The sequence below is a fragment of the Actinosynnema sp. NPDC023794 genome (assembly GCF_040639675.1).
GTDB lineage: Bacteria > Actinomycetota > Actinomycetes > Mycobacteriales > Pseudonocardiaceae > Actinosynnema > Actinosynnema luteola.
Genome location: NZ_JBFAFR010000016.1, coordinates 1 through 57,671, shown reverse-complemented (window position 1 = coordinate 57,671; position 57,671 = coordinate 1). Strand labels below are relative to the sequence as shown.

At 72.4% G+C, this 57,671-nt stretch carries 52 protein-coding genes and 2 pseudogenes (1 of these 54 running past the window's edge); 28 read left to right on the top strand and 26 right to left on the bottom strand.

The annotated features are described in order from the left end of the window. The 4 genes from AB0H12_RS28130 to AB0H12_RS28115 all read left to right on the top strand — a co-directional run. Positions 1-828, top strand: the 3' portion of a protein-coding gene (locus tag AB0H12_RS28130; RefSeq protein WP_499626781.1) for a lysine N(6)-hydroxylase/L-ornithine N(5)-oxygenase family protein. Its footprint begins 474 nt before the window's first position; the window shows 828 of its 1,302 coding nt (coding positions 475-1,302); its start codon lies beyond the left edge, outside the window; its stop codon occupies positions 826-828. Continuing rightward, positions 821-2,587: an IucA/IucC family protein gene (locus tag AB0H12_RS28125; RefSeq protein WP_499626779.1), complete on the top strand. Its 1,767-nt coding sequence runs from the start codon at positions 821-823 to the stop codon at positions 2,585-2,587. Before AB0H12_RS28130 ends, AB0H12_RS28125 begins: the two co-directional genes overlap by 8 nt. A gap of 297 nt (positions 2,588-2,884) precedes the next feature. Beyond that, positions 2,885-4,951: an AAA family ATPase gene (locus tag AB0H12_RS28120; RefSeq protein WP_499626777.1), complete on the top strand. Its 2,067-nt coding sequence runs from the start codon at positions 2,885-2,887 to the stop codon at positions 4,949-4,951. 115 nt (positions 4,952-5,066) lie between these two features. After that, a complete protein-coding gene (locus AB0H12_RS28115; protein WP_499626774.1) occupies positions 5,067-6,152 on the top strand; it encodes an McrC family protein in 1,086 nt (361 codons plus the stop codon). On the opposite strand, the gene AB0H12_RS28110 is transcribed toward AB0H12_RS28115, so the two are convergent. Further along, on the bottom strand, positions 6,149-6,877 hold the full coding sequence (locus AB0H12_RS28110; RefSeq protein WP_499626772.1) for an SAM-dependent methyltransferase: 729 nt from the start codon (positions 6,875-6,877) through the stop codon (positions 6,149-6,151). The genes AB0H12_RS28115 and AB0H12_RS28110 overlap by 4 nt on opposite strands. A gap of 41 nt (positions 6,878-6,918) precedes the next feature. Beyond that, positions 6,919-8,253: a replication-associated recombination protein A gene (locus AB0H12_RS28105; protein WP_499626955.1), complete on the bottom strand. Its 1,335-nt coding sequence runs from the start codon at positions 8,251-8,253 to the stop codon at positions 6,919-6,921. Between the two features lie 102 nt (positions 8,254-8,355). On the opposite strand from AB0H12_RS28105, the gene AB0H12_RS28100 reads away from it, so the two are divergent. Genes AB0H12_RS28100 through AB0H12_RS28085 form a run of 4 tightly spaced genes read left to right on the top strand, consistent with a single transcriptional unit; the run spans position 8,356 to position 10,668 of the window. Beyond that, positions 8,356-9,132 carry a type VII secretion target gene (locus AB0H12_RS28100; protein WP_499626770.1) on the top strand — a complete coding sequence of 259 codons (777 nt, stop codon included), beginning with the start codon at positions 8,356-8,358 and terminating at the stop codon, positions 9,130-9,132. Continuing rightward, positions 9,132-10,151, top strand: a complete 1,020-nt coding sequence (locus AB0H12_RS28095; protein WP_499626768.1) for a CHAP domain-containing protein — start codon at positions 9,132-9,134, stop codon at positions 10,149-10,151. The genes AB0H12_RS28100 and AB0H12_RS28095 overlap by 1 nt, the downstream gene beginning before the upstream one ends. Then, positions 10,148-10,426 carry a YbaB/EbfC family DNA-binding protein gene (locus tag AB0H12_RS28090; RefSeq protein ID WP_499626766.1) on the top strand — a complete coding sequence of 93 codons (279 nt, stop codon included), beginning with the start codon at positions 10,148-10,150 and terminating at the stop codon, positions 10,424-10,426. The genes AB0H12_RS28095 and AB0H12_RS28090 overlap by 4 nt, the downstream gene beginning before the upstream one ends. Beyond that, entirely contained in the window at positions 10,414-10,668 is a 255-nt protein-coding gene (locus tag AB0H12_RS28085) for a hypothetical protein (RefSeq protein ID WP_499626764.1), read from the top strand. The genes AB0H12_RS28090 and AB0H12_RS28085 overlap by 13 nt, the downstream gene beginning before the upstream one ends. A gap of 116 nt (positions 10,669-10,784) precedes the next feature. Here AB0H12_RS28085 and AB0H12_RS28080 read toward each other — a convergent pair whose 3' ends face one another. After that, on the bottom strand, positions 10,785-11,534 hold the full coding sequence (locus AB0H12_RS28080; protein WP_499626762.1) for an ESX secretion-associated protein EspG: 750 nt from the start codon (positions 11,532-11,534) through the stop codon (positions 10,785-10,787). Between the two features lie 54 nt (positions 11,535-11,588). On the opposite strand from AB0H12_RS28080, the gene AB0H12_RS28075 reads away from it, so the two are divergent. Beyond that, on the top strand, positions 11,589-12,356 hold the full coding sequence (locus AB0H12_RS28075) for a helix-turn-helix transcriptional regulator (protein WP_499626760.1): 768 nt from the start codon (positions 11,589-11,591) through the stop codon (positions 12,354-12,356). Here the strand turns inward: AB0H12_RS28075 and AB0H12_RS28070 are convergent. Genes AB0H12_RS28070 through AB0H12_RS28050 form a run of 5 tightly spaced genes read right to left on the bottom strand, consistent with a single transcriptional unit; the run spans position 12,283 to position 15,397 of the window. After that, positions 12,283-12,819: a hypothetical protein gene (locus AB0H12_RS28070; RefSeq protein ID WP_499626758.1), complete on the bottom strand. Its 537-nt coding sequence runs from the start codon at positions 12,817-12,819 to the stop codon at positions 12,283-12,285. The two genes, AB0H12_RS28075 and AB0H12_RS28070, sit on opposite strands and share 74 nt — an antisense overlap. Positions 12,820-12,848: 29 nt before the next feature. After that, on the bottom strand, positions 12,849-13,487 hold the full coding sequence (locus tag AB0H12_RS28065; protein WP_230569236.1) for a hypothetical protein: 639 nt from the start codon (positions 13,485-13,487) through the stop codon (positions 12,849-12,851). Then, positions 13,480-13,746, bottom strand: a complete 267-nt coding sequence (locus AB0H12_RS28060; RefSeq protein ID WP_499626756.1) for a DUF6317 family protein — start codon at positions 13,744-13,746, stop codon at positions 13,480-13,482. Before AB0H12_RS28060 ends, AB0H12_RS28065 begins: the two co-directional genes overlap by 8 nt. After that, positions 13,743-14,936, bottom strand: coding sequence for a PPE domain-containing protein (locus AB0H12_RS28055; RefSeq protein ID WP_499626755.1), 1,194 nt, complete (start codon positions 14,934-14,936; stop codon positions 13,743-13,745). Before AB0H12_RS28055 ends, AB0H12_RS28060 begins: the two co-directional genes overlap by 4 nt. Continuing rightward, positions 14,933-15,397: a hypothetical protein gene (locus AB0H12_RS28050; RefSeq protein WP_499626754.1), complete on the bottom strand. Its 465-nt coding sequence runs from the start codon at positions 15,395-15,397 to the stop codon at positions 14,933-14,935. Before AB0H12_RS28050 ends, AB0H12_RS28055 begins: the two co-directional genes overlap by 4 nt. Before the next feature lie 240 nt (positions 15,398-15,637). Here AB0H12_RS28050 and AB0H12_RS28045 point away from each other — a divergent pair, with 240 nt between their 5' ends. The 4 genes from AB0H12_RS28045 to AB0H12_RS28030 all read left to right on the top strand — a co-directional run bounded on the left by AB0H12_RS28045 (position 15,638) and on the right by AB0H12_RS28030 (position 19,346). Beyond that, positions 15,638-16,243: a uridine kinase family protein gene (locus tag AB0H12_RS28045; protein ID WP_499626752.1), complete on the top strand. Its 606-nt coding sequence runs from the start codon at positions 15,638-15,640 to the stop codon at positions 16,241-16,243. A gap of 30 nt (positions 16,244-16,273) precedes the next feature. Beyond that, positions 16,274-16,693 carry an SRPBCC family protein gene (locus tag AB0H12_RS28040; protein WP_499626750.1) on the top strand — a complete coding sequence of 140 codons (420 nt, stop codon included), beginning with the start codon at positions 16,274-16,276 and terminating at the stop codon, positions 16,691-16,693. Positions 16,694-16,805: 112 nt separating this feature from the next. Then, positions 16,806-18,098 (top strand): MFS transporter, encoded by a 1,293-nt coding sequence (locus AB0H12_RS28035; protein WP_499626748.1) that lies wholly within the window; start codon positions 16,806-16,808, stop codon positions 18,096-18,098. 90 nt (positions 18,099-18,188) lie between these two features. Beyond that, positions 18,189-19,346, top strand: a complete 1,158-nt coding sequence (locus tag AB0H12_RS28030) for a lytic polysaccharide monooxygenase (RefSeq protein ID WP_499626746.1) — start codon at positions 18,189-18,191, stop codon at positions 19,344-19,346. 25 nt (positions 19,347-19,371) lie between these two features. Here AB0H12_RS28030 and AB0H12_RS28025 read toward each other — a convergent pair whose 3' ends face one another. From AB0H12_RS28025 to AB0H12_RS28010, 4 genes and pseudogenes are all read right to left on the bottom strand, one after another. Next, complete coding sequence (locus tag AB0H12_RS28025) at positions 19,372-20,163, bottom strand: energy-coupling factor ABC transporter ATP-binding protein (protein ID WP_499626953.1); 792 nt, start codon at positions 20,161-20,163, stop codon at positions 19,372-19,374. A gap of 15 nt (positions 20,164-20,178) precedes the next feature. Beyond that, positions 20,179-20,772, bottom strand: a pseudogene (gene cbiQ / locus AB0H12_RS28020) (cobalt ECF transporter T component CbiQ); the annotation flags it as partial. Positions 20,773-20,813: 41 nt separating this feature from the next. Beyond that, positions 20,814-21,122, bottom strand: a complete 309-nt coding sequence (locus tag AB0H12_RS28015) for a PDGLE domain-containing protein (RefSeq protein ID WP_499626744.1) — start codon at positions 21,120-21,122, stop codon at positions 20,814-20,816. After that, entirely contained in the window at positions 21,119-21,808 is a 690-nt protein-coding gene (locus AB0H12_RS28010) for an energy-coupling factor ABC transporter permease (RefSeq protein ID WP_499626742.1), read from the bottom strand. Before AB0H12_RS28010 ends, AB0H12_RS28015 begins: the two co-directional genes overlap by 4 nt. 260 nt (positions 21,809-22,068) lie before the next feature. On the opposite strand from AB0H12_RS28010, the gene AB0H12_RS28005 reads away from it, so the two are divergent. After that, the gene (locus AB0H12_RS28005) at positions 22,069-23,226 is read left to right on the top strand and encodes an epoxide hydrolase family protein (protein ID WP_499626952.1); all 1,158 of its coding nucleotides are present in this window, start codon (positions 22,069-22,071) and stop codon (positions 23,224-23,226) included. A 67-nt stretch (positions 23,227-23,293) separates the two neighbouring features. Next, positions 23,294-23,935, top strand: coding sequence for a DUF2306 domain-containing protein (locus AB0H12_RS28000; RefSeq protein ID WP_499626740.1), 642 nt, complete (start codon positions 23,294-23,296; stop codon positions 23,933-23,935). On the opposite strand, the gene AB0H12_RS27995 is transcribed toward AB0H12_RS28000, so the two are convergent. Continuing rightward, entirely contained in the window at positions 23,920-24,708 is a 789-nt protein-coding gene (locus AB0H12_RS27995; RefSeq protein ID WP_499626739.1) for an SDR family NAD(P)-dependent oxidoreductase, read from the bottom strand. The genes AB0H12_RS28000 and AB0H12_RS27995 overlap by 16 nt on opposite strands. A 26-nt stretch (positions 24,709-24,734) precedes the next feature. After that, entirely contained in the window at positions 24,735-25,919 is a 1,185-nt protein-coding gene (locus AB0H12_RS27990; RefSeq protein WP_499626737.1) for an acyl-CoA dehydrogenase family protein, read from the bottom strand. Between the two features lie 370 nt (positions 25,920-26,289). On the opposite strand from AB0H12_RS27990, the gene AB0H12_RS27985 reads away from it, so the two are divergent. From AB0H12_RS27985 to AB0H12_RS27950, 8 genes are all read left to right on the top strand, one after another. Further along, positions 26,290-28,773, top strand: coding sequence for a DEAD/DEAH box helicase (locus AB0H12_RS27985; protein ID WP_499626735.1), 2,484 nt, complete (start codon positions 26,290-26,292; stop codon positions 28,771-28,773). A gap of 79 nt (positions 28,774-28,852) precedes the next feature. Then, the gene (locus AB0H12_RS27980) at positions 28,853-31,801 is read left to right on the top strand and encodes an AfsR/SARP family transcriptional regulator (RefSeq protein ID WP_499626734.1); all 2,949 of its coding nucleotides are present in this window, start codon (positions 28,853-28,855) and stop codon (positions 31,799-31,801) included. Positions 31,802-31,986: 185 nt separating this feature from the next. Then, positions 31,987-32,295, top strand: coding sequence for a hypothetical protein (locus AB0H12_RS27975; RefSeq protein WP_053721693.1), 309 nt, complete (start codon positions 31,987-31,989; stop codon positions 32,293-32,295). 36 nt (positions 32,296-32,331) lie between these two features. Next, complete coding sequence (locus AB0H12_RS27970) at positions 32,332-33,171, top strand: LytR/AlgR family response regulator transcription factor (RefSeq protein ID WP_499626732.1); 840 nt, start codon at positions 32,332-32,334, stop codon at positions 33,169-33,171. Beyond that, on the top strand, positions 33,168-33,554 hold the full coding sequence (locus AB0H12_RS27965; RefSeq protein ID WP_499626730.1) for a DUF485 domain-containing protein: 387 nt from the start codon (positions 33,168-33,170) through the stop codon (positions 33,552-33,554). Before AB0H12_RS27970 ends, AB0H12_RS27965 begins: the two co-directional genes overlap by 4 nt. Before the next feature lie 361 nt (positions 33,555-33,915). Then, complete coding sequence (locus tag AB0H12_RS27960; RefSeq protein ID WP_499626728.1) at positions 33,916-35,637, top strand: sodium/solute symporter; 1,722 nt, start codon at positions 33,916-33,918, stop codon at positions 35,635-35,637. Next, on the top strand, positions 35,634-36,806 hold the full coding sequence (locus AB0H12_RS27955) for a GAF domain-containing sensor histidine kinase (protein ID WP_197289827.1): 1,173 nt from the start codon (positions 35,634-35,636) through the stop codon (positions 36,804-36,806). The genes AB0H12_RS27960 and AB0H12_RS27955 overlap by 4 nt, the downstream gene beginning before the upstream one ends. Before the next feature lie 22 nt (positions 36,807-36,828). Next, positions 36,829-39,708 carry a TIR domain-containing protein gene (locus AB0H12_RS27950; protein WP_499626725.1) on the top strand — a complete coding sequence of 960 codons (2,880 nt, stop codon included), beginning with the start codon at positions 36,829-36,831 and terminating at the stop codon, positions 39,706-39,708. Positions 39,709-39,714: 6 nt separating this feature from the next. On the opposite strand, the gene AB0H12_RS27945 is transcribed toward AB0H12_RS27950, so the two are convergent. After that, positions 39,715-40,557 (bottom strand): SDR family oxidoreductase, encoded by an 843-nt coding sequence (locus AB0H12_RS27945; RefSeq protein WP_499626724.1) that lies wholly within the window; start codon positions 40,555-40,557, stop codon positions 39,715-39,717. An 87-nt stretch (positions 40,558-40,644) separates the two neighbouring features. On the opposite strand from AB0H12_RS27945, the gene AB0H12_RS27940 reads away from it, so the two are divergent. Continuing rightward, positions 40,645-41,040 (top strand): winged helix-turn-helix transcriptional regulator, encoded by a 396-nt coding sequence (locus AB0H12_RS27940; RefSeq protein ID WP_499626722.1) that lies wholly within the window; start codon positions 40,645-40,647, stop codon positions 41,038-41,040. Here AB0H12_RS27940 and AB0H12_RS27935 read toward each other — a convergent pair. The 3 genes and pseudogenes from AB0H12_RS27935 to AB0H12_RS27925 form a co-directional block, all read right to left on the bottom strand. Further along, positions 41,037-41,732 (bottom strand): alpha/beta fold hydrolase, encoded by a 696-nt coding sequence (locus AB0H12_RS27935; protein ID WP_499626720.1) that lies wholly within the window; start codon positions 41,730-41,732, stop codon positions 41,037-41,039. The genes AB0H12_RS27940 and AB0H12_RS27935 overlap by 4 nt on opposite strands. Before the next feature lie 24 nt (positions 41,733-41,756). Next, the gene (locus tag AB0H12_RS27930; RefSeq protein ID WP_230569255.1) at positions 41,757-42,008 is read right to left on the bottom strand and encodes a hypothetical protein; all 252 of its coding nucleotides are present in this window, start codon (positions 42,006-42,008) and stop codon (positions 41,757-41,759) included. 103 nt (positions 42,009-42,111) lie between these two features. Then, a pseudogene (locus AB0H12_RS27925) lies at positions 42,112-42,453 on the bottom strand (transposase); the annotation flags it as partial. Between the two features lie 417 nt (positions 42,454-42,870). On the opposite strand from AB0H12_RS27925, the gene AB0H12_RS27920 reads away from it, so the two are divergent. Genes AB0H12_RS27920 through AB0H12_RS27910 form a run of 3 tightly spaced genes read left to right on the top strand, consistent with a single transcriptional unit; the run spans position 42,871 to position 45,872 of the window. Beyond that, positions 42,871-43,716, top strand: coding sequence for a metallophosphoesterase family protein (locus AB0H12_RS27920; RefSeq protein WP_499626718.1), 846 nt, complete (start codon positions 42,871-42,873; stop codon positions 43,714-43,716). Next, positions 43,713-44,372: a 4'-phosphopantetheinyl transferase family protein gene (locus tag AB0H12_RS27915; RefSeq protein ID WP_499626716.1), complete on the top strand. Its 660-nt coding sequence runs from the start codon at positions 43,713-43,715 to the stop codon at positions 44,370-44,372. The genes AB0H12_RS27920 and AB0H12_RS27915 overlap by 4 nt, the downstream gene beginning before the upstream one ends. Before the next feature lie 21 nt (positions 44,373-44,393). After that, positions 44,394-45,872, top strand: a complete 1,479-nt coding sequence (locus AB0H12_RS27910; RefSeq protein ID WP_499626714.1) for a glutamate-cysteine ligase family protein — start codon at positions 44,394-44,396, stop codon at positions 45,870-45,872. A gap of 136 nt (positions 45,873-46,008) precedes the next feature. Here AB0H12_RS27910 and AB0H12_RS27905 read toward each other — a convergent pair whose 3' ends face one another. From AB0H12_RS27905 to AB0H12_RS27880, 6 genes are all read right to left on the bottom strand, one after another. Further along, the gene (locus tag AB0H12_RS27905) at positions 46,009-47,247 is read right to left on the bottom strand and encodes an SEL1-like repeat protein (RefSeq protein WP_499626712.1); all 1,239 of its coding nucleotides are present in this window, start codon (positions 47,245-47,247) and stop codon (positions 46,009-46,011) included. A 124-nt stretch (positions 47,248-47,371) separates the two neighbouring features. Beyond that, on the bottom strand, positions 47,372-50,626 hold the full coding sequence (locus AB0H12_RS27900) for a DUF4082 domain-containing protein (protein WP_499626711.1): 3,255 nt from the start codon (positions 50,624-50,626) through the stop codon (positions 47,372-47,374). A gap of 252 nt (positions 50,627-50,878) precedes the next feature. After that, entirely contained in the window at positions 50,879-52,309 is a 1,431-nt protein-coding gene (locus AB0H12_RS27895) for a cellulase family glycosylhydrolase (protein WP_499626709.1), read from the bottom strand. A 133-nt stretch (positions 52,310-52,442) separates the two neighbouring features. Further along, positions 52,443-52,841: a hypothetical protein gene (locus tag AB0H12_RS27890; RefSeq protein WP_499626707.1), complete on the bottom strand. Its 399-nt coding sequence runs from the start codon at positions 52,839-52,841 to the stop codon at positions 52,443-52,445. A gap of 38 nt (positions 52,842-52,879) precedes the next feature. After that, positions 52,880-53,287: a hypothetical protein gene (locus AB0H12_RS27885; RefSeq protein WP_499626705.1), complete on the bottom strand. Its 408-nt coding sequence runs from the start codon at positions 53,285-53,287 to the stop codon at positions 52,880-52,882. Between the two features lie 4 nt (positions 53,288-53,291). Next, on the bottom strand, positions 53,292-53,840 hold the full coding sequence (locus AB0H12_RS27880; protein WP_499626703.1) for a TetR/AcrR family transcriptional regulator: 549 nt from the start codon (positions 53,838-53,840) through the stop codon (positions 53,292-53,294). Positions 53,841-53,885: 45 nt separating this feature from the next. Between AB0H12_RS27880 and AB0H12_RS27875 the strand changes: the two genes are divergently transcribed. After that, the gene (locus AB0H12_RS27875) at positions 53,886-55,493 is read left to right on the top strand and encodes an AMP-dependent synthetase/ligase (RefSeq protein WP_499626702.1); all 1,608 of its coding nucleotides are present in this window, start codon (positions 53,886-53,888) and stop codon (positions 55,491-55,493) included. Here AB0H12_RS27875 and AB0H12_RS27870 read toward each other — a convergent pair. Together AB0H12_RS27870 and AB0H12_RS27865 are read right to left on the bottom strand one after the other, a co-directional pair. After that, positions 55,460-56,176: a DUF998 domain-containing protein gene (locus tag AB0H12_RS27870; protein ID WP_499626700.1), complete on the bottom strand. Its 717-nt coding sequence runs from the start codon at positions 56,174-56,176 to the stop codon at positions 55,460-55,462. The genes AB0H12_RS27875 and AB0H12_RS27870 overlap by 34 nt on opposite strands. A 410-nt stretch (positions 56,177-56,586) precedes the next feature. Further along, positions 56,587-57,573 carry a LacI family DNA-binding transcriptional regulator gene (locus AB0H12_RS27865; RefSeq protein WP_499626698.1) on the bottom strand — a complete coding sequence of 329 codons (987 nt, stop codon included), beginning with the start codon at positions 57,571-57,573 and terminating at the stop codon, positions 56,587-56,589. Positions 57,574-57,671: the final 98 nt, after the last annotated feature.

Here is a 57,671-nt window from a genome sequence, read left to right as displayed (position 1 = left end):
GCGTTGGCCGCGCTCGGCGATCGGCTGGTGCACGGCGCGGACTACCTGCACCGGCCGCCGTCCGCCGAGCGGGTGACCGTGGTGGGGTCCGGGCAGTCGGGCGCGGAGATCGTGCTCGACCTGCTGCGGCGCAACCTCGACGGCGGGCCGGCGGTGACGTGGCTGACCCGCACGCCTGTGTTCGCGCCGCTGGACTACACCAAGCTGGTGCTGGAGATGACCACGCCGTCGTACGTGCGGCACTTCCACTCGTTGCCGCAGGACCGGCGGGATGCGTTGCGCGCCGAGCACTGGCGGCACTACCGGGCGATCTCGGCGGAGACGCTGGAGCAGCTGCACGACCTGCTGTACCGGCGGGAGTGGGAGCACGGGCTCGCGCCGGTCGAGCTGCGGCCGGGCGTCGCGGTGGTGTCGTCCTCGATCGCCGGTTCCGAGGTGGTGCTGGAGTGCGCGCACCGGGACACCGGGCGGACGTTCCGGCACCGCACCGACCTCGTCGTGGCCGCCACCGGGTACGCGCAGGCCCCGACGCCGTTCCTGGAGCCCTTGGAGCCGTTCGTGCGGCGGGACGACCAGGGCCGGTACGTCGTGGCGCTGGACCACTCGATCGCGCTGGACCCGTCCGTGACCGGCCGGGTGTTCGTGGCGAACGCCGACCTGCACAGCCACGGCGTGGCCGCGCCCGACCTCGGCATCGGGGCGGTGCGCAACGCGACCATCGTCAACGCGGTGACCGGCCGCGAGGTCTACCCGCTGCCGGGGCACACCGCCTACACCAGCTTCAGCGCCCCGAGCGACGAGGGGCAACCGGGAGACGACGTTGACTGATCTGTGGCACGAGTGCTCGGCGGCGTTGCTGGCGAAGGCGATCGGCGAGCTGTGCTTCGAAGGGCTGCTGACCCCGTCCCCGACCGCGGCAGACGACCCGGCCGGCTACGAGCTGCGGTTCGCCGACGCGGTCTACGCGTTCTCGGCGACGCGGTCGGCGTTCGGCGGGTGGGTGGTGCGGCCGGGGTCGGTGCGCCGGGCGGCGTCCGGGATCCTCGGTGACGACGTGGTCGAGCCGTGCGACGACGTGCAGCTGTTCGTGGTGGACGCGTTCCGGCACCTGCGGGTCGACCCGGCGACGACCGCCGGTTTCCTGGCCGAGGTGACCGCGACCCTGGCCGCCGACGTGTCGCTGGCGTCGACCGCGCGGCCCGCGGCGGAGCTGGCGCCGTTGCCGCAGGCGGAGCTGGACGGGCACCTGACCGGGCACCCGTGGCTGATCGCGAACAAGGGGCGGGTCGGGTTCTCCGCGGACGACCTGGCGCGGCACAGCCCGGAGGCGCGCACGCCCGTGCGGCTGCCGTGGCTGGCCGTGCACCGGGGGCTGGCGGAGTTCCGCGGCACGTCGTCGCTGTCCGAGGAGGCGGTGCGGGCGCGGGAGCTCGACCCGATGACCGTCGAGCGGTTCACCGAGTCGTTGCAGGAGGCGGGGGTCGACCCGGCGGCCTACGTGTGGCTGCCCGTGCACCCGTGGCAGCTCGACCACGTCGTGCGGACGCTGTGGGCGCCGGAGCTGGCCACCGGCCGGATCGTGGAACTCGGCGAGGCCCCGGACTGGTACCTGCCGACCCAGGCGATCCGCACCATGTCCAACGTGGACTCGCCGACGCGGTACCAGGTCAAGCTGCCGCTGCGGGTGCTGAACACGTCGGTGTACCGGGGCATCCCGCCGCACTGCACGCTCGCCGCGCCGGTCGTCACGCAGTGGCTCGCCGGTCTGTGGGCGGCCGACAAGCTCATCGGCGAGTGGGGCACCGAACTGTTGGGCGAGGTCGCTTCGGTGACCGTCCGGCATCCGCGGCTGTCACGGGCGGGGGCAGTGCCGTACCAGTGGCTGGAGACGATGGGGTGCATCTGGCGCGCGCCCGTGGCGTTGCGGCCCGGTGAGCGCTCGTGGTCGTTGGCGGCCCTGCTGCACGTGGACCGCGCCGGTCGGCCGCTGGTGCTGGAGTACATCGGGGCCACCGACCCGGCGGTGTGGTTCGCCGCGCTGCTCCGCGCCCTGCTCCGGCCGCTGCTGCACGTGCTCTACACGTACGGCGTCACGTTCAACCCGCACGGCGAGAACGTCGTGGTGATCACGGACGGCGACCACGTGCCGGTGCGGGTGGCCCTGCTCGACCTGGTGGACGACGTGAACGTGTCCGTCGACCGCGTGCCGGCGCGTGGCCTGGAACCGGACGCGCACGACCCCGTGCTGCCGCGCAAGCCGTGGCCGATCCTGCGCCAGTACATCGTGGACGCCCTGCTGGTCGGCGTCTTCCGCCCGCTGTCCGCCCTGTTCCCCCTGCCCGAGGACCGCTTCTGGGGCATGGTGCGGGGCGAGGTCGACGCCTACCGCGACCACTTCCCCACCCTGGCCGGCCGGATGGACGAGGGCTCCCTGACCACGCCGGAGTTCCTCCGCTACCCGCTCAACGGCTACCGCGTCACCCTCGGCTACCAGGACCTGACCGCGCGCCCCCCGGTCCCGAGGACGGGCACCCTGCCGAACCCGCTGCACGACGCCGTCCCTGTCCCGCCGGCGGACGGCTGGTAACCCTGGCACTCGTCGTGGTGATCATCCCCCGTAAGGTCGGCGGGAGGAGGTCATGGGGGCGTGGTCGTCAACAGGCGCAGAACGGCGGAGCCGGAGATCTACCAGGCTGTCGCCCTGTTCCACAACGCGATTGTCGAAGGTGGGTCGGCATTTCTTCCCGGGCACGCGATCTGGACGCAGGAGAACTTCGAAGTCCTCCGTGAACGACTGGACCTGTACCGCTCGGACGGCGGTGACCACTTCACGGAGAGGTTGAGCGCTCGGCTCGGCGATGCGGGTTCCGGGCCGATCGGGTTGATGGCCGAACTACTGGCTATCCACCTGCTGGTGATCATGCCGAGTACGACAGGGGCGGACCGGAAGCGCAAATGGGTCGCCGAAGTCCGATCGTGGAGCAAGCAGGAGGAGCCTCCCTTGCCCGAAGTCGTCGATCGCGCGTTCGACCACGGGTTCCTCAACCCCGGCAGGCAGTACTCCGCTGGACGGATCGAGCAGTTGAGCTACCTCGTCGACTTCGGGTTGGACCTGGCGAGGGCGCCATCCTCACGACGTGCGCTGGTCATGAACGATCCGTGGCGGTTCAAAGACCTCGTCCACACCGCAGGATCACGTCCAGTCCACGCGTACAAACGTCCGATCTCGCCTGAACCGCAGCGGAATTCCTTGTTGCACCTGTTCCACCCGGACGTTTTCGAGGCGGTCGTGTCGACTACCGACAAGCGCCTGATCTTGTCGGCGTGGCCGGAGTTGCTCACCACCTCCAACGACGACGTGGACCTGCGCGTGGCACAGGTGAGGAGCGGTCTGACCAAGCGTTACTGGCCGGACTTCGACTTCTACGACGAGCGGATCCGGCCCCTGTGGAAGAGGAACGACGACGCCTGGAAGGAGTGGAACCTCTGGTTGACACGGGTCGCCGGGGCACGGAATCCGGCGTCCGAGCGGCGGGAGGTGCTGGAGCTGGCGTCGAGAGTCCGGGATGCCCGTGACGACCTGTGGGAAGGGAATCCCGCCTGGGCTCGCGGCCTGGTGGATGCGCTGGAGCACTCGCACAGCCGGGTGAGAGGCGCCGTCCGTTCGGACTTCGCACGGCGGGTGCGGTCAGGCCCGGTCGACATGGGACTTGCCCTGAGTCGGTTATGGGACGAATCCAGCGTCTTCGAGAACCGGGTCGAGCGGTTCGACGAGTCCGGACCACGGACGCGACGAGGCTACCCGCGCGCCGATCTGCCGCTGGTGGCTTTCCTGCTCGGAGGAACGGACCCCCGACGTTTCCCGCCATGTGACCAGCCGGCTTGGCGAAAAGCACTCGCGCTGACCGGTTCCGACGTGCCGGCCAACTCCGGGAGCGAGGTCTACTCGTACGACACGTACCTGGGCTGGTTGGACCAGGTCATCAAGACCACGCGCTCGCCTGTCCAGCCGCAGGACCGGCTCGACGCGTACCTGATGGCGTGGCACGTCGCGGTGGGCCCACCGCCGAAGCAGTGGCCGAACGAGTGGAAGATCGACTTCCTCAACTGGCGAGGGGATCCCGCAATGCTCGACGACCCGACATCCCTGGCCGAGAAGCTGAACCTCCCGACGCCGTTCCTCCAGGAGGTGGAAGAACTCTGGGAGGACAAGCTGCAACTCGTGTTCCACGGACCTCCGGGGACCGGGAAGACCTACATCGCACGAGCTCTGGCCGACCACGTCGCGGGCCGCAGCAGCAGGGTTGAGATGGTGCAGTTCCACCCGTCCTACAGTTACGAGGACTTCGTCGAGGGCTTCCGCCCCGCTGAGGACGGCGAGGGTTTCACGCTCAAGGACGGTGTGCTCAAACGCTTGGCGCGGCGCGCCCGCGACGACGCGGCCAACACCTACGTGCTGATCATCGACGAGCTGAACCGCGGCAACGTGGCGAAGATCTTCGGCGAGCTGTACTTCCTCCTGGAGTACCGCGACCGCCCGATCCGGTTGCAGTACTCCGAATCGGCCTTCACGCTGCCCAAGAACCTGCGGGTGATCGCCACCATGAACACCGCCGACCGCTCGATCTCACTGATGGACGCGGCTCTGCGCCGACGTTTCTACTTCATCGAGCTGTCACCGGGAGCACAGCCGATCGATGGGCTCCTGGCCCGGTGGCTGGAAGCCAACGCACCCACCATGACATGGGTGGCGGACGTGGTGGACCGGGCGAATCGGCTGCTCGAATCGCACGAGCGGGCGATCGGTCCCAGCTTCTTCATGCGGAACGACCTCGACGAGAAGTGGGTGGCCCGGATCTGGAAGCACACCGTCCTGCCCTACCTGGGAGAGGTCGTCGACGACCGTGAGCTCGATCGCTTCCGGCTCGAGAACCTCCATGCGTTCGATTGAGCTGCGCGAGCACGAAGGAGTCGAGGTTGCGGGGCTCGGCGCGGAAGACGTCGACGCCCTGCTGGCCGCGCTTCCGTCGGCGCGCGCTCAACACAGGGGTGGATCGACCTGGGAAGTGACCGCCGGTCAGGAGGTCGGGTACCTCCGCGTCGGGAGCCACGACGTCCACATCAGGCCCAAGGTCGACCTGCGCACGTTGCTCTTCCTGCTGTCGTGGACCACCGACCGGGTGCAGTGGCGGGACGACCGAGTCTCGGTGGCCTACACGGAGAACGCGGTGGACGTCATGGCCCACCTGCTGGCGGACGCCGCGCTGCGTGCGACCCACCGGGGCGTGTTGCAGGGGTACGAACACCGGGAGGAGGCGCTCGCCGTCGTGCGCGGAAGATGGCGGGTGGCGGACCAGATCCGCGCCCGCCAGGGCAGGTTCGTCCCGACCGAGGTCACGTACGACGACTACACCGAGGACATCCCCGAGAACCGGATCGTCGTCACGGCCCTGCGCCACGTGCGTCGCACTGTTCCGGACGCCGCGTCCGGGCGGCACGTCGGGAAGGCGTTGGCGCGATTCGCCGGCGATATCGGCTCGCTCCCGAAACACGAGTGGTCGGCTCCGCCGCCGGTGGAGTGGCAGCCGCTCAACGGCCACTACCGCAGCGCTGTGGAACTGGCCGGCCTGGTGCTGATGAACTCCTCCATCACCCACCGCGCCGGCCCCGTCAGGACGCACGGCGTCTTGGTGGGCATGAACGACCTCTTCGAGCGTTTCGTCCGGCGGGTGCTGCGGGAGTCGCTGGGCGGCGACGTGCGGAAGCCGCGGCTGCGCCCGTACGCCCTGGACCTCGAAGGGACGATCGGCTTGGAGCCCGACGTCGTGTGGTCGCAGGACCGCAGGGCCGTCCTCGTAGCCGACGCGAAGTACAAGGCGCTGGACAAGCGCGCGACCCGGGAAGACCTGTTCCAGATGCTCGCCTACTGCACCGGGCTGGACGTGCCGAGAGGACTCCTGGTCTACGCGACGCCGGGAGGACCTGCGCGGCACCGAATCGTGGACCGCCGGACCACCATCTCGGTCACCGGGGTAGACCTGACCGGCTCGCCCGACGACATCATGGCGAGCATGCGGGTGGTGGCGGAGGAGGCACGGGCTCTGGTCACCCCGTCCGGTATCCCCGGCCGGACGGGGCGACCGGAGGACTAGAGGCGGGCCAGGGTCAGGTAGGCCAGGCCGAATTCGGTCCGGTAGCCCTTGAGCCAGCCGTCGCGGTGGTCGTCGACGATCGCGCGGACCTCGGCGGCCTTCGGGTCGTCCGGGTGCTCCAGCAGCCAGAGTTCCCGGGACGCACACCAGCGGGACTCGAAGCTGTCCCACTCGTCCCGGTTGGCGGTGGTGAGCGAGAGCAGGCGGTAACCGCAGGCCATCGCCAGGTCGACCAGTTCGGCGAGGGTGCCGAACTCGTCCTCGCCGAAGATCTCGAGCGCTTTCGGGCTGGGTGTCGTCTCCCAGAAGCCGTCGCCCAGAAGCAGCCTGCCGCCGGGGCGGGTGCGCGCGTGCATGGCCTCCAGGGTGGCCTTCGTGCCGCCCCAGGCGTGCGACGCGCCGATCGAGATGGTCACGTCCGCGGGCTCGGCGGCCCAGCCGGTGACGTCGGCCAGGTCCAGCGTGACGCGGGAGGTCAGGCCCCTGGCCTCGACGTTCGCCTGGCCGCGGGTGATGGCGTAGTCGTCGCTGTCGACCCCGAGCCCGGTCGCGGCAGGCTGGTGCTCGACCGCGCGCAACAGCAGCTCCGCCCAGCCGCAGCCGTAGTCGACGACCGTGTCCCCCGGGCGGAGGTGGAAGCTGTTGATCAGGTCGTACGCCTTCGCGTCGGAGAGCGGGGTGTTGAAGTCGAGCAGGGCGTGGCCGTTCAGCGGTGCGTCTGTCACGGGGCACACCGTGTCAGAACGCGGCCGGATCGGAAATGGATTTACTCCTGGCCCCGGACGACCTTGCGCAGCTTCGGCAGGCGTTCGGCGAGCACGCGCTCCGCCCCCCTGCCCGTCGGCTGGTAGTAGTCCCGCCCGACCAGGTCGTCCGGCGCGTACTGCTGGGTCAGCACGCCCTCCGGCACGTCGTGCGGGTACCGGTAGCCTTGGGCGTTGCCGAGCTTCGCCGCGCCCGCGTAGTGGCCGTCGCGCAGGTGCGCGGGCACCGACCCGACCGCGCCCTTGCGCACGTCGGACATGGCCTCGCCGATCGCGGTCGTGACGGCGTTCGACTTGGGCGCGGTGGCCAGGTGGATGGTGGCCTGGGCCAGGTTCAGCGCGCACTCCGGCAACCCGATCAGCTGCACGGCCTGCGCCGCCGCCACGCACGTCTGCAACGCGGTCGGGTCGGCCATGCCGACGTCCTCGCTGGCGTGGATGACCAGCCGCCGGGCGATGAACCTCGGGTCCTCGCCCGCCTCGATCATCCGGGCCAGGTAGTGCAGCGCCGCGTCCACGTCCGAACCGCGGATCGACTTGATGAACGCGCTGGTCACGTCGTAGTGCTGGTCGCCCTGCCGGTCGTAGCGCACGGCCGCCTTGTCGACCGTCGCCTCCAACGTCGGCAGGTCGAGCACGCCGCCCGGACCGACCGAGTCGGCGGCGGCTTCGAGCGCGGTGAGCGCGCGCCGGGCGTCACCGCCGGCCAGCCGGACCAGGTGGTCCTCGGCGTCCTGCTCGACGGTGACCGCGCCGCCGAGGCCGCGTTCGTCCTCGACCGCGCGCTTGACCAGCACGCGCACCGCGTCGTCGGTCAACGGCCGCAGCTGCAGCACCAGCGAGCGGGACAGCAGGGGCGACACGACGGAGAAGAACGGGTTCTCCGTCGTCGCCGCGACCAGCAGCACGATCCGGTCCTCGACCGCGCCGAGCAGCGCGTCCTGCTGGGTCTTGGAGAACCGGTGCACCTCGTCGATGAACAGCACGGTCGACTCGCCGGCGCGGACCAGGCGGCGGCGCGCCTCCTCGATGACCGCGCGCACCTCCTTCACACCGGCCGACAGCGCCGACAGCGCGGCGAACCGCCGGCCGGTGGCCTGGGAGACGAGCGTGGCCAGCGTGGTCTTGCCGGTGCCGGGTGGGCCGTAGAGCATGATCGAGGCGGGCGACGAGCCCTCCACCAGCCTGCGCAGCGGCGCGCCCGGCCCGAGCAGGTGGTCCTGTCCGACCACCTCGTCCAGGGTGCGCGGACGCATCCGCACGGCCAGCGGCGCGTTGGCCGCGATGCGCGCGGCCTTCTCCTCCGGGTCGACGCCGAACAACCCGTCGTCGAACAGCCCTTCGTTCACGTGTTCGACTGTAGCTTCCCCGTGCACAGCCGCTGTCCGAGCGTGCAACGGAGGTTCCGCCGCAGGTCGCGGGCCGTGCAGGGTGACGGCATGAGCACGCTGAGTCCGGAGCGGATCGCCCGGCACGCGCACGACGCGGGATTCCGCGGGCAGGACCTGACGATCGCGGTGGCGGTCGCGCTGGCCGAGTCCGGCGGCGACCCGCGGGCGCACAACTCCACCCCGCCGGACAACTCCTACGGGCTGTGGCAGATCAACATGCTGGGTGGGTTGGGGCCCGCGCGGCGGCGCGAGTTCGGGCTGGAGTCGAACCGGGAGCTGTTCGACCCGGCGGAGAACGCCCGTGCGGCGAAGAAGGTCGCCGGGGACGGCGGGTGGACGCCGTGGACCACCTACACGAGCGGCGCGTACAAGCGTCACCTGGACGAGGCGCGGCGGGGCGTCGAGGCCATGAAGCGCGGCGGGTCCGGCGGAGGTGGTGGCGGGTCCCGCGGCGGCTCGGGCGGTGGCGGCGGGTTCTCGGTCGACCTGGGCGTGCTGCGCGACTACGCGCGGCGGACGCGGAACTCGGCCGACGACCTCACCGCGATCGGCCGGCGGCAGGTGCGCGAGGTGCGGGAGATCGCCGACGACAGCTTCGGGCGCATCGGCAAGCAGTCCGGGTTCGCCGACGCGTTGGACAACTTCGGCGCGGCGCTGCGCAAGCAGGTCAAGGCGGTCGCGCACAACACCGACGCGCTGGCCACGTCCGCCGGCCGTGCCGCCCGCGCGTACCAGGACCAGGAGGACGACATCGCCGGTTCGCTGCGCGGCAAGGTCGTCGGCGGCGGGGTCCGCGGCGGAGTCAGCGGCGGAGGGGAAGGGTAGTGGACACGCGGGAGATGGCCCGGCACTTCGCCGAGAGCATGATCGGCCACCGGAACTCGTTGGCGGGCAAGGCCGAGGACGCGGTGAAGGTCCAGTACGCGCTGCACCAGACCGCGTCCGGCCTCACCGACCAGCACGAGGACCAGCGCAAGGCGTCGAAGACGGTGCTGGAGCACTGGAAGGGCGGCAACTCCGAGGGCTTCGAGAAGCGCTCGAACCGGCTGGGCAGGCAGTTGCGGGTCACCGCCGACGCCGCCCGTGACGCGGAGAAGATCGTCGCCGGCGTCACGAGCGCGTTGACGACCGGGCACACGCGGGCGCGGCAGGCCGTGGACGAGTACCTCGACCAGGCGGCACGGCTGCTGGACGCGGGCAAGGCCGTCGGCACGCAGGCCGCGCTGCTCAAGGCCGTGGCGCAGGCGGCGGACCTGGAACCCAAGTACACCAAGGAGACCGCCGCCGCCGTCCGGCACGTGCGGGGCGAGTTGGAGGACGCCGCGCGCAAGCTGCGGGCGTTGGAGAAGGAGGTCGAGCACGACGGCGTCGCGGACGGCCGGGCCGAGCGCACCCGCGGCTCGACCAAGCCGTCCGGCGCCCGTGCCCGCGGCCGTTCGCGGACGATCATCTCGGCCGCACGGCGTGAGCTGGGCACCCGGGAGAACCCGCCGGGCAGCAACCGCAACCCGTACGGGCCGACGGCGCCTTGGTGCGCGTCGTTCACCACGGCGATGTGGCGCAAGGCCGGGGTGGACATCCCGATCCTGCCGTTCACCGGCGACGTGTTCCGGTGGGGGCAGCGGCACGGCAAGGCGTACACGTCGTTGAGCGCGGTGAAGCCGGGTGACGTGCTGCTGTTCGGGAGCGGGCCGAGCAGCCCGGCGACCAGCACGCACATCGGGATCGTGGAGAAGGTGTCCGGCGGGACGGTGACGCTGATCGAGGGCAACTCGGGCGACAGCGTGCGGCGCAACACGCACCGGCTGAGCTCGGCGACGTTCTACGGAGGGGTGCACCCGTGATCACGGGGAACGCGCACGACCCGGACACCGGGATCGCGGTGGAGGTCGGTCCCGGCGGCGGGTTGCTCGACCTGGCGTTGGACTCGCGGTCGTTGCGGCTGGGGCAGTCGGGGTTGGCGCGGGCGATCCTGGCGTTGGTCGACACGGCGACGGCGCGGGCGAACGCGCGGGCCCGGCACGTGGTCGGCGACGAGGTGTCGGCGTTGGGGCTGGACGTGCGGGCGAAGCTGGTGGAGTCGGTCGAGGACACGACTCCCGAGACGTGGCGGGTGTGATGGGGCTCGGTGAGCGGTTGGACGCCGTGCGGCGGGAGGCTTCGGCGTCGGGCGTGACGGTGGTGGTCGACCTGCACGGGAAGCTGGTGGACCTGTCGTTCGCACGGGAGGCGTTGACCCTGCGTCCCGCCGCGTTGGCAGGTCTGGTCCGTCAGCTGGCCGACGAAGCCGCCGCGGCGGCCGTGGCCGAGGGCATGTCGATCGTCGCCGACGTCGTCCCGCCGGACCTGCTCACGTCCTGAGCGTTGAATTCAGGGCACCTGAACGGAGGACTCTCGCGACGCGAACGGAGGACTCTCGCGAGAGTCCTCCGTCCAGGGGGCGAGAGTCCTCCCTTCGGAGGGCCTGAGTTCAACGCTCAGGACAGCAGGGCGGTCAGGTGGCGGGTCAGCCACGGTGTGTCGGCGGGCGAGAGGTGGACCCACTCGGTCTGGTGGGACTCCTCGGTGGTCAGGGCGTAGCGGCCGGCGGCGGTTTCGGTCCAGCTCAGGACGCGGGAACGGCCGCGTGGGCCGGTGGCCGCCAGTTGTCCGGTCGACTTGCGCGGCGAGTCGACCAGCGTGGTGATCGACCTGGTGGCGCGGCCGGTGATGTCGGCCTGGGCCAGGGCGCGTTCCAGCGCGGTGTGGCCGGCCTGGGCGTAGGCGTCCATCGCGGCGGCGAACACGGACCTGGGCATCCGCACCTGCTCGCCGGGACCCGCCGGCGCGTCGCCGATGACGCGCGTGATCGCGGACGCCAGGTCGGTGATCGGCTCCAGCGCCACCTCGCGGTCGTTCAGCACGGCCAGCACGCCGCGCCTGCCCCGGGCCGTGGCCAGCACCCGCCACGGGTACGGGCGGAACACCAGCGCGTCCACCGAGACCTCGCCGTGCGCGAGCAGGGTGAACAGGTCCTCCAGCTCCGGCGAGACGTCCACGCCGTCGGCCAGCCCCGCCTCGGTCAACGTGCGGAGCACCTCGGCGCCGAGGGCGTCCCGGTCGTCCATCGTCTCGCCGTGCGACGGCACCTCGAGGGGGTAGGGCGGCTCACCCGTGCCCAAGTCCTCCCACAGGAGGTCGAACTCCAGGTGGGACAGGACGACCGCGGTCGCCGAACGTCGCGCCATGGGGCCAGAAGGTAGCGGTCGGCGGCGGCTTTCGCGGCCGGTTGGGCAACACCGGTGGCTACGCTGCTCGACGTGGACGTCGCCGGCGGGTTCCTGACTGTGCGGGCTTCCGGCGCGGCGGCGGCCAAAGCCGCGCTCAGCGGGGGTGCGGCCACCCCGGAGCACATCCAGCTGGTGGTCGGCTGCACGGTCTCGGGCGGCGTGCCCGGCAACGGCGCCGCACTTCGGTTTCCCGATTGCGCGTTGCACGTCCTGCCGGACGTGGTGATGCTGACCGTGGCCGAGGCACGGCTCACCGTCGGCTTCGGCGAGCTCAAACCGCTGATGTTCCAGCCGGTCCCGGTCGACGCCGCGCTGCACACCGTGTTCTCCGGCGCGGTGGCCCACGTGCTCGCCGCCGCGCACGCCCTCGACCCGCACGGCCTGTCCCACCACCTGCTCGGCTTGGCCGAGCTCGTGCTGCGCAGCGCGCTGCGGGCCGAACTGGAGCGCGTGGACTCCCTGGTCGCACGGCGGCGCGAAGCGTTGGAGTACATGCGCGAACACCTGTCGGACCCGGCCCTGAGCGCGGACCGGGTCGCCGAGGCGCTGTTCATCTCCCGCCGCCGCCTCTACCAGCTCTTCGACGACGGGCAGGGAGTGTCCGAGCGCATCCGCGGCCTGCGGATCGACCGGGCCAAGGCGTTGCTCGCCGACCCGGCGAAGGCGGCGCGCGGCATCGGCGAGATCGCCAAGGACTGCGGTTTCGTCAGCGCCGCGCACTTCTCCCGGACGTTCCGCCAGGTGGTCGGCCGGACCCCGAGCGAGTTCCGTAACCGCTGAACTCCACGCCCGAGACGAACCGGCCCGCGATGCCCGCCACCTCCAGCCAACCGCGCCCGGTCGGCGAGTGCAGCGTGAACACCGCGATCCGCGGGTGGTCCGGGTCGCTCACGACGACCTGCAGCTGCGCGCCCGGCCCGGCCACCGGGATGCGCTCCACGATCACCACCGGGTAGCCGGTCGCCGTCTCGCCGCGGGTGACCTCGCGGATCGACGGGCCGTCGAGGTGGAAGCCGAGCTCGCCGGGGTCGGCCGGCCGGTCGACCGCCACCACGCCCGCCATCAGCAGCGCGGGGTCCGCGTCGCGGTGCTCGACCACGGCCAGCAGGCCGGCGCCGTGCTGGTGCGCCAGCTCCGCGGCCTGCGTGGCGGACACCTCCAGTCCGGGGTCACGGCTGCCTTTGAGCCTTCGCAGCACGGCTAACAGCTCCGCCGCGGTGCGTTCGGGGGTGCCGAGTGCCACCGGGGTCACCCCCGGCACGGGAGCGAGTCTCACCCCAGGCCCGCCCGGAACGCCGCCGCCGCGCCCCTGGTGGACGCGGGCCGAGGTGGGCCGAGCAGCACGGACGCCAGCTCGGCGGTGAGGGACGAGAAGCTCGTCAACGTGTCCGCGATGACCGTCGACGGCTCCTCGGCGCGCAGCCGTTCGGCGACCCGCCTGGCCTCCGCGCGGTGGTCGCGCTCCAGCAGCCGGGCCTCCTCCAGCACGTCGTCCAGCTGACGGCGCAGCTCGTCGTGCCGCGCCACGGCCCGGTCGTGCGCCTCGCCGTCGGCGGTGGTGAAGGACGCCATCGCGCCGGTCCGGTCGAGCTCGTCGGACGCCTCGGCGAGCGCGCGCCGCAACCCGAGCGCGCGCCGGTCCAGCTCCTCGGCCCGCCGCTGGTTGCCCAGCAGCGTGGTGGCCCAGCCGTCGAGCACCTCGGCCGCTGCCCGCATCGCGCGCCGCACCGCCGTCAGCTCCGACACCACCGCCTCCAACCGCGTCCTGAACCCGTCCGCCGCCGCGCCCGTCCACGGTCCCGGTGGCGAGCCCGGGGCCGTGAGGGGGATCGAGAACCGCTCGCTCGCCGCCGCCACCGCGCCCGCGTGGCCCGGCGCGGGATCGAAACCCAGACCCCGGTAGTCAGTCATGGCGCAGCTCGTCGGCCTGCCGATAGGTCTCACCCGCCGCGCGCAACGCGTCCGCCACGACGTCCAGCTCCACGCCGCGCAGCACGCCCACCCACTCGGCCGCCAACCGGTCGACCGCCTCCGTGACGCCTTCCGGCCCGAGGTCGCCCGACGGCTGCTCCAGCGTGGCCGCGGCGGCCCGCACGTCGTCGGCCACCTCGTCCAACCGGCCCGCGAACGCGGCCAACGCGTCCGGCTCGACCTGGTAGCCGCCGCTCATTCGCCGAGCACCGGCGGGAACGCGGGCGGCAGGTCGTCGAGCAGGTCGAGGCCCGCGTCGTAGCGGTTGCGGTGCTCGCCGTCCTCCTCGCGGTTGCCCGGCGCCATCGGCGGGTACATGCCGAAGCCCTGCGGGCCGCCCGCGCCGACGACCGGTCCGACGCCACCCCGGGCCGCCGCACCGCCCGGCACCGCGCCGAGCACGCCGGACGCGCCGCCCGAACCGAAGCCGCCCTGACCGCCGGCGACGGCCGCGCCGCCGCCGGGACCGTGGCCGAACGAGCCGCCGCCACCCGGACCGAAGCCGGACTGCGAACCGAAGCCACCCGGGCCGCCGTAGCCGCTGCCCGGGCCGGGCGCACTCGCGGCGGCGACGGAGGTGGTGCCCTCGCCGGGCTGGAGAGGCGCGGGCACAGCGGGCCTCTCGTGGGCCGGCGGCGACGCGATCCACGGCGGCGGCGACGGCGGCCGGTGGTCCGGCAGCGGCTGGGGCGCGCTCGGCTGGGTCCCGGCCGGCTGGGTCACCACCGGAGCCTCGTCGAACACCGGCAGCTCACGGCCGATGCCGTGGCTGGCCGCCTCGTACTGCTCCATCACCCGGACCGCCCGGTCCATGGCCTCCTGCTGCTCGCGCTTGTCCGGCAGGTGGTCGTCCAGCAGCTGCTTGAGCATGTACGCGCCCTGCGGCCCGTCGAGCGTGGTCACGTCGTACCCGGCGCGGAACCACTTCTCGGCGTCGGGGTGCACCGGCTCGGGGATCGCCCGGGCCGCCTCCTGCACCGCCGAGGTGTAGCCGTCGAGGCCTTCGCCGACCTGGGACGCGCGCTCCGAGGACTGCGCGGCCCACTTCGTCAGCTCCGACACCGACGACGCCGCCGCCACCGCCGACGGACCGCGCCACGACAGCACGAGGCTCTGCACGATCTTCTGCACGTCCGCGGTCGCCTGGTCGATGTCGGCGGCCAGCCGCTGCCACTCGTACGTGCGCGTGGCCATCTGCGCGGCGTCGGCCGACTTCACCATGTCCCAGAGCTGCCGGTGCGTGTACGCCCGCCAGTTGATCTTGCCGAAGTTCTCCGGCTGCCGGTTGGCCCGGCGCTGCCGCACCCGCTTCTCGTTCCGCCGGCGGGTGGCCGGCGAGTGGTCGTGGAAGTCCGACCAGTACCCGCCCTTGCGCTCGCGCTCGTTCACCGCAGCCGCTCCAAGTCCTGCCGCACCTGGTCGTCCTGTGCCCGCTGGGTCTTGCCGACCTGTTCCAGCGCGTCGCGCAGCAGCGCCAGCTCCCGCACGTACGACCGCAGCGCCGTGCGCACGCCGCCGCCGACGTCGCCACCGCGCAGGCCGAACGCCCGGCGCATGTTCAGCGCGACCGGGCCCTTGCCGTCGCCGAGCGGCTGGTCCATCTCGCGGTCCGCGCGGGCCAGCAGCTCGGTCAGCACGCCGTGCAGCCGTTCCAGGTCGGACACCGCCGTGGTGAAGGAGGCCAGGTCCAGCTCGATGAAGTCGCCGCCCTCGGCCACCACGCCGGCCGCGCCCGCGCCGTTCGGCCCGGCCACCACCGGCACCGCGACCGCGCCCGACCCGCGCTGCTCGTCGCGCAGCTCTTCGCGCATCCGCCTGGCGTCCTCGACGCCGCGCACCCTGACCACCATGGCCCACATCGTGGTGTGCCCGCGCGCGGGTGACCAGAGCGGGTGCACAGCGGGAGCAGCGGCGGTGCACGATCGGACAAGCCCGCCACCCGGGCCGGGTCCCGACCGGCCGCGCGCGATGCGGCAGAGCGGCCATGCGAACCGGCCCCCGGACCGGGCACGACCCGACAGGACGACCGCGTGATCCGACCCCGCCGGCGGTGCGCGACCCGGGTGGGAGCTGTGCGAAAATCGTCCCCCGTGCCGTCACCTGCCGTTCACGCGCGCGCCGTGTTGCTCGCCGGCCCTTCCGGTTCGGGCAAGTCCACCCTCGCCGACCACCTCGGCCTCCCCGTGCTGCGGCTCGACGACTACTACCGCGAGGGCGACGACCCGCTGCTGCCCCGTGACGAGACCGGCCGCGCGGACTGGGACGCCGAGGGCTCCTGGAACACCGCCGACGCCCTGGCCGCCGTGGTCGAACTCGCCACCACCGGCACCGTCGAGGCCCCCGTCTACGCGCTCGGCGAGGACCGGCGGGTCGGCTGCCGCACGGTGACCGCACCCGGCCTGTTCATCGCCGAGGGCCTGTTCGCCGACCGGCTGGTGGCGGGCTGCCGCGAGGCCGGCGTGCTGGCCGACGCCATCGTGCTCGCACCGAACGCGCTGGTGACGTTCGCCCGCCGGTTCGCCCGTGACGTGGCCGAGGCGCGCAAGCCGGTGCCGCTCCTGGCCCGCCGCGGCCTGCGCCTGCTGCGCGAGCACTCCGGCGTGGTGCGCCGGTGCGTGGACGCGGGCATGCGCCCGGTCCGCCCCCACCACGTGCGGCTCGCCACGATCGGGGGCATGGCGCCCGCGTCGGTGTAGCCCGGACGTGCCGGGGGTACTGCTGCCGGCATGGCTGAGTACGAGCACGAGCAGACGATCCCGGTCGACGCGCGGGTGGTGTTCGACCTGGCCCGGGACGTGTCCGCGATGGAGGCGTGGCTGCCCGACGGGCTGCAGGTGGAGCCGAGCGGCCCGGAGCGGGTCACCGGGCGCGTGTCGATGGGCGACGAGATCGACGAGGCCGAGGGCTACCTGGCCGCGGACGCCGAGCAGCGCCGGCTGGAGTGGGGCGACCTGGAGGGCGGCGGCTACTCGGGGTGGCTCCAGGTGGACGACGAGGGCCCGGGCCGCAGCCGCGTGGTGCTGCACCTGGACGTCGGCGGCGAGCACCAGGCGGCGGTCGGCGGCGAGGCGCACGAGATCACCGACGAGCACCTCGTCCAGGCGCTGAGCCGGCTCGCAGCGCTGGCGACACAGAGCGTCACGTGACTGTTTTCACTGATCATCGAGTTTGAACGCGGAAAAGCGACACCTAGTGTGAACGCCGTTCACCTGGGCACGTCCGCACGTCGAGGCCCCGGATCACTTCGAGGGAGCTTCGATGTTCCGCGCTTTGCGGAGCCGCAACTACCGCCGTTGGGCGTTCGCCGACCTGATCTCGGTGACCGGCTCGTGGATGCAGTTGATCGGTCTCAACTGGGTCGTGCTCGACCGCACCGGCTCGGCCACCTCGGTCGGCCTCTCGGTGCTGCTGGGCACCCTGCCGTCGGTGCTGCTCGGCCCGTGGGCCGGCTCGCTGGCGGACCGGCTGCCGGTGCGCCGGATCATCCTCGCCTGCCAGGCCCTGCACGCCGTGCTGGCCGCCGTGCTCGCGCTCGTGGTGTGGCAGGGCGCGCCGATCACGGTGGTGTTCGCGCTGACGTTCGCTGCCGGCCTGGTGTCGGTGTTCGACCTGCCCGCGCTCGGCCGGTTCGGCGCGCAGGTGGTGCCCCGGGAAGACCTGGGCAACGCGGTCGCGCTCGGCTCGGTGCTCAGCTCGACCGGCCGGATCCTGGGGATGAGCAGCGCCGCGGTGCTGGCCGCCGCGCTCGGCTCGCCCGCCCTGTTCCTGATCAACTCGGTGAGCTTCCTGGCCGTCATGGGCGCGGTGCTGACCATCCGCCGCGCCGAGCTGCACCCCTTGGCGGCGAGCCCGGCCAACGGCGTCGGCGTGGCCGCCGGCCTGCGGTACGTCGCGGCCAGCGGACGACTGCTCCTGCTGTTCGCGCTCGGCTTCACGCTGTCCAGCCTCGGCCGCAACTACCAGGTCACGATGGCCGCGATGAGCCCCGACGCGACCGTCTACGGCCTGCTGTCGACGGTGTTCGCGATCGGCACCGTGGTGGGCGGGCTGGCCGCCGCGGCGCGCAGGACGCTGACCGTGCGGCTGCTGCTGGTGGTCGCCTGCGCGACGAGCCTGCTCCAGGTGGCCGGCGGCCTGGTGCCGGGCATGCTCGGCTTCGCCATCGTGCTGCTGCCCATCGCCGCGGGCGCGGTCGTCATCGACACGACCATGAGCACCCGCATCCAGCTGGACACGGCGGACGGGATGCGCGGCAGGCTGCTCGCGGTCAACTCGGCCGTCGGCGCGGCGGCGGGCGCCGTGGGCGCGCCCCTGCTCGGCTGGTTGTGCGAACGGATCGGCGCGCCGGAGACCCTGGTGCTCGCGGGCGTGCTGACCCTGATGGCGACGGTGTTCGCGGCCTCCGTGCTGGCCGCGCCGCCGCACCGCCGGACCGCGTTGGCGCACCGCGTGCTGCGCAGGCCGCACCAGCCCGCGCCGCCCGCCGGTCACCCGCACGGCCCAGTGCGCCCGGCGAAACGTCCGAGGCGGCGTACGGGCGTCCGGGTGTAGGCGGACGCGTCCGCAAGGCGGCACGCGCTGCGCCGCTGAGATGCACTGCGTAATCGCCCATTCACAGATGAGGTACGCACGGTTACAGTCATGTCCTGTTCCTGGGAGCGCTCCCAGAACCTCAACGAGGAGGTGAACGACGTGACGGCCCGACGATGGATCGCGCTGGCCTCGGCCGGTGTGGCAGGCCTGCTGATCGCGACGCTCGTGAACGTGATCAGCCCGACCGCGGCGTCCGCGCACGGCGCCATGATGACGCCCGGCAGCCGGACTTTCATGTGCTGGAAGGACGGCCTGTCGCCGCAGGGCGACATCCGACCGCAGAACCCGGCCTGCGCCGCCGCGGTGTCCTCCGGCGGCACGAACGCGCTCTACAACTGGTTCGGCGTGCTGCGGTCCGACGGCGCGGGTCGCACCAGCGGCTTCATCCCCGACGGCAAGCTGTGCAGCGGCGGCAACCCGACGTTCTCCGGGTTCGACATCGCGCGCAACGACTACCCGGTGACCCACCTCACCGCCGGCGCGAGCTTCAACTTCACCTACAACAAGTGGGCCGCGCACCCCGGCACGTTCCACCTGTACGTCACGAAGGACAGCTGGAGCCCGACCCGGCCGCTGGCGTGGAGCGACCTGGAGAGCACGCCGTTCCACAGCGTCACCAACCCGCCGAACAGCGGCGCAGTGGGCACCGTCGACGGCAAGTACTACTGGAACGCGAACCTGCCCTCCGGGAAGTCCGGCCGCCACATCATCTACTCGGTGTGGACCCGCTCGGACAGCACGGAGACGTTCTACAACTGCTCCGACGTCGTGTTCGACGGTGGCAACGGCCAGGAGACCGGCGTCGGCAACGGTGGCGGCACGACCACCACCACGACGACGACCACCACCACCACCACGACCCCGACGTCGACCACCACCACGACGCCGAACAACCCGGGCGACCCGAACTGCATGGCGATCTACAAGATCACCAGCGCCTGGTCGGGCGGCTTCCAGGCGGAGGTCGAGCTCATGAACCACAGCAAGAGCGCGTACAACGGCTGGACCGCCACCTGGACGTGGGGCGGCAACCAGGCCATCAACAGCCTGTGGAGCGGCGTCAAGTCCGGCTCCGGCTCGCAGGTGATCGTCAAGAACGCGGCGTGGAACGGCACGGTGGCACCGGAGGCATCGGTGAAGTTCGGCTTCACCGCCAACTACTCCGGCGCCAACTCGCTGCCCACGGTGACCTGCACCAGCCCCTGACCCCCCGGTCGGGCTGATCCACGGGTCAATCCAGGCGGAACCCGAACGGGAGCTCCAGCCGGTGCCGGGCGAGCAGCCCGGTGTCGGCCAGGAGCTCCCGCGTCGGTCCGTCGGCCACCACGACGCCGCCGTCGATCAACACGCTGCGCGGGCACAGCTGCAAGGCGTAGGGCAGGTCGTGGGTGACCATGAGCATGGTGCGGTCCAACCCCAGCAACACCTCGGCCAGCTCTCGGCGCGCCACCGGCTCCAGGTTCGCCGAGGGCTCGTCGAGCACCAGCAGCTCGGGGTCGCAGGCCAGCACGGTGGCCAGCGCGACGCGGCGGCGCTGCCCGCCGGACAGGTGCAGCGGCGACCGGTCGGCGAACGCCTCCATGCCGACGGCGGCCAACGCGCGCTCCACGCGCTCGTCGAGCTCCGCGCCGCGCAGCCCGAAGTTCGCCGGGCCGAACGCCACGTCCTGGCGCGCGGTGGGCAGGAACAGCTGGTCGTCGGGGTCCTGGAAGACCACGCCGACGCGGCGGCGGATCTCCTTGAGGTGCGCCTTCTCCACCGGCAGCCCGGCCACCTCGACCCGGCCGGAACCACCCCCCAGCACGCCGTTGAGGTGCAGGACGAACGTCGTCTTGCCCGCGCCGTTCGGCCCGAGCACGGCCACGCGCTCACCGCGTTCGACCCGCAGGTTCACCCCGTAGAGGGCCTGGTGACCGTCCGGGTACGCGTACGCCAGCTTCTCCACCACGAGCGCGGGCGCGGACCGCCGCGGCTCGACGGAGACCGCTTCGCCGACGCCGCTCCCGCCCGCCCCGTCGGGCATCCGGCCCGTCCAGCCGCGCGACACCATCGCCAGGTGCACCCTCTCGCCGCGTTCGTAGGACCGGATGAACAGGCTGCCGATGCCGCGCGCGGTCGCGCCGAGCTGCCAGAGGAACCTCGGGTCGTCGCCGCGGGAGATCCGGGCCACGCGCATCCGCTTGGCCTCGCCCACGATCACCTCGGCGTACCGCAGCATCAGCGTCGCGATGGTGATCAGCACCGCCGGCATCCGCAGCCGCTGCAAGCCGAGCAGCAGGTCCTGCGGCGCGGTGGTGGCGGCGAGGGTCAACGACGTCAGCAGCCCGAGCGTGCCCTTGACCAGGATGTTCCACCCGGCCAACGCGCCCTCCGCCGACACCGGCAGGCCCAGCACGTCCACCCGCTCGCCGCCGCCGGTGAACGGCAGCAGCACGGCCAGCAGCACGAACGGCACCTCGATCACCGACCGCGCGGCGAACCACCGCACCGGCACGCGGGCCACCGCCCAGACCGCCGTGAGCAAGAGCAGGTAGACCCCGAACGCCCAGAACGCCTCGCGCGGCGTGGCCACCACGCACAGCACCGCCACCACCGCGGCGACGATCTTCACCTGCGGCGCGAGGCGGTGCACCGGCGAGTCGCCCGGCCGGTGCAGAAAACCGTGGCCCGCGCTCACCCCACGTCCGGCTTCGCGTCGGACGCGACGCCGGAACGCTTGCGCAGCAACCAGAACAGCCCGCCGGCGACGGCCAGCGTGAGCACCACGCCGAGGACGCCCGCGAGGCCGGTGAACCGGTCGTCCCCGCCCAGCGCGTAGTCGGCCAGCGGCCACCCGGCCAGCGGGTGGTCCTGCGCGTGCTCGGCGATGCCGTGCTGCTCGGTGACGTGGTCCAGCCCGTCCGGGTTCGAGTCGGCGAAGTAGGACACCACGCCCGCCAGCAGCAGGCTGACCACCGCGAACCCCAGGAAGAAGCGCTTCACGCCCTCAACTCCAACTTCTGCGGCACGCCGCGCAGCAGGTACACCAGGTCCGGCCGGGCGGCGGCGACCGCGGTCACGGTGACCGCGGTGATCAGGCCCTCGCCGATGCCGATCAGCACGTGCACGCCGAGCACCGCGGCGGCGACCGTGCCGAACGCGACACCACCCTGGCCGCCGATGGCGTACTCCAGCACGAAGCCGAACGACGCCAGCACCGTGTTGACCAGGGCCGACACGAACGCGACCGCGGCCAGGCCGCCCTTGCCGCGGCCGGCGAGCCGGCGCAGCGCCACCGCGGTCAGGTAGCCGACGGCCGTGCCGATCAGGGCCATGTTGGTGACGTTCGCGCCGAGCGCGGTGACGCCGCCGTCGGCGAAGAAGAGGGACTGGACGACCAGCACGATCGTCACGCACAGCGCGCCGACCCACGGTCCGACCAGGATCGCGGCGAGCGCGCCGCCGAGCAGGTGCCCGCTGACGCCCGGCAGCACCGGGAAGTTCAGCATCTGGGTGGCGAACACGAACGCCGCGACCAGACCCGCCATCGGCGCGGTCCGGTCGTCGAGGTCTCCGCGCGCCTTGGCCAGCGCCACGCCGACGCCCGCCACCGCGACCGCCACGAACAGCAGTGAGGTCGGCGCGTTGAGCAGGCCGTCGCTCATGTGCATTGCTACCGGTTCGGACACGGACCACACGCTAGTTGCAAGAAGAGAGCTATGGCCAGCACTGTGCAACAACCGAGGCCTTCCCCACGCGATCCCGGTGAACGGACCGGGGCGAGCGCCGGGCGGCGAGCGGACCGGGGAGCGACCGCGCGCGCCTACTCCGCACGAACGGAGAAGACCTGGACGGGCCACGTGTCGGACACTGTGCGTGAGGATCTCGACAACTCAGCCGCCCGAGTGCTGCCACGATCGGGTGAGAGACGGTCTGAAGGGCGTCGATGATGGAGCCGTTCCGCGTGCAGGTCCCCGAAGCCGATCTGGACGACCTGCGCCGCCGGCTGTCGAACGTCCGCTGGCCGCGGGAGTTACCCGACGTCGGCTGGACGCGCGGCGTCCCGCTCGGCTACCTCCAGGAGCTGGCGGAGTACTGGCGGACCGACTACGACTGGCGGGCCGCCGAGGAGCGGCTGAACCAGCTCCCGAACTTCGTCACCGAGATCGACGGCGCGCGCATCCACTTCCTGCACGTCCGGTCGCCGGAACCGCACGCCACGCCGCTGCTGCTCACCCACGGCTGGCCCGGGTCGATCGTCGAGTTCCTCGACGTCATCGGGCCGCTCACCGACCCGGCCGCGCACGGCGGCGACCCGGCCGACGCGTTCCACCTCGTGATTCCCAGCCTGCCCGGTTTCGGGTTCTCCGGTCCCACCGACGAGGCCGGGTGGGGCGTCAACCGGATCGCCAGGGCGTGGGCCGAGCTGATGAGCCGCCTCGGCTACGACTCCTACGGCGCGCAGGGCGGCGACTGGGGCTCGTTCGTCTCGCTCGAGCTGGCCCGGGTCGACCCGGAGCACGTCGTCGCGGTGCACGTCAACCTGCTGCTCACGGTGCCGTCCGGCGACCCCGCGGAGATGGCCGCGCTGACCGAGGCCGACCAGGCCCGCCTGGGCAGGCTCGCCCGCTACGACGCCGAGCTGTCCGGCTACATGCGGTTGCAGTCCACCCGCCCGCAGACGGTGGCCTACGCCCTCACCGACTCGCCCGTGGGACAGCTCGCCTGGATCGTCGAGAAGTTCTTCGAGTGGACCGACTCCAAGGACTCGCCGGAGGACGCGGTCGACCGCGACGTGCTGCTGACCAACGTGACGATCTACTGGTTGACCGCGACCGCCGGGTCGTCCGCCGAGCTGCACTACGAGGCGGCGGCCGACATGGGCGCGCTGTTCACCGGCGCCCCGCCGCCCCCGGTCGGGAAACCGATGGGGGTGGCCGTGTTCGGGGCCGACGTCACGCCCCCGGTGCGCAGCATCGCCGAGCGCGCCTACCCGACCATCACCCACTGGACCGAGTTCGACCGCGGCAGCCACTTCGCCGCGCTGGAGCAGCCGGACCTGCTCGTCGAGGACGTCCGGGACTTCTTCCGCCCGTTCCGGATGTGAGGGAACACCGACTGATCGGAGACCGACCATGGCCACTGACACCCGATCGTGGTGGCGTCGTCCCTGGGTGGTCCCTCTCACGGTGCTCGTCCTGGGTTTCCTCGTCTACGCGCTGCCGCCGTACCTGACCCTCGACCCGGCCCAGTCGAGGTCGCAGCTGAACGCGGCGTTCCCGCCGCACTACCCGATGCTGGAACTGCACATCGCGTTCGGCACGGTGGCGATCGTGACGGTGTGCCTGCAACTGTGGCCGTGGCTGCGGCAGCGCCACCCGGCGGTCCACCGCACGAGCGGCCGGCTCTACGTCTTCGCCGGGATGGGGCCCTCCGCCGTGCTGGCGCTGGCGATCACGCCGGTCACCTCGCTCACGCTCATCGGCAAGGTGGGCGCGGTGGCGTGGGCGGGTCTGGGCCTGCTCACCACGATCACGGGATTCCTGATGGCCCGCCGGCGCCGTTACGCCGACCACCGCCGGTGGATGCTCTACAGCTTCGCGTTCGCCCTGACCCCGATCACCGGGCGGGCGTTGTTCTACCCGGTCCTGCTGGTGCCCGGCCTCGACTTCTCGGACCTGGTGCTGATCGGCCAGATCGGGGCGTTCTGGCTGGGCTGGATCATCAACGTCGCGCTGGTGGCCCTGTGGTTGCGACGGACGCCCCGGCGGCAGCCGCGGCGCCCGTCGCGGGCTCCCCGTCAAGCGGCGGCGTAGCTCCCGCCGTTGATGGTGTACTCGGCGCCGGTCACCTGGGCGGACAGGTCCGAACCCAGGAACACGATCACCGAGGCCACCTCCTCCGGGGTGCCCAGCCGGCCGGTGGGCAGCTTGCGCACCTCGCGGACGAAGTGCGTCAGCGCCGCCTCCTTCTCCATCTCGAACTCGGCGGCCAGGCTGTCGGCCAGTCCGCCCGGCGTGTCCCACGCGGGTGTGCGGGTCGCGCCGGGCGAGACGACGTTGCTGCGCACGCCCTGCGGGCCGAACTCGTTGGCCAGCGCCTTGGAGAGGTTGAGGACCGCCGCCTTGCTCACGCAGTAGTCCACGAAGAACGGGACCGGCTGGCGGCTGCCCTCGCTGGCGATGTGCACCAACGCCCCCCGTCCCGCCGCGATCATGTGCGGCAGCACGGCCCTCGTCATCCGCACCGCGGACAGGAAGTTCAGGTTGAGCACCCGGGTCCACTCGGCGTCGTCGACCGAGAGGAACCCGTCTTCCCGGTACGGGTAGACGCCGACGTTGTTGACCAGGACGTCCACCGCGCCGAACTCGGCGAGGGCCGCTTCGACCACCCGGTCCCCGGCGGACTCCTCGCCCATGTCGACCGTGACGGGGAGGACCGTTCCGGGAATGTCCTTCAGCGGTCGGGGGTCGAGGTCGGCCCCGACGACGCGGGCGCCTTCCTCGGCGAACTTGCGCGCGGTCGCCAGTCCGATGCCGGAACCCGCTCCGGTGATGACGACCACGCGATCGGTCAACAGGGTGTCCATCCCGATTCCTCCTGCCGCCTAGCCCGCTAGATGTACATCGTGTTCGGTTCCACGTCGCACAGGACGCGTCCGTAGAGCTCGAAATTCGTGTTCGGGTGCATGAGCGCGTGCAGGTTGAGCGTTTGCAGATCACGCGCGATCCGCTGGATCGGGACCGATTCGTAGACCGACGACCCGCCGCTGCCGGTCTGGAGCACGTCCACGGCCTGCTTGGTGAGCTGGAAGACCCGGCCGAGGACAGCGCGGGCGTACGCCCGTTCCCGCACGCTCCACTGGACGCCGTCGACGGCCTTCGAGTCCACCAGGTCCGCCAGCCGGTAGGCGTGCGACTCGGCCTCGTCGATCAGCAACGACGCCTCGGCGACCTGGAAGTGCGTGATCGGCGCGGCGCCCTGGCTGCCGTAGTCGGTGTAGGTGATCTTCCGGTCGGGCAGCCGCTGGAGGAACCCGTCGAACGCGGCCTTCGCCATCCCGACCGCCGTGCCGGTGAACGTCGTGCAGCCGGTCGGCATCAGGGGCGACCGGTAGACGGGCGAGGCGGCGTTGAGCTCGGAGGCGTACTGCTCCTGGAGCACCGCGGGCATCGGGAGGACCCGGTCGCCCGGGACGAAGACGTTCTCCGCGACGGTCGTCACGCTGCCGGTGCCCCGGAGCCCCGACGTGCGCCAGTCGTCGACGATCATCAGGTCGGACATGGGCACCAGCGCCATGACCGGCCACTGGCTCGCGCCGTCCGGGGTGGGCGCCATGGCGATCACCACCTGCCACGCGCTGTGCAGCGCGCCGCTCATGAAGTGCCACTGGCCGTTCACGACCAGGCCGCCGTCGGTCGGCACGGCGAGCGCGGTCGGGCTCAGCACGGCGCACACGAGCGAGTCCGGGTTGGCGAACACCTCGTCCTGGACGTGGTCGGGGAACGTGCACGCGAGCCACGCGGCCATCGACCAGACCGACACGTTCCACGCGGTCGAGCCGTCACCCTGACCGACCTGTGTCAGCACGTCGACCACCGTCCGCGCGTCGCTCTCGTGACCGCCGTACCGGGTGGGCACCCGCATCCGCAGGATCCCCGCGTCGGCCAACGCCCCGATCGACTCGTCGTGCAGGCGCCTGTTCTCCTCTGTCCAGAGCGCGTGCGAGCGGAGGAGGGGCACGAGCTCCGCGGCACGGTCCACGAGCGCGGATCGCGGGAGCACTTGCGGCTTCGTCATTGATTACCCCTGGAGAGTTGGTGGCACGGCACCTTCCGGCACGCGGCCACGGGGTGTGGCGATACCGCCGCCGAATGCGAGGGTGGCAGCCGCCTACCGGCACTCTTTTGTCGTGCGAGGAGCGTACGACTGGTGACTCTCCGTGCACATCTTCCAGGTTGCGGAGTTTTCCCCACCGCTTCTCACACCGGGTGCGAACGGGGGTTGTCGCCGCGGTCACCCGGCGCGTTCGGCGCCGTCACCGGGAGGGCGAAACCCGGCGAATCGGGGAATCCACCGCCCGCCGGGCGGGATCGCCTGGCTGCCCGACGACGGTCCGGATGATCGCGACAGCGGTCTTCGGCCGCGGTGCCACTATGCTCTGCCTGCGATGACTCTCACCGACCGCCTGCCGGCCACCCCCGACCCCGACGTCCTCTTCGACACCTTCGCCGACTGGGCGCAGGAGCGGGGGCTGTCCTTGTACCCGGCGCAGCAGGAGGCGTTGATCGAGATCGTCTCCGGCTCGAACGTCATCCTCAGCACGCCGACCGGCTCGGGCAAGTCGCTGGTCGCCATCGGCGCGCACTTCGCCGCGATGGCGGAGGGCCGGAGGACGTACTACACCGCGCCCATCAAGGCCCTGGTGTCGGAGAAGTTCTTCGCGCTGATCGAGACGTTCGGCGCGGACAACGTCGGCATGGTGACCGGCGACGCCAGCGTCAACGAGACCGCGCCGATCATCTGCTGCACCGCCGAGATCCTGGCGAACATCGCCCTGCGCGACGGCACGGGCGCCGACGTCGGCCAGGTCGTCATGGACGAGTTCCACTTCTACTCCGAGCCCGACCGGGGCTGGGCGTGGCAGGTGCCGCTGATCGAGCTGCCGCAGGCCCAGTTCCTGCTCATGTCGGCCACCCTGGGCGACGTCACGTTCTTCGAGAAGGACCTGACCCGCCGCACCGGCCGCGCGACGACCGTGGTCCGCTCCGCCGAACGCCCCGTGCCGCTGAACTTCCAGTACGTCACCACCCCGCTGCACGAGACGATCGAAGAGCTCCTGCACGGCCGCGAGTCGCCGGTCTACGTGGTGCACTTCACCCAGGCCTCGGCGCTGGAACGCGCGCAGTCCCTGATGAGCGTGAACGTCGCCACCCGCGCCGAGAAGGACGCCATCGCGACCATGATCGGCCGGTTCCGGTTCACCTCCGGGTTCGGCAAGACGCTGTCCCGCCTGGTCCGGCACGGCATCGGCGTGCACCACGCGGGCATGCTGCCCAAGTACCGGCGGCTGGTGGAGCAGTTGGCCCAGGCCGGGCTGCTGAAGGTCATCTGCGGCACGGACACCCTCGGCGTGGGCATCAACGTGCCCATCCGCACGGTGGTCTTCACCGCCCTGTCGAAGTACGACGGCCAGCGCACCCGCCACCTCAAGGCGCGCGAGTTCCACCAGATCGCGGGCCGGGCGGGCCGCGCGGGCTACGACACCGTCGGCACGGTCGTCGTCCAGGCGCCCGACCACGTGGTGGAGAACGAGAAGGCGCTGGCCAAGGCGGGCGACGACCCGAAGAAGCGGCGCAAGGTCGTGCGCAAGAAGGCGCCCGAGGGCTTCGTGTCGTGGAGCGACCAGACCTTCGAGCGGCTGAAGAACGCCGAGCCCGAGCCGCTGACGTCGAGCTTCCAGGTCAGCCACGCGATGCTGCTCAACGTGATCGGCAGGCCGGGCGACGCGTTCGCCGCCATGCGGCACCTGCTGGAGGACAACCACGAGGACCGGCCCGCGCAGCGCAGGCACATCCTGCGCGCCATCCAGATGTACCGGGGCCTGCTGGCCGCGGGCGTGGTGGAGCGGCAGGGCGGCGAGATCCGGCTCACGGTGGACCTGCAGGTGAACTTCGCGCTCAACCAGCCGCTGTCGCCGTTCGCGCTGGCCGCGATCGAGCTGCTGGACCGCGAGTCGCCGTCGTACGCGCTGGACGTGCTGTCGGTGATCGAGTCCACGCTGGACGACCCGCGCCAGGTGCTGTCCGCGCAGGAGCACAAGGCGCGCGGCGAGGCCATCGGCGCGATGAAGTCCGAGGGCATCGAGTACGACCAGCGGATGGAGCTGCTGGACGAGGTGACGTACCCGAAGCCGCTCGCCGAGCTGCTGGAGGCCGCGTTCACCACCTACCGGCGCGGGCACCCGTGGGTCGCCGACCACCACCTGTCGCCGAAGTCCGTGGTCCGGGACATGTTCGAGCGGGCGATGACGTTCGCCGAGTACGTCTCCCAGTACCAGTTGGCGCGCTCCGAGGGCCTGGTGCTGCGGTACCTGGCCGACGCGTACAAGGCGCTGCGCCAGACCGTGCCCGAGGACGCCAAGACCGAGGAGCTCAGCGACCTGCAGGAGTGGCTCGGCGAGCTGGTCCGCCAGGTCGACTCCAGCCTGCTGGACGAGTGGGAGAAGCTGCGCAACCCGGCCGAGGAAGCCGCCGAGACGTCCCTGAGCGATGCGCCGCCGGCCGTGACGGGCAACGTGCGGGCGTTCCGGGTGCTGGTGCGCAACGCGCTGTTCCGGCGGGTGGAGCTGGCGGCGCGGCGCAACTACTACGAGCTGGGCCGGCTGGACGGCGACGCCGGCTGGACCGCCGAGGACTGGCAGGACGCGCTCGAGCCGTACTTCGAGGAGCACGACGAGATCGGCATGGGCCCGGACGCCCGCGGTCCGGCGCTGCTGGTGATCACCGAGGAGCCGGGGCTGTGGCGGGTGCGGCAGGTGCTGGACGACCCGGCGAAGGACCACGACTGGGGCTTCACCGCCGAGGTCGACCTGGCCGAGTCCGACGAGATCGGCACGGCCGCCCTGCGGATCACCGAAGTCGGCAGGCTCTAGCCCGCGTGGAGTCCATCCGGTGGTACTGCGGTGCGGACCGGGGTAAGAGCATGTCAACGTCGGGAGAGAACGGAGGCGGTTGACCCTGTCGCAGGACGAGTTCGGCGTGCTGGGGTCTCTCGTGGTACGCCGGAACGGCCGCTCCGTCCCCGTCACCGCCGCCAAGCACCGCATCGTCCTGGCGACCCTGCTGCTGGACGCGAACCGCTCGGTGCCCGCGAGCGACCTGATCCGGCGGGTGTGGGGCGAGACGCCGCCGGACCGCGCGGCGCAGACGCTGCCGGTGTACGTGATGCGGTTGCGGCGCGCGCTCGGCGACCCGCCGCTGATCCGCACCACGCCGACCGGCTACCGCATCGACGTGCCGCCCGACGCGCTGGACCTGCACCGGTTCGAGGCGGCGGCCGAGCAGGGCGCGAAGCTGGCCGCCGCCGAGGACTTCACCGGCGCCGCCGACGCCTACGAGCGGGCGCTGGCGTGCTGGCACGGGCCGCCGCTGGCCGACGTGCCGTCGGAGTCGCTGCACGAGACCGAGGTGCCGAACCTCGCCGAGCAGCGGCTGCGGGTGATCTCCGAGCTGGTGGACGTGAAGCTGCGGCTGGGCCGCTCCGACGAGGTGGTCGCGGACCTGCGCCGGCTGACCGCGCAGCACCCGTTGCGCGAGCGGTTCTGGTCGCAGCTGATGGTGGCGCTGTACCGGGTGGACCGGCAGGCCGACGCGCTGGACGCCTACCGGCAGGCGTCCACGGCGTTGGCGCGCGAGCTGGGCGTGGACCCGAGCGACTCGCTGCGCGCCGTGCACCACGCGATCCTCACCGGCGACCCGGCGCTGCACCAGCCGGTCGCGAGCACGTGGGCGCCGGTGTCGCAGCTGCCCGCGCCCGTGGGCAACTTCGTCGGCCGCGGCGCGGAGCTGGCCCGGGTGACCGGGCTGATGACGCGCGGCACGGCGACCGTGGTCGTGTGCGGGCCGCCGGGCGTCGGCAAGACGGCGTTCGCCATCTCGGTGGGGCACGCGGTGCGCGACCGGTACCCCGACGGCCAGCTGTACGTGAACCTGCGCGGCCACTCCACGTCGCCGCCGCTGTCGACGTCCGCCGTGCTGGCCCGGTTCCTGCGGGCGATGGGCGTGCGGGCCGACCACATCCCGGTGGACGAGGAGGACCTGGTCGCGGGCTACCGGGCCCGGCTGCGCGGCCGGCGGGTGCTGATCACGCTGGACAACGCCGCCTCGGTCGACCAGGTGCGACCGCTGCTGCCCGGCGACCCCGGCTGCTCGGTGCTGATCACCAGCCGCAACGAGCTGCGGCTGCGTGCCGCGACCGTGCGGCTGGACGTGCTGCGGGGTGACGAGGCGTGGAAGCTGCTGGCCCGGTCGCTGGGCGCGGAGGCGGCCGTGACGCAGTTCGACGCGCTGGGCGAGCTGGCCCGGCTGTGCGGCTACCTGCCGCTGGCGCTGCGGATCGCGCTGGGGAACCTGGTCGGCTCCCCGCACGTGGACGTGGCGTCGTACGTGGAGGAGTTGCGCGGTGGCGACCGGCTGGCCGCGCTGGCGGTGGACAACGACGACACGGCGGCGGTGCGGCGGGCGTTCGACCTGTCGTACGCGGCGCTGACGCCGGGGGCGGCGCGGCTGTTCCGGCTGGCAGGGTTGCTGCCGGGGCCGGACTTCTGCGTGTTCGGCGCGGCGGCGTTGCTGGACGCGCCGGCGGACGTGGCGCGCGGACTGCTGGAGGACCTGGCGTCGGCGCACCTCCTGCAGCGGGTCGGGCCCGACCGGTTCGCGCTGCACGACCTGCTGCACGACTACGCGGCCGACCGCGCCGAGGCGTCCGGCGAGGACATGGCGGCGGCGCGGCTGCGGCTGTTCGACTGGTACCTGCGCACGGCGAACGAGGTCGGCGACGTGCTGTACCCGGAGCTGGGCATGTCCGGGCCGCCCCGGATGAGCCCGGACGACGCCAGGGGGTGGCTGGCCGCGGAACGGGCCAGCGTGCTGGCGGCGACCGAGCACTGCGCCGCGCACGGGCCGTTGCCGATGGCGTGGCAGCTGATCAACTCGGTGAGCGGGTACCTCGGGTCGCACGGGCACCACGTGGAGTTCCTGAACGCGGTCGGCGCGGCGCTGGGCGCGGCGCGGGCCGCCGGTGACCGCGACGCCGAGACGATGATGACGGTGTGGCTCGCGACCGAGCACCGCAACCTGGGCAACCTGCGGGTCGCGCAGCGGTACCTGCGGTCCGTGCAGCCGACCGCGCGGGCGGAGTGGCTGCACGTGGGGTTGGACGGGATCGTGCACCTGGAGCTCGGCGAGCTGCCCGCCGCGCTCGCCTCGTTCGAGCGGATGGCGGAGCTGGCCGACGTCGAGGGCGCGCTGCCGCACGTGCGGATCTCGGCGGTGACCGGGCTCGGCGCGGTGTGGTTGATGCGCGGCGACCTGGCGACGGCCGAGTCGTTCCTGTCCGCGGGGCTGGAGCTGGCGCGTGCGGCCGACGGGGTGAACATCGAGGCGGCGTGCGCCGCGCTGCTCGGGCGGTGCAGCACGGCGTCCGGGGACTACGCGCGGGCGGCGGAGCTGCAGCGCTACGCGTTGGAGGCTTGGTACCGGAGCGGTGCGCGGCACCCGCGGGCGGAGTCGATGGCCCACCTGGCGGCGGCGTTGTGCCTGGCCGGGGAGCACGCGGAGGCGATGCGGACGGCCCAGCGGGCGTTGGCGCTGGTGCAGGAGCTGGGCGGGAGTCGGCGGATCGAGTCGGAGGTGCACAACGCCCTCGGCCTGGTCCTGCGCCACCTGGGCAAACCGGCCCGTGCGGTGGCGGCCCACCTGCGTGCGCTGGAACTGGCCACGTCGTCGGAGTACCGCTACGGCGTCGCCCGCTCGCACGTCAACCTGGTCCACGCCCTGGCCGCCGACGGCCGCCGCGCGGAGGCCCTCCGCCACGCCCGCGTGGGTCGTGACCTCGCCTCCCGCAGCGGCTTCGGCGAGTTCGAGTCCCGGGCCTCCGCCGCCCTGTCCGACCTGACCTGAGCGTTGAGCTCGGGGTGCCCGAACGCAGGACACACGCGCGCTGAACGTGGGACTCTCGCGAGAGTCCTGGTTCGACACGCGGATTTGCGCCAATTGAGACCACTCCTCCGGGTCGTTGACCGCGTGGTCGCTGAAACGAGAGCATCGGGTGTCGATACTTCGGCGGCGCACTCGTGGGGGATGTCATGGATTCCGATCCGCACGTCGGACTGGCGCGGATCGTGGACCCGGCGCCGCGCACTTCCGCCGAATTGGTCTGCGCCCTGACGGAGTTGGCGCGGCTGGCGAACGAGTGGTCCGACGTGGTGCGCGGGTTGCACGAGCCGACGCGGCGGCTGGTCGGCAGCGCGGCGGCGGCGTCGGTGTCGCTGGCCGCGCGCCGGGCCGAGGAGGCGTTCCTCGAACTGGAGATGACTCTGGGTGACGCTCAGGCAGCGCGGCGGTCATTGCCCTTGGCCACCCCGAAGGGTGAGGATAGGCGTCCGGTGGTCTAATCGCCGACGCTGCCGACCACACCGCATTGGAACTCCATGACCTCAGGACTTCCCTGCCCTCTCTGCGAGGGCCCGGAGCGCCGTGGGGCGCTTGAGCGAACACTGAGGGTGCTCGCCGTGGACGACGAGGCCCCCGCGCTGGAGGACCTCGTCTACCTGCTGCGCTCCGACCCGCGCGTCGCCCACGTCGAGGGCGTCACGGACGCGACCAAGGCGCTGCGCACGCTGCACCGCGCCATGGACGCCGGTCAGCCGGTCGACGCCGTCTTCCTCGACATCCGCATGCCCGGCCTCGACGGGCTCGACCTGGCTCGCGTGCTGTCCCGGTTCGCCCAGCCGCCGCGCATTGTCTTCGTCACCGCGCACCAGGAACCGGCCGTCGAGGCATTCGAGCTGAAAGCGCTCGATTACCTGCTCAAGCCCGTTCGGGCGGAACGGCTGGCCGAGTCCGTGCACCGGATCGTGCACGAGGTGCTCGATTCGAAGACGCCGGAACCGGCCGCCGCCACGCCGGCCGAGAAAACGCCCGACGTGGGCGACGAAGTCATTCCGGTCGAACTCGGCGGCATCACCAGGTTCATCCGACTGGCCGACATCCGGTACGTCGAGGCGCACGGCGATTACGCCCGCCTGCACACCGCGACCGGGAGCGGATTGGTCCGCGCCGCGCTCAACGGCCTGGAAGAGCGGTGGCGGTCCGCGGGGTTCGTGCGCATCCACCGCAGCCACCTCGTGTCGCTCGGCCACATCGACGAGCTGCGGCTGGAGGACGGCCACCTGAGCGTCAACATCGGGGGCGCGGTGCTGCCGGTCAGCAGGCGGCACGCCCGGCACCTCCGGCAGCTGCTGGTGCGCCGCAACCGGCAGCCGTCGTGACCTCGCCGCAGCGACCGCACACCCAGCGGGTCGTGGTGACGAGCCCGCGCACCCGCGCGCCGCGCGCCCCGCGCCCGTACCCCGCGTCACGGGAGATCGACGAGCAGAGCGAGCTGGGCGCGGTCTACATGCGGTCGCTGATCCGCACCCAGCGGCGGCTCGGGCTGCTGCTGTGCGCGGTCGTGTGCGGGAGCGTGGCGGCCCTGCCCCTGGTGTTCACGTTCGCTCCCCAGGTCGGCGCGCAACGGCTGCTCGGCCTGCCGCTGCCGTGGCTGCTGCTGGGCATCCTGGTGTTCCCCGTGTTCGTGCTCGCGGGCTGGTTCTACGTGCGCCAGGCCGAGCGCAGCGAGCGGGAGTTCGCGGAGTTGGTGGAACGTTCTTGACTTCCTCCCAGGCCTGGCAGGTGGGAGCCCGACGCGCTCGGTGGCGCGTAGCGCTTACGCGCCGTGCCGCGCGGTGCCGGCTCCTGATTCACAGCCGATCGCGGAAGGGAGGACCCTTGCCGTCTGACTTCGGCTCCACAGGCATCGCCCTGGTTGCCCCGGGCTACGGCTCGACCAGCCGCGAGGACGTGGTCGAAGGACCACGCGAACGCCGGTGGCGCGGCGGTTGTGGCCGGCCGCAGCTTGCCCCCTCGCATCCGGAACGCGGAGCGGGTGCCGTGGGCGGATCGGCGGCCGGCGCGGGACTCGAACCCCGGGGAGCTACGCCGGCCAAGTGCCACGGCTTTCTCCGGAGGGTGCGGTGAGCAGCGGGTACGGCATCGTCGCGGTGCTGGTGGTCGCGGTCGGCACGATGCTGGTCGGCACGTACGGGCTGCGGATCTCGCGCACGACGTCGGACTTCTTCGTCGCCTCGCGCACCGTCTCGCCGTGGTGGAACGCCTCCGCCATCGGCGGCGAGTACCTGTCCGCGGCGTCGTTCGTCGGCATCGCCGGGCTGATCTTCGCGCACGGGCCGGACATGCTGTGGTTCCCGGTCGGCTACACGGCGGGCTACCTGGTGCTGCTCGCGCTGGTCGCCGCTCCCCTGCGCCGCAGCGGCGCGTACACGCTGCCGGACTTCGCCGAGGCGCGGTTCGCCTCGCCGGCCGTGCGCGCGGTGGCGAGCGTGTTCGCGCTGGGCATCGGGTGGCTGTACCTGCTGCCGCAGCTGCAGGGCGCCGGGCTGACCCTGCACACGGTGACGGGCGCGCCGGACTGGGTGGGCGCGCTGGTGGTCGCGGTGGTGGTCACCGCGAACGTGATCTCCGGCGGGATGCGCAGCATCACGTTCGTGCAGGCGTTCCAGTACTGGCTCAAGCTGACCGCGATCGCGGTGCCGGTGGTGTTCCTGGTGATGGCCTGGCACGCGCACGGCGCGCGTGACCTGTCCGGGCCGCAGTTCCCCGAGTTCCCGAAGCAGACCACGGTCACGTTCGACTCCGACACGACGTTCGACGCGTCCCGCGCCACGCCCTACAACGGCTCCGGCCGGGTGGACGGCGAGCGGGTCGACGGCGGCGGCCGGCTGGACGTGGGTCGGCACTCGGTGTCCGCCGGCACGCGGCTCACGTTCCCCGAGGGCGCGGCGGTGCCGCACGTGCGGTCGATCCCGTCGAACACCAACGACGTGTGGGCGCTGCCGATGCGCGGCGGCGAGCGGTTCCCGCTGTACGCGGTGTACTCGCTGATCATCGCCACGTTCCTGGGCACGATGGGCCTGCCGCACGTGATCGTGCGCTTCTACACCAACCCGAACGGCCGGGCGGCGCGGCGCACCACGTTGATCGTGCTCGGCCTGCTGGGGGTGTTCTACCTGATGCCGCCGATCTACGGCGCGCTCGGCCGGCTCTACACGCCCGAGCTGCTGATGACCGGCGACACGGACGCGGTGGTGCTGGTGCTGCCGAGCCGGATGATCGACGGGCTCGGCGGGCAGCTGCTGGGCGCGCTGGTGGCCGGTGGGGCGTTCGCCGCGTTCCTGTCCACGTCGTCCGGCCTGATGGTGTCGCTGGCGGGCGTGCTGAGCCGGGACGTGCTGCGGCTGCGCGGCGTGCGCGGGTTCCGCGTGTCGACGGTGCTGGCCGTGCTGGTGCCGTTGGGCATGACGTGGCTGGTGGGCAAGGTGCCGGTGGCGGACATGGTGGGCCTGGCGTTCGCGGTGGCGGCGTCGTCGCTGTGCCCGCTGCTCGTGCTGGGCATCTGGAGCACGCGCATCAGCACGGTCGGCGCGGTCGCCGGGATGGTGGCGGGCGGCCTGCCCGCGCTGGTGGCCGGCCTGGTCACGATCAGCACGCGCGGCGGCGGCGCGTGGTACCACGTGTTCCTGGCCCGGCCCGCCGCGTGGACCGTGCCGTTGGGCTTCGTCGTGATGTACGTGGTGTCGTTGCTGACGCCGCGCAAGGCGCCTCCGGGGGTGAACCACGTCATGGTGCGCTTGCACGCGCCGGAGAACCTGGGTCTGCGCAGTCAGGACCGGTTGTGACCGCGTTGTGGACGGCGGGCGCGATCCTGCTCGTCGGCGTGGCCGTGGTGATCACGCTGTGGTGGACGTCCCGGACCCGCAACGACTTCCTGACCCACGAGCAGCGGATCACGTTCGAGACGCTGCACACCGCGTGGTCGGCCGCTCCCCCGCTGCGCGCCGGGCTGGTGCCCGAGGCGGCGAAGAAGTCGGCCAAGCACCTGCGGACGCTGCTCGGCACGCCCGCGCTCGCGTTGACCGACGAGACCGAGGTCGTGGCGTGGGAGGGCGACGGCGAGCACCACGCGGCCGAGGCGATGGGCCTGGCCGCCGACGTGTTCGACACCGGCCGCACCCGGGCGTTCGACATCACGTGCTCCGCGCCCGACTGCCCCGTGCACACGGCCGTGCTCGCGCCGCTCACCGTGGAGGGACGGGTGGTCGGCGTGCTGGCGGCGTACAGCCGGGAGGCGTCGGCCGGGCTGGTGCGGGCGACCAACGAGGTGGCCAGGTGGGCGTCGGGCCAGCTGGAACTGGCCGAACTGGACCGGTCGCGGACCCGGCTGGTCGAGGCGGAGGTGCGGGCGCTGCGGGCGCAGATCTCGCCGCACTTCATCTACAACTCGTTGTCCGCCATCGCGTCGTACGTGCGCACGGACCCCGAGCGCGCTCGCACGCTGTTGCTGGACTTCGCCGACTTCACCCGGTACTCGTTCCGCCGGGCGGGCGACTTCACCACGCTGTCGGAGGAGCTGAAGTCGATCGACCAGTACCTGGCCCTGGAACGGGCCCGGTTCGGCGAGCGGCTCAAGGTGACGTTGCAGATCGCGCCGGAGGTCCTGCCGGTGACCGTGCCGTTCCTCTGCCTGCAACCGCTGGTGGAGAACGCGGTGCGGCACGGGATGGAGGGCAAGGTCGGGCCGGGGCACATCTCGATCCTGGCGGCGGACGCGGGTGCGGAAGCGCACATCACCATCGAGGACGACGGCATCGGCATGGACCCCGACGCGCTGCGCCGCACGTTGGCGGGCCAGGTCGGCGAGACGGCCGGGATAGGGCTGGGGAACATCGACGAGCGGCTCCGGCGCTGTTACGGCGACGACTACGGTCTGGTCGTGGAAACGGCGCAGGGGCTCGGCACGAAGATCAGCGTGCGGGTGCCGAAGTACCAGGCCGGCGTGCACGCCTAGCAGCGCGGACGAGGTGGGGCGGATGACGCGACCGACGGACTACCCGCAGCACCGCACCATCGCCGCCGTCGACCTCACGACCACAGGGCGGCGCACCGTCCGCGAACTGCGGCAACTCCGCGCCGTGGTCGGGGACTCGCTGCGGGAAGCCGGCTTGGGCCGGGACGACGCGGAGGTGCTGGACTACGGCAGCGGTCAGCTGGTCCTGATCCCCGCGCAGGTGCCGAAGGTCCTCGTCGTGGAGAAGTGGCTCGTCGCCCTGGCGCGGCTGCTCGAGCTGCGCAACACCGGTGCGGCGGACGGCGCCCGGCTGGGGCTCGACGTCGTGCTGCACGCGGGCGAGGTGCTGTTCGACGGCCGGGGCGAGGCCGGCGCCGCCGTGCCCTTCGCGTTCCGGCTCCTGGACTCGGCGGCGCTGCGGGCCGCCGCCAAGGCTTCGCCTCACCGGGTGAACGTCATCGCCTCGGGCGACTTCTTCGGCAGCATCGTCGGGCACACCGACGAGGCGGCCGCGTTCCGAAGGGTCCGGGTCGAGGTGAAGGACACCAGCGCGGTCGCCTGGATCCGGACGGGTGAGACCCGCGTGGTGGAGGCCGACCGCGCGGACTTCGCGGTGGTGTACGCCTCGGCCGACGCGGAGTGGGCCGAGTGGATCGCCTTCCAGCTCCGGCAGGCCGGGTACTCCGCCGTGCTGGACGCCCGAGCCCTGCGGCCGTCACGCCTCGGCTCCACGCCGGAGCTCGACCGCGTCGACCGCACGGTGATCGTCGTGTCGCAGAACCTGTCCGCGCAGGAGATCTCCGCCGCGCGGAAGCTGCCGGGCGAGGTCGTCGCGGTCCAGGTCGCGATGAGGACCGCGACGAAGCTGTTCCAGCGCACGTGCGACCTGGTGGGTCTCAGCGCGGAGGCGGCACGCGACTCGCTGCTCGCCGCGCTCGGCATCGCGGGCGGCGGTGCGGAGGGACCCGGGTATCCCGGAGATCCCGGCCCGACGACCGTGCCGGTGGTCCGCGACGAGCCGCGCGCGCCGAGGCTCGTCGTGGTGGTCACCAAGCCGGACCACGTGTTCGCCAAGGCGCTGACCGAGTCGCTGGCGGGGCTGCTGCCGGAGGGGGCGCTGTCGCAGGTGGCGCTGAGGTTCGTCGACGAGAGCTTCGACTTCGACACCGTGGTCGTCCCGGTGGTCCGGGACGCGGACCTGGTGCTGCTGATCGTGAGCCGCTACCTGCTGGCCACCGGCTACGGGGCCAGCCGCGAGCTCGGCGTGGTCATGGAGCGGCACCGGCGGAAGGCCGCCGTGGTGCTGCCCGTGGTGGCCCGGCCCACGTCGTGGGAGGAGCAGCCGTTCGGGTCGCTGGCCCCGTTGCCCACGGGTGGTCGGCCGGTGGCCGACTGGTCCAGCCTGGACGAGGCGCTGCTGAGCGTGGTCGACGGCGTGCGGTTCGCCGCACGGCAGCTCCGCGGCGAGCCGCCGATGCCGGTGGACGCGAAGACCGTGGCGGAACCCCGCAGCCTCGGTGACGTGTTCACCGTGGCCGGTGTGCCGACGGTGACCTTCGTGGAGCCGGACGACTTCGTCGAGTTCCGGATGTCGCTGCGCCAGCCGGGCCTCGGCATCGTGCTCGAAGGGCCGTCCGGCATCGGCAAGACGACGATGTTGCGCAACGCGGTCGCCCGTGACCGGGACCGGCTGGGCGAGGTCGCGGTGTTGAGCGCCCGCAACCCCGCCGACCTGCCCGCCATCACCGCGTTGCCCGAGGAGCACACCGGCCTGGTCGCGGTGGACGACTTCCAGCGCTTGCCCGGCGACCTGCAGAACAAGCTGGCCGACTACCTGAAGTTGTTGGCGGACAACGGTTCCTCCGGCCGCCGGCTGGTGCTCCTCGGCATCCCCGGCACGGCACGCCACCTGGTCTCCGTCGGCACGGACGTCGCCACCCGCATCCGGGTCTTCCGGCTCGGCGCGGCCGTCGAGGGCCTGATCGTCAAGATGATCGAGCAGGGCGAGAACGCGCTGAACATCGCGTTCGACCGCAAGGCCGAGATCTCCCGCGCCTCGGCCGGCAGCCTGCTCACCGCGCAGATGCTGTGCTGGCAGATCGCGGTCACGGCGGGGGTCGAGCAGACCGAGCCCGGCCGCAAGGCGGTGCGCACCGACCTCGCCCACGCCCGCGCGAAGGTCACCGAACGGCTGAAGCTCAAGTACCACGACGTCGTGCTCGACTTCGTCACGCGCGACCGGCCGGACGAGGCCGTGTGCGTGGACCTGCTGCTGGAGCTGGCCCGCACACCGGACGGGATCCTCCGGTTGGACGGGCAGCGCACGGAGCTGTTCGAGGGCCTGCGCGGTGATCACCTGTTCCACGACCCGCGCGGGCGCCGGTTGGTCGCGGACGACCCGCAGTTCCGGTTCTACCTCGGCCAGCTGCGCCGCGACGAGCTGGTCGAACTGGCCGGCAAGCGGTTGCCGGCGCCGCGTGACCAGGTGTTCGTCTGCTACAGCCACCAGGACGCTTACTGGTTGACGCGGCTCCAGGTGCACCTCAAGCCGCTCCCGCTGGACGTCTGGTCGGACCGCCGGATCGGGCTCGGCGACCAGTGGCACCGGGAGATCACCTCCGCACTGGCCCGCGCCAAGGCGGCGTTGGTGCTGGTCAGCGCGGACTCGCTGGCCTCGGACTACATCAACTCCGAGGAGTTGCCGCGCCTGCTGGCCGCCGCCGCGGAGGGTGGCTGCCGGATCATCCCGGTCCTGGTCGGCCCGAGCCTGTTCCACGAGACGCCGGCGCTGAGCCGGTTCCAGGGCGTGCCCGCGAAGTCCACGCTGAGCGAGCTGCCGCCGCACGACAGCGAGCGCGTGCTGGCCGACCTGGCAGCCAGGCTGGCGAAGCTGTCCGGCTGAGCGCGCTCAGCGGAACTCGTCCACGTGGTCGGCCACCCACTCGCGGAACGGGCGCGCGGGCGTCCCGGTCACCTCCTCGACCGCGGTCGTCGGCGCGGACGGCCGGTGGACCAGCTCGGCCTGGCCGTCGAGCACCGCGTCCACCACGGACTCCGGCAGCCACGACAGCGACCGCTCCCGCTCCTCCTCGCGGGACAGCTCCTCCCACCGCAGCGGCCGGCCGAGGGCCTCGCCGATGACGCGCACCTGCTCGACCTTGGTCAGCACCTCCGGCCCGGTGAGCTCGTAGCGTGCCCCGGCGTGCCCGGTCGCGGTCAACGCCCGCACCGCCACCGCCGCGATGTCGGCCTCGTGGATCAACGTCGACGCCGCCTGCCCGTACGCGCCGCGCACCACGTCACCGGCGCGGATCTCCGGCGCCCAGGCGCGGGTGTTGACGGCGAAGCCGTGCGGGCGCAGGAACGTCCACTCCGCCCCGGCCCGCGCGAGAGCCCGTTCGACCTCGGCGTGGAACCGCCCGATCGGGTGAGGCTGCTCGTCCACGCCGTCGACCACCGCGCCGGAGGACAGCAGGACCACCCGGCGCGCGCCGATCAGCTCCGCCACCGCGTCGGCGGCGCCGGCCGTGAACGCGGGCCAGACCAGGAACACCCGGTCGACGCCGACCAACGCCGCCTCCAGCGTCGCCGGGTCGAAGTGGTGACCGCGCACGACCTCGACCCCGGCCGGCAACCCCGCGTCCGACCGCCGGCTCAGCGCCCTCGGCACGACACCCTCCGCCGGCAGTCCGCGGACCACGTGCGCGCCGACGTTCCCCGTCGCCCCGGTCACCAGAACCTTGTTCCGCACCACCGCGATCCCTCCCTCTCGTCGACCGCGACCGTAGGCGCGCGGTGATCGATCAGGTAAGGACGAACCCGTGGGTAAGCTCCGGGTGTGGCGGTAGGAGTCCAGGAAGGGCAGGGCGCGGGCGAGGAACCGGGTGACGGGTTTCACCCCGACTGCCCGGGGCACGTGCTGTTCCGCCACGCCACCAGCCGGTGGGGGATCATCCTGATGACCGCGCTGCGCCCCGGCCCGCAGCGCTTCCACCGGCTGCGCGACCGGGCCGCCGGCATCAGCGAGAAGGTGCTCTCGCAGAACCTGCGCGAACTCGTCCGCGACGGCCTGGTGACCCGCGAGGTGGAACCGACGACCCCGCCGCGGGTGACCTACGCGCTCACCCCGCTGGGCCGGCAGTTCGCCGTCCGGCTGGGCGCGGTGCTGGAGTGGGTCGGCGACCGGGTCCCGGACGTGCTGGACGCGCGGCGGCGGTACGACGAGGCCGGCTAGGCGTTGTCGGCCCGGTCCCACAGCACGGCGAGCGCGGCGTTGACCGCGGCCGACTGCTGGACGTGCGGGTAGTAGCCGGGCGCGGTGAGCAGCGGCGAGCCGATCCGGTCGGCGATCACCTCGGCGGCAGCCTGCAGCGGGACGCCCGCGAGCCTGCGGTACTCCTCCGGCGCGCCCGACCAGTCGCCCCGGATCACGAGCGCGGGCCACGGCGCCTCCGCCAACGGCTCCAGCGGCACGTCGGCGTCCCAGCACGGGCGTTCGGCCATGGTCGTGCGGGCGGCGCGCAGCCGGGCCGGCGTCGGCTCGGGCGCGGGCAGGCCGTCCTCCGCGGGACGCAGCGCACCCGGCTGGATCAGGCACAACGAGCGCACCAGGTCGGGCCTGGCCGCGGCGGCGAGCATCGCGGCGACCGCGCCGTACGAGTGGCCCACCAGGTGGGCGCCACCGTCCAGCAGCGCGACGGTGTCCTCCGCGTCCACTTCGTGGTCGGAGCGGTGCGGTCCGTCGAGGTCGGGGCTCGCGCCGAAGCCGCGGCGGTCCACCAGGAGCAGCCGTCGGCGTTCGGTGAGCGGGCGCTGGTGACCGAAGCCGTAGTCGTCGTCCGAGCCCCAGCTGAGCACCCCGTGCAGGAACACGGCCGGTGGCACGTCCGCGGGGCCTTCGACGACGGTCACGTGGACGGGAGTCATGCCCCCGGTCAACCGGCGGACCGGTCAGGCCGCGAGGACCGCCAGTCCCAGGGCCGCGGCGCCGGCGGCGGTGAGACGGGCGGGCGCGCGGTCACCCGGCGCGACCGGGCTCGCCGGTGCGATCAGACCGGCGTGCACCAGGGCGCGCGCCGCGGTCGGATCGCAGAACGGCAGACCGTCCACCCGCACGTCGGGCTCGGCGCTGCGGGTCAGGTCGACCCGGTTCGCGACCGTCGCCCTCAGCAGCGCGATCTCGCGTCTGGACAGCTCCTTCATGACGAACACCTCCATTGGGACGAACGGCGTGGCGGACGTCCCGGTTCACAGTTGGGACGCCCGCGTTGCCACCGTCGTTCCCCGTTACCGTTCAGCCCGCTGCGCGCGCGCCGCGTCGTTCCGCCGCTTCCAGCACCAGGCGCAGCCACTCGGCGTCGCCCGCCGCACCCTCCACCGCCGCCCGGCGCAGCCGCAGCCACAACCCGGCCTCGCTCCACTCCTGGAACCGGCGGTGCACGGTCGGCACGGTCACGCCGAACGTCGGCGGCAGGTGCCGCCAGGCGCAACCGCTGGTCAGGACGAACACGATCGCGGTGAAGATGGCGCGGTCCGACACCCGACCCCGGCCGCCGCCCTGGCGGCGCACCTTCGCGGGCGGCAGGAGCGGCTCCACCACGGCCCACAGCGACGGCGGCACCAGGCGCACGGCCAGCTGCTCGATCACGTCGGCGTGCGGCGGTCGGGGTGGCGCCTCCGGCGCCCGGCGCACCCACGGCTCCTGCCGCTGGGCGTCACCGCGCTGGCGGGCGCGCAGCAACATGGCCAGGGCGGCGTCGTCCGTGCGCCTGGGGGCGACCGCGGGGTGCGCGTGCTGTTGCACCTGGCGGGCGATCTCCGCGCCCACCGTTCGACCGAACGGCTGCGCTGGTCGTACGTAGTTGGTCATCAGGTCCTCCGCCCAGGACGTCGTGATGCCCATCACGCTAGGAACACCGGCGCTCCCTGGTAAGGGAACGCGCGACGAACGGGAGTGGTCCAGCGTCACGCGGCCACCGGCACTCCGCCGAACGGCAACACAGGAGCGACGAGCGGATGAGCGGTCACTCCCCGATACCGGCTGCGCACGGATACGCTCGAAGGTGTGAGCACTGCGCCGCGACTCCTCGCCACCAGCGACCTGCACGTGACGTACCAGCAGAACCGCCACTTCGTCGAGGCCATCCGGCCGCACTCGCCGGACGACTGGCTGATCGTCGCGGGCGACGTGGCGGAGAAGTTCGACGACGTCGAGTGGGCGTTGAGCGTGCTGCGCGGCCGGTTCGCCAAGGTGGTCTGGTCGCCGGGCAACCACGAGCTGTGGACCACGAAGGACGACCCGGCGCAGGCCCGCGGCGAGGTGCGCTACAAGCAGTTGGTCGAGCTGTGCCGCAGCATCGACGTGCTCACGCCCGACGACGAGTTCGCGGTGTTCGAGGGCGTCGGCGGGCCGGTGGCGGTGGCGCCGCTGTTCACGCTCTACGACTACACGTTCCGCCCGGCGGGCACGACGGACAAGGCGTCCGCGCTGGCCGCGGCGCAGGAGGCCGGGGTGATCTGCACCGACGAGTACTTCCTGCACCCCGACCCGTACCCGAGCCGCGAGGCGTGGTGCGCGGCGCGGATCGAGGAGAGCGAGCGGCGGTTGCGCGCCGTGGACAGCTCGTTGCGCACCGTGCTGATCAACCACTGGCCGCTCGTGCGCGATCCCACGTTCGTGCTGCGGTACCCCGAATTCGCCTTGTGGTGCGGTTCCGAGCGGACCGCGGACTGGCACCTGAGGTTCCGCGCGGCGGTGATGGTCTACGGGCACCTGCACATCCCGCGCACGATCCGCAAGGACGGCGTCCGCTTCGACGAGGTGTCGCTCGGTTACCCGCGGGAGTGGCAGCCGCGCGGCTGGACCGCCGCGCCGCTGCTGGACGTGCTGCGCGAGGGGGACGCACGGTGATCACGGACCTGCTCCCGCCGCCGGTGTCGGCGTTCGAGGTGTTCGACGACCCCGTCGGGGTGGTGTTGTTCCCCGAAGAGGAGGAGCACGTCGCCCGGGCGGTGGAGAAGAGGCGCAAGGAGTTCACCACGGGCCGGCACTGCGCGCGCACGGCGTTGGCCGCCCTCGGGTTCCCGCCCGTGCCGCTGCTGCCCGGTCCGAAGCGCGAGCCGACGTGGCCGGAGGGCGTGGTCGGCAGCATCACGCACTGCAAGGGCTACCGGGCGGCGGCCGTCGGCCGGTCGTCCGAGGTGTGGACGATCGGGATCGACGCCGAGCCGAACGAGCCGACGCCGAACGGCGTGCTGGAGGCCGTCGCGGTGCCCGGCGAGCTGGCCCGGATGGGTGAGCTGCGGGCGGCCGGCGACAAGGTGGCGTGGGACCGGCTGCTGTTCAGCGCGAAGGAGACCGTCTACAAGGCGTGGTTCCCGCTGGCGCGGACGTGGCTGGGGTTCGAGGATGCGGAGGTGGCCATCAACCCGGACGACGGCACGTTCACCGCGCGGATCCTCATCGAGCCGCCCGTGGTGGACGGCGTGGTGCTGGACGGGTTCACCGGTCGCTGGCTGGCGCGGGAGGGGTTTGTGGTGACCGCGATCGCGGTACCCGCGCGCTGATCGGGACGGGAAGGCGGCGGTATGGGCGACGAGGTCGGGCGACAGCAGTTCACCCGCGACGACCGGACGCGGTACCGCACGAAGGTGCGTCGCTGCCTGGACGTGTTCGCCCGGATGCTGGGCGAGTCCAGGTTCGAGTTCGACCGGCCGACGACCGGGTTGGAGATCGAGCTCAACCTGGTCGACGACGCGGGCGACCCGGCGATGCGCAACGCCGAGGCGTTGGAGGCCATCGCCGACCCGGACTTCGTCACCGAGCTCGGCCAGTGGAACCTGGAGATCAACGTCGCGCCCCGGCTGCTGACCGGTGGCGGGATCACGGCGTTCGAGGACGTCGTGCGGGCGTCGTTGAACGAGGCCGAGCACAAGGCGCGCGGGGTCGACGCGCACATGGTGATGATCGGGATCCTGCCGACGTTGCAGCCGAAGCACCTGGCGGTGGACGCGCTGTCGGGCAATCCGCGGTACACGCTGCTGAACGAGCAGGTGCTGGCCGCGCGGGGTGAGGACCTCCAGATCGCGATCAGCGGGATCGAGCGCTTGCAGCTCACCGCGGACTCGATCGTGCCTGAAGCCGCGTGCACCAGCACGCAGTTCCACCTCCAGGTGTCGCCGGAGGACTTCGCGGCGTACTGGAACGCGGCGCAGGCCATCGCGGGCGTGCAGGTCGCGATCGGGGCCAACTCGCCGTTCCTGCTGGGCAAGGAGCTGTGGCGGGAGACGCGGATCGCGTTGTTCCAGCAGGCCACGGACACGCGCAGCGACGAGCTGAAGGAGCAGGGCGTCCGGCCGCGGGTGTGGTTCGGGGAGCGGTGGATCACGTCGATCTTCGACCTGTTCGAGGAGAACGTGCGGTACTTCCCGGCGTTGCTGCCCATCTGCGACGAGGAGGACCCGTTGCAGGTGCTGGAGCGCGGCGACACGCCGTCGTTGGCGGAGCTGCGCTTGCACAACGGCACGATCTACCGCTGGAACCGGCCGGTGTACGACGTGGTGCGCGACCAGCCGCACCTGCGCGTGGAGAACCGCACGTTGCCCTCCGGGCCGACCGTGGTCGACATGCTGGCGAACGGCGCGTTCTACTACGGCCTGGTGCGCGTGCTGGCCGAGGAGGAACGGCCGCTGTGGTCGCAGATGTCGTTCAGCGCGGCGGAGGAGAACTTCACCTCGGGCGCCCGGTCGGGCATCGACGCGCAGGTGTACTGGCCGGGGCTGGGCACGGTGCCGGTGGTGGAGCTGGTGCTGCGCCGCCTGCTGCCGATGGCGCACGAGGGCCTGGTGCGGATGAAGGTGGACCCGGCCGAGCGCGACCGGCTGCTGGGCGTGATCGAGCAGCGGTGCCTGACCGGCGTGAACGGGGCGACGTGGCAGGCGCGCGCGTTCCACCGGCAGTACGACCACACGGCGCTGGACCGGCCCGAGGCGCTGCGCCGGATGCTGCGCTCGTACCGGGACCTGATGCACACCAACGAACCGGTCCACACCTGGCCGGTGCCCTGAGCCCGACCGGTCACAGGACGGCGCGGCACAGGCGGCACACGGGATCCGCGCCCGGTCCGGGCTTCACCACGAAGACGTTCCTGGTCGCGAGGTAGTGCCCGGGGCACCCTCGTTGCCCTGGCCGCAGGTGGTCCAGTCAGGTCCGGGCTTGCGCCTCCAGCGCCCTCATGGCGTCGGCTTGCCGGGCCTCGACGGCGCGGTTCCACCACGACTCGCCCTCCGCACTGCCCTTGTGCAGGGCGGAGAGGCTGAACATCGCGTCCGGGTGGCCTCCCTCGGCGGCGCGGCGGAACCAGGTTTCCGCCTGGTCCGACGGCGGCTCGACCCGTCGGCCCGGACGGCGGATCGCGGCACGGGCGCTCGCGGAGCCCCACCGCGTCAGCAACATCCCCAGCTCGTACATCGCCCGGGTGTCGCCCGCTTCCGCCGCACGGCGGAAGCAGCGCTCGGCGCCGTCGAGGTCGTCGCGCCGCCGGGCCAGCACGCCGAGGACGACGAGCACCCGGTGTGCGGCCTCCCGTTCCAGCCGGTCGAGCGCCGAGGCCCCCAACGGCGGCAGCGCGTCCCACAGGTCGTGGTCCACCTCGCCCGACGCCCGCTCCAGCAGGCGTTCGGCCTCGGCGGTCTCGCCCCGGTGCACCAGCAGCAGCGCGAGGTCGGCCATGGCGGACGCGCGACCGGCGACGGCCGCTCTCCGGTACCACTCCTCGGCCTCCGCCACCCTGCCCCGGGCCACCAGCACCGACCCGAGGTGGCCCATCGCGTCGACGTCACCGGCCTCGGCGGCGCGGCGGTGCCAGGTCTCCGCGCCGTCCACGTCACCGCGCCCGGCCAGCAGCTCGCCGAGTTCCACCAGGAAGAACGGCTCGCCGGTCGCCTCGACGGCCCGGCGCAACCACCGCTCCGCCTCGTCGGTCTCGCCCCTGGCCCGCAGCCGGGTGCTGATCACCGCGAGGGCACGCGGGTCGCCCGACTCGGCGGCACGGCGGTACCACGCGTCGTCGTCGCCGGAGCGGCCCGTCGACGAGAGCAGGTCGGCCAGCGCGGTCATCGCCTCCTGGTCGCCGCGGTCGGCGGCTTCCCGGTACCAGTGCTCGGCGTCGTCCAGCCGGTCGTCCTGCCTGGCGAGACGGGCCAGACCGTGCATCGCGGTCGTGTCGCCGAGTTCGGCGGCGCGGCCGTACCAGCGCGAGGCTTCGGCGAGCGCGCCGCGTTCCTCGCAGATCATCGCCAGCAGGTTCATCCCGTCGACGTCACCGCGATCGGCGGCGGCGCGGTACCAGACCTCCGCCGCCGCGACGTCACCGCCGCGTGCCGCGGCCACCCCGAAGCCGACCACGGCCGCCGTGTCGGCGTTGCCCGTCTTCTCGCTCACGTGTCCCCCTTCGGCGTCGCCCCACCTCCGATGTTCCCGCACGGCCGGGCCGGCCGCACTCACCTCGCCGAAGATCGCCCGATCGCCGCCGGGACGGGGCCGGGCCGACCCCGCCGACGGACGCCTACGCCGTGGTGAAGTCGACGTCGACCCAGTAGTTGTGGTGGTTGGCCGTCCGCGGGAAGTCGGGGTAGCTCTGGATGCGGCCGAACATCCCGTTGGGCGTGTCAGGGCCACCAGGAGCGGTCAGCTGCGGGGTGGTGGCGCCGCCGTACCTGAAGTAGTCGCGGGTTTCGGACTGGCGGCCCTGGTAGGTGCTGTACCAGGCCAGGTACGTGGTCCCCGCGGTGACCGGCACCGGCGTGGTGAAGGTCGTCCGCTGCCAACCCGACGTGGTCTCGCCGTCGAACGCGCGGGAGGCCAGGGTCGTGCTGTCCGGGAGCGACAGGTAGGCGACGTGCGGGCCGCCGTTGGCCGGTGACTTGTAGTACTTGACGCCGGTCACGAAGCCGTCGACGGCGGGCACGAACTTGACGCCGAAGCCCGCGCCGCCCAAGTAGCCCCCTTCGATCACCTCCGGCACCGCGGCCTCGCTGAACAGCGAGCACGGGCACGGCGGGTTCCCGGTGGTGTACGACCACGTCGTGGGCTCGGCCGCCACGTTCTCGTGCACGTCGACCGCACGCACGGTCGCGGTGTACGTGGTGCCGCGCACCAGCGGCGCGGCCGGCATCCAGACCAGCGTGCGGTCGCCGTCGGCACGGGCGACGGTCCCCCGCATGGTGACGCCGTGGGAGTCCACCACCGCGAAGGTCGTGCCCACCAGGCTCACCCGCTCGTCGTAGGTGGCGGTGAGCGTGGCGTCCAAGGCGACGTCCGCGCCGTTGTCGGTCGGCGTGTGCCCGGTGTGCACCGGCGGCGTCGTGTCGGTGAACGGCGTGAAGTCGACGTCCACCCAGTAGTTGTTGCCGTCCCACGACCTGGTGGGGAAACCGCCGCCGGGCACGAACACACCGGCCGCGCTGCCCTCCGCGGTCGTCAACGGCGCGGAGACGACCGGGTGGCGCCGGGTGAAGTACTGCTGGTCGACCGCGTAGTGCCCGTTGGGCGCGGTGTAGGAGGCCACGTAGGTCGAGTTGCCCGCGATGGGCGCCGGTTCGGCGAACACGAGGGTCTGCCAGCCCGTCGCGGTCTCGTCGACGAACGTGCCGGTGGCGATCCGCTGGCCGCTCGCGGTCCACAGCGAGCCGGTGTGGGTGCCGGTGTTGCCGTCGCCCTTGTAGAACCGGACGCCGGTGACCCAGCCGCCGCGGCTCGTGGCGAACCGGGTGCCCAGCTCGTACGCGCCGCCGTCGTTCGCCGACGGGACGCGCGGCACGGTCGCGGTGCTGAACAGCGAGCAGGGGCAGGGCGCCGTGGCAAGAGTGGTGATCGTCCACGTGGCCGCTGACTCCATGGTGTTGCCGTTGACGTCGGCCACCTGGACGCTCGCCCCGTACCGGGTGCCCGCCTTGAGCGCGCCGTTCGGCGTCCACGTCGCGGTCTTCCCGTCCGCCGAGTAGGTCGACGTGCCGTGCAGCGACGCGCCCGCCGGGTCGGTCAGGACGATGGTGGCCGACCCGGGGTCGACGGCTTCGCTGAACCCGAGCGTCAGCGACCCGTCGAGCGGCACGTCGGTCGCGTCCGGACCGGGTGTGCGGGTGTCCAGGGTGGGCCGGGTGGTGTCGCCGTTGAGGCCGTTGCGGTACACGACGTCGACCCAGTAGTTGGACGCGAGGTGCCCGCTGGTCGGGAATCCGCCGCCGTAGCGGTACACCCCGTTCGCGCCGTCGCCGGGAGCGGTGATCGGGCCGTAGGTCGTCGGCTGCGACTCGAAGTGCCGCTGGGTGGCCGCGTAGTGGCCGTCGGGCGCGTAGTAGGACACCACGTAGGTGGTGTTGGGCTGGACGGACACCGGCGCGGCGAACGTCAGCGTCTGCCAGCCGGTCGTCGTCTCGCCGGTGAACGTGCCGGTGGCCAGCAGCAGCCCGGTCGACGTCCAGACCGACCCGGTGTGCGTGCCGGTGTTGCCGGGCCCCTTGTAGAACCGGACGCCCAGCACCTCGCCCTTCCCGGCGAACCGGACCTCGACGCCGAGTTCGACGGCCCGCGCGTCGTCGGTGGCGGGCGCGGACGGGGTGGTGAAGTCGTCCCACAACGTGCACGGGCACTGGGCCGCGCGCGGCGTGCCGGTGGTGAACCGCCAGGTGTGCGCGGCGGTCTGGTTGCCGGCCGCGTCGCGGACGCGCACCGACGCGGTGAACAGCGTGCCCGCCGGCAGCGGGGCCTCCGGCTGGAACTGGGTGGTCATGCCGTTGCCGGACGACGAGGTGCCACCGACGACCGGACCGTCCGGGCCGGTGAGGGTGAACTCGGCGGAGCCCGGCGCCACCGGCTCGTCGAAGGCGGCGGTCACGACCTCGGACAGCGGGACGCTGCCCGCGCCGGCCACGGGCGTGGTGCCGGTCAGGTCGGGCGCCCTGGTGTCCGCGCCGGGTTCCGGCGACCACACCACGTCGACCCAGTAGTTCGTGCCGGACGAGGCGGTGCCGGGGAAGCCGGCACCCGCGCGGAACACTCCGTTGGGGCCGTCGACGCCGGTCTGCGGGCCGGTCAGCGGTTCCAGGTGGCGGGCCGACCGGGCGAAGTAGCCGTGGTCGAACGAGTAGTGCCCGGCCGGCGCGAAGTAGGAGGTGACGTAGGTGGTGTCGCCCGCGACCGGCACGGGGGTCGGGAAGACGAGGGTCTGCCAGCCGCTCGCCGTCTCGTCGCGGAACGTGCCGGTCGCCAGCCGCACACCGGCGGCCGACCACAGCGAACCGGTGTGCGTGCCGGTGTTGTTCGGCCCCTTGTAGAACCGCACACCCCGCACGTAGCCGTCGTGGGTCGACCGCCACTTCACGCCCAGCTCCACGGCTGTGCCGTCGGCCGCGTCGACCGCCGACGGCACGTCGGAGCCGGACCACAGGCCGCACGGGCAGGCCCTGGCGGCGACCGCTGTCTCCGCGGACGCCTCGCCGACCGTGCCGCGCCCCGCGTCCAGTGCGCGCACCCGCAGTTGCGCGGCGCCCGACGCCGACGGCGTGAAGGTGTGGCTCCACGTCGTCTGACCCGCCTGCCAGCCGGCCGCGAGCCACGTCACGCCCGCGTCGGTCGACACCTCGACCGCGGCGACCGGGCTCTCGTCGGTCACGGTGCCGGAGAAGGTGTACGGCGTGCCGACGGTCGCCGTCGTCGGGACGTCGGTGATCGCGGTCGGCGTCGCGGCCACGGCCACCGGCGCGCGCCACGCGGTCGGCGCGACCACCACTGCGGCGGCGAAGACGACGACCGCGAACACCCTGGCCACCGCCGTGCCGGTTCTGCGTCTTGCTGCGCCACTCGGGAACATTCGGCCCGCCCGTTGTCGCGGAGCCTCGGACGGCCCCGGTCATGCCGGTGATCGGACCTCGGCGCGACACCGTTACGGTGGGCGACCTCGTACCCACGCGCCGTAGTCCTTGTGGCGCAGGGGATTGCTCTCCCACGCCGGCGGCACCGCATTGCGGCGGACAGCGGTCCGCGGTGGCGCGGCGCCGTCGACGGGGGTCGGTCAGCTCGTCGGGAAGTTGTCCGGGGTCCTCATGCGGTCACGGATCCAGACGCCCGCGGGCTTGAGCACACCCGTGCCGGTGAACGTGGAACCGGCGCACGTGCCCTCCTTGAACACCGCGCCCGAGCGGAAGTCGTCGGAGAAGTTCCAGTTCGTCCAGCCGATCTTGTTGGCGGTCAGGAAGTCCAGGTACTTCTGGCTGTACGCGAAGTCGTCGGCCCCGTCACCGGTGTAGGTCTGGGTGCCGAACTCGGTCACGAAGATCGGCAGCCGCGCCGCCGCCCGCTGCAACGCGGCGAAGTACTCGTCCTGGTGCGACGCCGCGTAGAAGTGGAACGTGTACATGAAGTTCGTGGCGTTGACGGGATCGGCGATGATGTCCTGCTCGCTGCGCCCGTCGGAGATGCCGAGCGAGCCCCAGCCGTGCGTGCCGACGAACACCACGCCGTCGGGGTCCTGCGCCCGGATCACCGGGATCATCTGCTCGGCGTAGGACTTGATCCCCGCCCACGACACGTTGTTCGGCTCGTTCGCGATGTCGTAGATGATGTTGGTCTTGTCCCGGTGCCGCTGCGCGACCTCGGTGAAGAACGTGCGCGCCAGTGAGATGTTCGCGTTCGGGTCGCCCGGGTCGAGCTGGTGCCAGTCGACCAGCGCGTACAGGCCGCGCCGCGTCGCCTCCTCGATGTAGCCGTGCACCATGTCGGTGAACTTGCGCGGGTTCGTCTCGTACCCGCCCTCCTGCACGTACAGCGAGATCCGCAGGACGTCCGCGCCCCAGTCGTTCGCCAACGCGTCCAGCGAGGCGGCCTTGACGCACTGCGAGTACCACTGGATGCCGTGCGTGCTCATGCCGCGCAACTGGATCGGGCGCCCGTGCTGGTTGCACAGCTGCACGCCGCACACCCGCAGCTGCCCGTTGACGTCCGCGGGCCGGCCCGCGCCGGTCGTGCCGGTGTCGACGGTGAGCCGGTCGAGGTTCGGCCCGCCGTTGGCCGTGGTCGCGGTGACGCGCACCCGGTTCGCGCCGGCGGCCAGCCGCGCGGTCGCGGAGCCCGTGCCCCAGGTGGACCACGCGCCGGTGCCGGGGAACGCCACGCTCACGCCGGCCGAGCCGTTGACCGTGACGCTCACCGGCCGGTTGGCGGTGCTGCCGTTGGCGTAGCGGAAGGACAGGGTCGCGGGGCCGGCGGTCGCGGCGGTCACGGTGAACTCGACGTACGAGCCGGACTCGTTGTCGTAGTTGACGAATCCGCTGCCGGTGTAGCCCGCGTGGTTGGACTCGACCAGGCCGTCGGAGATCGTCGCGCTCTCCGCCTGGTGCTCGGTGACGGCCGTCGCGCCGAGGCCGGCCGCCGAGGCCGTCGGCACGGACAGGACGGCCGCGACGAGCGGCGCCAAGAGGATCGATACGGGCCATCGGGGTGTCACGGGGCGCCTCCCACGGTTGCAGGGTGAACACGGTGGCGGCGGTTCAGTTAGGAAACTTTCCTATCTGTTGGGTGGATCACAACACCCCAGGACACCCGCTGTCAACGGTTCGGGAAGCCGCGCGGAGGCCGGTTCAGGACACCGGGGCCGGGCTCGCCGTCCGGCGGGCGCGCAGGTGGGTGCTCGCGCTCCACGCCGACACCAGGCCGGGCAGCAGCACGTGCCACGGCAGGCGGGCCAGCACGTCGCGGCGCACGGTCAGGACGATCCGACCGGACGCGCCGCCGTCCAACCACACCACCCGCAGCGGCACGTCGCCCGCCACGTCCTCGACGGTGGCGAGCGACACCAGGCACGACGGCAGCGCCACGCGGTGGACGCACGACTCGGCGGTGAAGCCGTCGGCGCGCAGCACCTCGTGCCGCACGAACAGGGACCGCACGGCGGCGACCAGGCGTCGTTCACCCAGGCCCGCGCGCACCTGGATGGTCATGGACTCGTACCCGGCGGTCACGACAGGCCGTGTGGACACTCAGCGCCTTCCCTCGGTTAGGTGACCCTAACTTAGCACTAGTAGTCGTCGCCGCCGAAGAACGTTTCCTCCAGCCGGTCCGCCGTGCCCGCGAGCAACGCCAGCGGCTCGGTGAACTCGTGGATGTCCAGGTCCGACAACGGCAACGAGTGCCGCAGCACGACGTGGTCGCCCATGATCGCCGCGCCGCACGCGATGGTCGAGTTGCCCACCTCGGCGAGGAACGCGTGCAGGTCGACGTTCGACGCCAGCCCGATGGGCGAGGCGATCTGCACCCACTCGTGCAGCTTGTCGAGCACCTCGCGGACCAGGATGACCACCTGGGTCCGCTCGTCGTCCTCGTCGTACTGCTCGAAGTTGAACAGGATCCGGATCTCGTCCTCGTTCTCCGCGATCACGTCGTAGGTGTCGTGCACGTATGCGGCGAGGTCGCCCCAAGTGGCCATGCGATCACCCTACGGGCGCGACCGCCGCCCACACCGCGTCCCCGACCAGATCCGACGCCGCGGTCAGGTCGAGCACGCCCATCAGGTGCCGCCGGGCGCACTCGTGCGCGGGCCCCATCACCACGGCGTCCAACGCCCACAACGGGATCTCGCGCAGCTCGCCCGCCGCCATGCGTGCCGCGAACCAGCGTGCGACCGGCTCGAACACGTCCGCTTTCACGGCGGGGTCGGCGGTCGACGGCGCGGCGTAGAGGAACCGCGCCCGGCCGGGGTGCTCGGCGACCCACGCCAGGTACCGCGCCACCACCGCCCGCACGGCCTTCTCCGCGTCGCCGACCTCCAGCGCGGGCGCCACCGCCGCCACGCAGTGCGCGAAGCTCTCCCCGTACAGCACGGCGAACAGGCCCGCCCGGCTGCCGAAGTGGTGGTACACGCTCCCGTTGGACACCCCGGAACGGGCGGTCAGCGCGCTGATCGTGACCGCGTCGAGCCCTCCCTCGTCGACCAGCGCGAGGGCCGCGTCGAGCACTGCCCGCTGACCAGTCGATCTCACGGGGTTAGAGTACCGCTCTAGAGCGTCGCTCCCCTGGAGGTCACCGTGGCCCGTTCCATCCCCGATCTACTGCGTGAACGCGTGCGGGAGACCCCGGACGCCGAGGCGCTGCGCCACCGCACCGGAGCCGAGTGGACGTCGCTGACCTGGGCCGAGGTCGGCGAGCGGGTGCGCAGGCGGGCGCTGGGCTTCCGCGGGCTCGGCGTGCGCGACGAGGCAAGGGTCGCGATCATGGCGGCCACCAGCGTGGACTGGATCCTCACCGACCTGGCCGTGCTCGCGGCGGGTGGCGTGACGACGACCATCTACCCCAGCAGCACGCCGGACGTCGTCACGCACATCGTCCGCGACTCGGGGAGCGTGCTCGTGGTCGCCGACCCCGACCTGGCGGGCAAGGTGGACGCGAAGGTCGTCACGCCCGACTGGGAGCCCGACGAGGTCGAGGGCGACTACGACGCGATGGTGGACGAGATCACGCCGGACCGGCTGGCCACGCTGATCTACACCTCCGGCACCACGGGCACGCCCAAGGGCGTCGAGCTGACCCACGACAACTGGCTCTACACCGCCGAGGCGATCCGCGAGCTGGGCGTGCTGACGCCGGAGGACCTGCACTTCCTGTGGCTGCCGATGTCCCACGCGTTCGGCAAGGTGCTCCAGGTCGGGATGCTCGCGACCGGCGCGCCCACCGCCGTGGACGGCGACGTGGACCGGATCGCGGCCAACCTGCTCGAACTGCGCCCGACCGTGGTGGCCGCCGCGCCGCGGATCTTCGAGAAGATCCACCAGCGGGTCGTGGCCTCCATGCGCGAGGCCGGCGGGGTGAAGGCGAAGCTGTTCGACTGGGCGCTGACCGTGGCCGAGCACCCGGACTGGACGGTCCGCCGCAAGGTCGCCGACACGCTGGTGTTCAGCAAGCTGCGCGAGCGGGTCGGCGGCCGGATCAAGTACTTCGTGTCCGGCTCCGCGCCGCTGTCGCGCCCGGTCGGCGAGTTCTTCGACCGCGCGGGCATCACGATCCTGGAGGGCTACGGCCTGACCGAGTCGTCGGCGGCGTCGTTCGTGAACCGGCCCGGCGCGAACAAGCTCGGCACGGTCGGCAAGCCGCTGGTCGGCACCGAGGTCCGCATCGCCGACGACGGCGAGGTGCTGATCGGCGGGCGCGGCATCATGCGCGGCTACCACGGGTTGCCCGACGAGACCGCCGAGACGTTGCAGGACGGTTGGCTGCACACGGGCGACATCGGCGAGCTGGACGAGGCCGGCCGGTTGCGCATCACCGACCGGAAGAAGGAGCTGATCAAGACCTCCGGCGGCAAGTACGTCGCGCCGCAGGCGGTGGAGGGCCTGGTCAAGGCGAACAGCCCGTACATCGGCAACGTGCTCGTGCACGGCGACGGCCGCAACTACTGCGTCGCGCTGGTCACCCTCGACGCCGACCTCGCGCCCGCCGACCTCGACGCGGACGCCGAGGTCGGCCGGGCCGTGGCGGCGGCGAACGAGAAGTTGGCGCGGCACGAGACGATCAAGAAGTTCGCCGTGCTGCCGAAGGACTTCTCGGTGGACGACGGCACGCTCACCGCGAGCCTGAAGATGCGGCGCAAGGAGATCGAGGGCCGCTACAAGGACGTGCTGGACGGCTTGTACTCCTGAGCCCGGCGGTGTTGCGCGGGGCGCGCCACCGCGATGGCCCACACCGCCGCCACCAGCACGGCCACCACCTCGGTCAGCACCAGCAGCCGTTCGACGTACCCCAGCGGGATCACCCGCCACCAGGACGTGCCGACGACCGCGTTCACGCCGATCGCGTACAGGATCGGCGTGAACGCCAAAGCGGACAGCACGCCGAGCCGGAACGTCCACCGGGCGTGCGCGCCCCACTCCGGGTCGCGCCGCCACGGTCGGGCCAGCATCATCGCCGCGATCGGCAGCGCGACGAACGCGAGCAGGCTGCCGAAGCGGTGGATGCTGCCGCTCATGCTCGGGCCGATCGCCCAGTTGTTCTTGGGGAAGATCACGACCAGCGTCAACCCGACCGACCACGCGGCGAACGCCACCGAGCCCACCGAGTTCCACTTCGCGACGCCGCGTCGGACCAGCACGGCGAGGATCGCCACCGACCCGGCCACCAGCAGCAGGACGGCGGTGTCGAACACCCAGCGCTGCGGCCCGAGGGCGTACTCGCTGATGGTGCGGCGGAGATGTCTGGTGGAGTCGCCCAGCCGGTAGAGGTCCATCCCGCCGACGAGGGCGACGGTGAGCAGGACGGCGACAGCGCCCGCGAGGGCGACGAAGCGGGCCGGGGAACGGGTCGGGGCGAGTTCGGCGGTCAGCACAACGGGCAGAACGGACGGCGGCCGGCGTGGTGTTCCGGGTCGCGCGGATCGACAGCTTGTCGACAGCGGGGCCCGGCCCGGTGGCGCCCCGGATGTGGATCACTCGACCGGGCGAAGAGTGCAACCTGGGACAACCTGAATCGCATGTCTCACGTTAGCCGGATGAAACGGCCGGCCCGGCGGCGACCAGGCGTGGCGGTCACGGCGGCGCGGGCGCGGGTGGGTGCGGGGCGCGGGCGTGGGTGGGTGCGGTGCGGGGCGGTGCGGGGCGCGGGTAGGCGCGGTACGAAGTCGCCACCCGCTCGTCCGTCGGGGGAAACCCGGCCCCTGCCGACGGCGTGCTGCCGATGTTGATCGAGACCTTCCGCGTCGAGGACGGCCGACTCGCGGAGGTGTGGGGGCTCGGCGGCTCAGCTGGACTGGCGGACCACGAGCGTCGGCGCGAACACGACGGAGCTGACCGGGCGGTCCGGGCGTTCGACCCGCTGCACCAGCAGGCGGGCCATCTCGGCGGCCATGTCCTCCACCGGCTGGCGCACCGTGGTCAGCGGCGGGTCGCACTCGACGGCCGGGCTGCTGTCGTCGAAGCCGACCACCTTGACGTCCTCGGGCACCCGCCGCCCGCCGTTGCGCAGCACCGGCAGCGCGCCGGTCGCCATCAGGTCCGAGGCGACGAACAGCCCGTCGACGTCCGCGTCCACCAAGCGCCGTGCCGCCTCGGCGCCGCCCTCGCGGGAGAAGTCGCCCTCGACCACCACCGGTTCGGGCAGGCCGTGCCGGGCCACCGCGTCGCGGAAGCCGCGCAGCCGGTCCTGGCCGGCGGGCGTCTCCAGCGGGCCGGTGATGGTCGCCAGCCGTCGGCAACCCGAGGCGACCAGGTGGTCGGCGGCGAGCCCGGCCCCCGCGGCCTGGTCGACGTCGACGTAGGTGATCGACATCGGCCGGACCGGGCGCGCGGCCAGCACGACCGGCAGGTTCGCCTCGATCAGCTGCCGCGGCAGCGGGTCGGCGTCGTGGGTGTGGATCAGGATCACGCCGTCCAGCCGGTGCTGCCGGATGTCGTCCACCACCTCGCGGTGATCACCCGTGGTCAGCACCAGCTGCACGCCGAGCGGCCGGATCACCGGCAGCACGCCGCTGACCACCCGGCCGAAGTACGGGTCGTGCAGGGTGCGCCCCTCCTCCGGCAGGACGAGCCCGATGGCGCCTGCCCTGCGGGTGACGAGCGAACGCGCCGCGCGGTTGGGCGTGTACCCGGTCGTGGAAATGGCCTTCTCCACGACTTGGCGCAGCTCACGGTCCACCGTGGCGACCCCGTTGACGACCCGGGACACCGTGGCCCGGGAAACCCCCGCGATCCGCGCGACCTCTTCCAACGTGACTGGTCTGCGGTCCACGTCAGCCTTTATACCGGGGGTGCGGGGGGGGGGCGGCGGGGGCGAGCGCCCCCCCCCCCCGGCCCCACAAGGGCAGAGGGGCGGGCGGGGGGAGGAGG

Excerpts from the sequence above, each read along its gene's own strand:
- AB0H12_RS28120 (WP_499626777.1), top strand. The coding sequence starts at position 2,885 with ATGGCCGAACTACTGGCTATCCACCTGCTGGTGATCATGCCGAGTACG.
- AB0H12_RS28100 (WP_499626770.1), top strand. The coding sequence starts at position 8,356 with ATGAGCACGCTGAGTCCGGAGCGGATCGCCCGGCACGCGCACGACGCG.
- AB0H12_RS28080 (WP_499626762.1), bottom strand. The coding sequence starts at position 11,534 with ATGGCGCGACGTTCGGCGACCGCGGTCGTCCTGTCCCACCTGGAGTTC.
- AB0H12_RS28065 (WP_230569236.1), bottom strand. The coding sequence starts at position 13,487 with ATGACTGACTACCGGGGTCTGGGTTTCGATCCCGCGCCGGGCCACGCG.
- AB0H12_RS28060 (WP_499626756.1), bottom strand. The coding sequence starts at position 13,746 with ATGAGCGGCGGCTACCAGGTCGAGCCGGACGCGTTGGCCGCGTTCGCG.
- AB0H12_RS28050 (WP_499626754.1), bottom strand. The coding sequence starts at position 15,397 with ATGGTGGTCAGGGTGCGCGGCGTCGAGGACGCCAGGCGGATGCGCGAA.
- AB0H12_RS28040 (WP_499626750.1), top strand. The coding sequence starts at position 16,274 with ATGGCTGAGTACGAGCACGAGCAGACGATCCCGGTCGACGCGCGGGTG.
- AB0H12_RS28035 (WP_499626748.1), top strand. The coding sequence starts at position 16,806 with ATGTTCCGCGCTTTGCGGAGCCGCAACTACCGCCGTTGGGCGTTCGCC.
- AB0H12_RS28030 (WP_499626746.1), top strand. The coding sequence starts at position 18,189 with ATGTCCTGTTCCTGGGAGCGCTCCCAGAACCTCAACGAGGAGGTGAAC.
- AB0H12_RS28025 (WP_499626953.1), bottom strand. The coding sequence starts at position 20,163 with ATGCCCGACGGGGCGGGCGGGAGCGGCGTCGGCGAAGCGGTCTCCGTC.
- AB0H12_RS28005 (WP_499626952.1), top strand. The coding sequence starts at position 22,069 with ATGGAGCCGTTCCGCGTGCAGGTCCCCGAAGCCGATCTGGACGACCTG.
- AB0H12_RS27995 (WP_499626739.1), bottom strand. The coding sequence starts at position 24,708 with ATGGACACCCTGTTGACCGATCGCGTGGTCGTCATCACCGGAGCGGGT.
- AB0H12_RS27990 (WP_499626737.1), bottom strand. The coding sequence starts at position 25,919 with ATGACGAAGCCGCAAGTGCTCCCGCGATCCGCGCTCGTGGACCGTGCC.
- AB0H12_RS27985 (WP_499626735.1), top strand. The coding sequence starts at position 26,290 with ATGACTCTCACCGACCGCCTGCCGGCCACCCCCGACCCCGACGTCCTC.
- AB0H12_RS27975 (WP_053721693.1), top strand. The coding sequence starts at position 31,987 with ATGGATTCCGATCCGCACGTCGGACTGGCGCGGATCGTGGACCCGGCG.
- AB0H12_RS27970 (WP_499626732.1), top strand. The coding sequence starts at position 32,332 with ATGACCTCAGGACTTCCCTGCCCTCTCTGCGAGGGCCCGGAGCGCCGT.
- AB0H12_RS27950 (WP_499626725.1), top strand. The coding sequence starts at position 36,829 with ATGACGCGACCGACGGACTACCCGCAGCACCGCACCATCGCCGCCGTC.
- AB0H12_RS27935 (WP_499626720.1), bottom strand. The coding sequence starts at position 41,732 with ATGACTCCCGTCCACGTGACCGTCGTCGAAGGCCCCGCGGACGTGCCA.
- AB0H12_RS27930 (WP_230569255.1), bottom strand. The coding sequence starts at position 42,008 with ATGAAGGAGCTGTCCAGACGCGAGATCGCGCTGCTGAGGGCGACGGTC.
- AB0H12_RS27910 (WP_499626714.1), top strand. The coding sequence starts at position 44,394 with ATGGGCGACGAGGTCGGGCGACAGCAGTTCACCCGCGACGACCGGACG.
- AB0H12_RS27885 (WP_499626705.1), bottom strand. The coding sequence starts at position 53,287 with ATGGCCACTTGGGGCGACCTCGCCGCATACGTGCACGACACCTACGAC.